Genomic DNA, 56,049 nt, shown 5'->3' with positions numbered 1-56,049 from the left:
GACAAGATCGGCTATGTCGTGCACGTAGCGTGGGGGTGGCCGGAGGCCGACCGTGGGGGCCGGTCTCCTGGCCCGCTCCCGCCTCCGCGGGACGCCCGAGGCCCGTACGCACCCCCCGGCGTACGGGCCTCGAAACGTCTGCGGTCAGCGCATCCGGGTGGCCCACTCCTGGACCTTCTTGATCCGTTCCCGGATCTGTCCCGCCGTCGCCTCGGCGCTCGGCGGCCCGCCACACACCCGCCGCAGCTCGGTGTGGATGACGCCGTGCGGCTTGCCGCTCTGGTGAACGTACGCACCGACCATCGTGTTGAGCTGTTTCCTCAGCTCAAGCAGCTCCTTGTGGGAAACGACGGGCCGCCGCTCCGCCGGAAGCTCCAGCAGGTCGGCCTCGGTGTCGGGCTTCTTGCGGCTGTGCGCGATCTGCCGGGCCTGGCGCTTCTGGAGGAGCAGCTGGACCTGGTCGGGTTCGAGGAGGCCGGGGATGCCGAGGTAGTCCTGCTCCTCCTCGCTGCCGGGGTGGGCCTGCATGCCGAACTCGGCGCTGTTGTAGAGCACGCGGTCGAAGACGGCGTCGGACTCCAGCGCCTCGAAGGGCAGCATGTCCTGCTCGCCGGTGTCCTCGTCCTGCTGGCGCTCGGCCTCGGCCAGCTCCTTCTCGGACTCGGCGTACGGGTCCTCGTCCTCGCCGGCCTTCTTCGGGCGGTCGAGGACGTGGTCGCGCTCGACCTCCATCTCGTTGGCGAAACCGAGGAGGCTGGGGATCGTCGGAAGGAACACGGAGGCGGTCTCGCCGCGCCTGCGCGATCGCACGAAGCGGCCGACGGCCTGGGCGAAGAACAGCGGGGTCGAGATGGTCGTCGCGTACACGCCGACGGCGAGGCGGGGGACGTCGACGCCTTCGGACACCATGCGGACGGCGACCATCCAGCGGTCGGTGTTCTCGCTGAACTCGTCGATGCGGCTGGAGGCGCCGGTGTCGTCGGAGAGGACGACGGTGGCCTTGGTGCCGGTGATCTCGCGGATCAGCTTGGCGTACGAGCGGGCCGAGTCCTGGTCGGAGGCGATGACGAGGCCGCCGGCGTCCGGGATGGACTTCCGGACCTCGGTGAGCCGCTGGTCGGCGGCGCGCAGGACGTTCGGCATCCAGTCGCCCTTGGCGTCCAGGGCGGTGCGCCAGGCCTGCGAGACGGCGTCCTTGGTCATGGGCTCGCCGAGGCGGGCGGCGATCTCGTCGCCGGCCTTGGTGCGCCAGCGCATGTTGCCGCTGTAGGAGAGGAAGATGACCGGGCGGACGACGCCGTCGCCGAGGGCGTTGCCGTAGCCGTAGGTGTAGTCGGCCGACGACCGCCGGATGCCGTCGTTCCCCTCCTCGTACGTGACGAAGGGGATCGGGTTGGTGTCGGAGCGGAAGGGCGTGCCGGTGAGGGCGAGGCGCCGGGTGGCGGGCTCGAAGGCCTCCAGGCAGGCCTCGCCCCAGGACTTGGAGTCTCCGGCGTGGTGGATCTCGTCGAGGATGACGAGGGTCTTGCGCTGTTCGGAACGGTTGCGGTGGAGCATGGGCCGTACGCCGACGCCGGCGTACGTGATGGCGATCCCGTCGTACTCCTTGCTCAGCGGCCCCGCGCTGTAGTCGGGGTCCAGCTTGATCCCTATCCGCGCCGCCGCGGCCGCCCACTGCTTCTTGAGGTGCTCGGTGGGGGCGACCACGGTGATCTGCTGCACGACGTGGTGGTGCAGCAGCCATGAGGCGAGGGTCAGGGCGAAGGTGGTCTTGCCGGCGCCGGGCGTGGCGACCGCGAGGAAGTCACGGGGCTGCTCCTGGATGTACTTCTCCATCGCGCCCTGCTGCCAGGCTCGCAGCTTGTTGGCGGTACCCCACGGGGCCCGTCCTGGGAAGGCGGGAGAAAGGTGATGGGAGGAGGTGGCGGTAGTAGTCACGATCTCCGGGTTCGACGCTCGTCACGAAATGACAGTCCAGATATGACAACCGGGCCACCTTACCGGTGTGGGCGTCGCGACCCGCCCCGCGCGAAGGCGTGGCGGGCCCGCTTGAGACGGTCCTCACAGCTCCCGAAGCCGCGACGCGATGTCCGGAATATCCCCCAGCTCACCGCTCGCCACGGCGATGACCAGGTCGTATGCGCGATCGAGGTCGGCGTCGCCGAGATCGACTCCGTTGACGGCGAGGAAGACGGCCGCGGAGAGCCAGGCCGCCCGCTTGTTCCCGTCGACGAAGGGGTGGTTCGTCGCGACCGCGTGCAGCAGCGCGGCGGCCTGCTCGTACACGTCCCCGTACGCGCTCTCCCCGTACATCCGGGCGCGGGGCCGGTGCACGGCGGACTCGAGGAGCCCCGGCGCGCGCAGCTCGGGCACGCCGTCGCCGGTGAAGGCGGTCCGGGCGACATCGGCGGCTTCGGCGACGGTCAGAAAACGGCTCGTGTCGCTCATTCGCCGAGCCTCCTCAGCAGGGAGTCGTGACGCCGGGCGAGGCGCAGGGCCTCGCGGCGCACGAGCTCGGCCCGGGCCTCCACGACCCGCTCGCACGCCTCGGCGGCCAGCTCCTCCGGGGTGAGCCCCAGGGCATCGGCGAGGTCGGCGAACCCGTCACCGACCGGAAGGGTCATCTCACGCATGCCGGGGAGATTAGGGGGACGTCGGCACCGACGGCGACGGGTTTACGCCGCGTCGGCCCCGGCCGCGTGCAGCCGCGTCGCCACCCAGCCGCCCACCGCCGCCACCCCCGCCATCGGCAGGAAGACGGCCGCGAAGGCGGCCGGGTGGGAGCCGGTGGTGGTGCCCGCGTCCATCGCGTGGCCCACCGCGCCGCCGCCGAGCGCGGCGAAGGCCGCGCCGCCGGCCGCGAGCAGCAGGACGTTGGAGAGGCCGTCGGAGATCTGGAGCACGGCCGAGTTCGCGCCGACCTCCTCGGGGGCGGAGAGCTTCATGAGGAGCACGCTCGTCGAGGCGATCACGGCGCCCATGCCGAGGCAGCCGAAGGCCCAGGCGACCGCGACGACCCACACGGGCACGGACGCGATCAGGACGCTGGGCGCGGCGGCGATCGCGAGGGCGACGAGGAGCATGCCGAGGACGACGAGCCGCTCGCGGTACGGCTCCGTCCACGGCCGGGACTGGATCCAGGAGCCGAGAGCCCAGGTGAGGCCGCCGACGGCCAGGGAGAGGCCGGCCAGGGTGGGGCTGAGGCCGCGCTGGGAGACCAGCATCAGCGGGACGAAGGACTCGGCGGCGATGAAGGACCCGGCGGCGATGCCGCGGAGCAGGATGACGGACGGCAGTCCGCGGGCGGCCCGGTAGGTGCCGCGCGGCAGCAGACCGCGGACGGCGGGCACGAGGAGCGCGAGGCCGGCGGCGGCGGGCAGGAGGGAGAGCCACCGCAGTTCCTGCCCGGCGTACTGGAGGAGCGCGGCGCCCGCCGAGATGGACAGGGCCAGCAGGATCCGGCGCCGGTCCCAGGGGGCGAGGGGCGCGGCCGGGTCGGCGGGGCCCGAGGCGGTGCGGCGGATCGCGGGGAGGGCGAGGGCCAGCGGGAAGACGACGAGGGCGGGGATGCCGACGAAGACCCAGCGCCAGCCGAGGTGCTCGGTGACGGTTCCGGCGGCGAGGGGGCCGACGACGGAGGGGACGACCCAGGCGGCGGCGAAGGCGGCCATGATCGCGGGCCTGAGGTGTTCGGAGTAGGCGCGGCTGACGATCACGTACAGCGCGACGATGACGAGGCCGCCGCCGAGGCCCTGGACGGCGCGGCCGAGGATGAACTGCCACATGGCGCCGGCGGTCCCGGAGAGGAGCAGTCCGGCGGCGAAGGCGCTGATGCCGCTGGTGAGCGGGGCGAGCGGGCCGCCGCGGTCGGACCACTGGCCGGCGAGGACCATGCCGAAGAGGCTGGTGGTGAAGTACGCGGAGAAGGCGAAGGCGTAGAGGGGGATGCCGTCGAGCTCGCGGGCGGCCACGGGCATGGCGGTGCCGACGGCGGTCGCCTCGAAGGCGATGAGCAGGACGACGGAGACGATGCCGATGCTGAGCGCCCGGTGGTCCGGGTCGAGGACGGACCCCTTGGTGCCGTCGGGGGCGGCGGGGGGTCCGGGGGTGGGGGCGACGTCGGCGTCGCGCGGTTCGAGGGCGCTCATTCCCTCAGAGTAAGAGGTGATTACCGGGTTGGCTCCTGTCGGGAGTCCCGGTCGCCCTCGGCCGTTGGACGTACGACCACGAACGGAATGTTGCGGCCGTATGGCAGTCGCATGGCGTGCGCCCGGAAACCCTTGAGCCCCTCCCGACCCCCGCCCTACGGTCGTACTCGTGCACAACACGACCGTGTGCCCGAGTGGTTGAGGGGCTCGCCTGCAAAGCGAGTTACGCGGGTTCAATTCCCGCCACGGTCTCCAGGGCCTTGACCAGGCAAAAGAAAAAGGGCGGCACCCCTCACGAGGTGCCGCCCTTTCTACGCCCGTCTCAGTTTCCGTCTCATTCGGCCGGTACGAGCACCCCGGCCGGCCCCTCGTCGCCGCCCCCCGGCCGATCCGTCCTGGGCTGCCAGATCAGGCCGTCCACCTGCCGTGCGATGTCCGTCCGCACCGCATCCACCATGTGCTGATAGCGGGCGGCCATGGCCGTGGTCGACCACCCCATGAGGCCCATGACGGCCCTCTCAGGGACGCCGAGGATGAGCAGGACCGTGGCGGCCGTGTGGCGCGCGTCGTGCAGACGCCCGTCCCGAACCTTCGCCTCTACGAGCAGAGCCTTCCACTCGGCCCAGTCCCGGCGGTGTGACGGGCTGCGGCCGTGCTCATCCGGGAAGACCAGGCCGTTCTCCTTCCACCGCTCCCCCGCCGCTTCCCGCTCCCCTTCCTGCGCCTTGAGATGCGCCTTGAGCAGGTCGACAAGCTGTTCGGGGAGACCGACCGCGCGGCGGCCGGCGCGTGACTTGGTCGGGGCCAGCTCGGGGTTCGTACGAACCCTCTGCGGACAGTATCCGGCGGCCTTGCGCCCGCAGGGTTCCACGCACCCGTGGGCGTACTGCGGGCGGTGACGGCTGCGCCGAACCACGAGGAACCCGCCGTCGAGGTCCACGTCCTCCCACCGGAGACCGAGCACTTCCCCTTGGCGTAGTCCGAGGGCAAGCGCGACGGCCCAACGGGCGGAGTTACGGTCCCGAGCAGCAGCCTTGAGCAAACGCTGGACCTCTTGGACGCTGTAGGGCTCCACGTCGTACTCCCCCGTCTTCGGTGCTTTCGCCAACTGCACGGGGTTCTTGCCGAGATGTCCGCGCCGCACGGCCTCGTTAAGGGAGGTGCGCAAGGTTCGGTGAGCCTGGTGAGCGGTCGCGGACTTGCTGCCGTTGGCCTGCATCTTGGCGTAGAACGCCTCGATGTGCTCCGGCTTGAGCCTGTCGAGGCGATGCGCCCCCAGGCCAGGGATCAGGTGCTTCCGGACGGCCACGCCGTACCCGACCATCGTGTTGTCGTTGACGGCGAGGGGAGCGACGTTCTCGATCCAGTGCGTCAGCCACGCCTTGACCGTCCAGGGCTTGCCCGGCTTTCGCACGGTCTTGGCGTCCCGCTGCCGTTCCAGCTCGCGGACCGCTTCCGCCACTTCGGTGCGTGTCTTCCGCTCGACGTGCCGGCGGTCCGGCTCACCGTTGTCGCGGATGCCGACCGTGACGCGGCCGTGCCACTTGCCGTCCTTCCCCAGGTAGATCGAAGACCGACCGTTGGGTTGGCGCGTGCGCTTCGTCTTCTCTTCCACTGATTTCCTTTTCAGCGTGCCACCGCGGCAGTCCGATTGGCCGCACGGAGTCGGTCTACGTAGTCGTGAAGTGCGGCAGGGGGAACCCTGCGGAGCCGACCCACAGGGACCGACTCCAGCTCTCCCGATCCGATGAGGCGGAAGCAGAGGGTGCGCCCGATGCGGAGCCGTCGGGCGGCCTCCTCGACGGTCAGGAGGGCGAGCGTGGGGTCTTCGTGTGAGTCGAGGTCTCGGTGATCCATCCGGTGCACTCCTCGTGGTGGTCCTTCGGCTAAGACCGGGGTGCCGCAGCGCGAAAACCCCGGAAAGTGCTGACAGAACTGACAGAACCTCGCCGCATGCCGTCTGACCTGCTGGTTTGGCCACATCGGCCGTTGTGACAAAACCTCAAAAAACTCCGACAGAACCTCGAAAACCTCGGTTCTGTCGGAGCGGGCAGCTCGCCCCAGGGCGAGGTTTTTGGAGTTCTGTCAGAGTTTTCGGAGGTTCTGTCAGAGCTCCGAAAGTGCCCGTTCTTGCAGGTCAGGCGGCTGGTCGGGAGGTTCTGTCAGTTCTGTCAGAGGTTTCGGGGGTTTTCAGGCGGCGCGGGTGATGCGGGGGTGGCTCTCGTAGCGGGGGGAGGGCGGCCGGCCGCCGCGGGTGGTGCGGGGCGGCGGGGGCTGCTGACGCACCCAGCCGTGGTCCTCCAGGAGGTTCAGCGCGGGGTCGAGGTCGCCCATGGCGGGGAACTCGGAGCGGGGCATCGCGCGGAAGAGGTCGCGTTTGGTGAAGGTGGCGGTGCGGTTCTCGGTCAGATGGGTCAGGACCGTGTGGGCGGCTTCCTGGGCGGGGTCGGCCTTCATGGCGTTGAAGACGTCCAGGGCGTGAGCGGTGAAGTAGTCCCCCAGCCGGGTGGCGGCAGCCATCGTCGCCGCGGCGATCGGCCGGGTCCAGGCGTCCTCGGGGTGGGTGGCGAGGTGCAGGAGCCCGGCGATGCGGGCGACCGCTCCGTCGCGCTTGCTGGCCCAGTTGACGATCGGCGCCAGGGTCCCGTCCTTGCGGAGGCGGGCTTCGGTGACGCGCTGGTAGGCGAGCAGGACCGCGTCGGCCTCGGGGCTGAGGGTGAGTGCGGCGGGCTCGGTCCAGGCCGCGAGGGTCAGGGCCAGCCGCCCGAGCCTGTGGGCGTAGGCGTCGGCGGTGTCGGGGGCGAGGAGTTCGGGGGTGAGGTTGCGGTAGCCGACGAGGGAGGCGGGCTTGGAGTAGAGGAACCGGGCGAGCAGACCGCGTCCGTCGGCGCCCTTGATCTGCCCGATGGAGTCCAGCACGTCGGGCTGCACGGCCAGGCCCATGGTGATGGCGGGGTTCTCGATGTGCTGGGCGTCGCGGGCCTGGCGGTTGACCCGGGCCATGTCGCCGGCGTGCCCCTTGAGGAAGATCCCCATGTTCGGCACCCCGGAGTAGCGTCCGGCGATGATCTCGAAGATCTCGCCCTCGGGCGACAGAATCGAGATCCGCCCGTCCTGCTGGGCGAGCAGGGTGGTCAGGGACTCGGCGGTGACGTCGTCGGCGACGAGCTGCGGCTCGGCCGGCACGGTCGCCCGCTCGGCGGCCTCGGTCAGCGAGATGGCCTGGGCGGTCAGCTCGGCCAGCTTGTCCGCCTCGGCGTTGGCGGCCAGCTTCTCGGCCTTCTCGGCCGCGGCCTTGGCGATCCGCGCGGAGGCGGCGGCCTCGGCCCGCTGGGGCGCGGTGAGCTCGATGAGCGCCTTCTCGGCGGCGAGCAGGGGCTTGGTCATGAGCCCGAACACCGCGCTCTTGCGGTTGCCGGGCGGCAGGGCCACGGCGGTGTAGAGGTTGACCGGCTCGCTCCACTGCCCGCGCACGGTCACGGTGAGGCGGCCGCCGGCGGCGGTGCCGATGACGGCCAGCGCGAGACACCCGGCCAGGTCGACGGGCGTCTGCGTCTCCTCGGCGACCCCGGCCGCCATCGCGCCGAGCCAGTCGGGCAGCGCGTCCACGGGGAAGACCGGGAGCTGGCCGCGCGGATCGAGCGGTACGGGCTCGTCCCACACGGGCCCGGCGACGTCCTCGGCCGTCATCTCCTCGAACCCGGCCCACAGGTCCGGCTCGTGCGCGCTCATGCGGGTTCCTTCCGATCGGTCAGGGCCCACGGGCCGGTGAGGGTGGTCGGGTGCGGGTCAGAGCTGAAAGGGACGCCTTCGGCGACGACCTTCGGCGCGCTACTGCCGGGGGTGGTCGGGGCCGGTTTGGCGAAGCAGGGGTCGTGGGTCATCGGGTACCGGCCAAGGCGTTGCGGGTGCTGCGGCGGATGCCGTCGCGGATGCTCGATGCCGTCCGGGACGCGGCCAGGCCCTTGGCGAGCGCGGCCTCGGTGAGCCGGTCGGTGACCTCCTGCTCCGGGAGGGTTCCGGCGGCGATGAGGCGTCCGAGCGCGTAGGCGGCCCGGTAGAGGGTGAGGTTGTGCTCGCCGTCCGGGGCGGCGGCCAGCTTGGCCAGCTCACCGTCCATCGCGGCCGCGGCGTAGCGGTCCGCGCGCCCGATCCGGGCCCGCACCCTGGCGACGGACAGAGGGGCGGGTGCGGGCGGTGGGGTCAGGAGGTCACAGAGCCACGTGGGGAGGGGGATCGGGTCCACCGCGTTGAGGACTTCGTACGGCCGGTGGTGGACCACGCTGCCGGCGGCCACCACGTACCCACCCCAGGCTCGCGTGTCGACCTTCCACCCCAACCGCCCTGCGCTCCCACGAAGCCGCTTTCCCCCAGGCGCGGTGAAGTACAGGTGCAGTCCGCCGCGCCCGGTCCGCACGGTGTACGTATCGGCCGGTACCGGATGCCCGGCGCGCTCGCAGACGGCCGTGAACACCTCGATCCCGTCCCGGAATCCCGCCCACTCCTGGGGCGCCGGCTTGTCGGTGGCCTTCGGGAGGTCCAGGTCGACCACGACCAGCCCGGCCGGGCCGGTGGCCAGGCCCACGTTGTACGGCTTGTGCGTCCAGGCCGCCCGGATCCGGTCCCGGTCGGTCGTGGCCCGCTCTTCCGGCGTGCGGTGGCCGTCCGCGCACCGGCCGGTGCCGGGGCAGCGGTCCTCGGCGTGTCCGGCGGGCCGCTTGTCACCGGGCCGGAGCGGGAAGACGGCCCAACCGCGCCCGGCGGCGCTCAACGCGGCCTCCAGGAGATGGGTGTTCACGCCGCCACCCCCGCCCGGGTCTGGGCGAGAAATCGGGTGCCGATCCACTGGGAGTAGGCGGGCGGGATGGCCTCGGTGAGTTCCTCGCGGACGTCGGTCCAGTCGATGCCCATGGCGGCCTGCAATTCGGGGACGGACGGCTTGCCGCCGCCGTTGCCGTAGGCGGCGACGTACGGGCCGTCGTGGAACTGGCCGTGCCGCCAGCCCCGTACGCGGCCCCGGTGCTTGGGGTGGGTGGGGCGGGTGACGCTCCACCGGCCGAGTTCGAAGTTGCGGTGGCGCAGGACGCCGAGGGAGAACTGCTCGCCGCACAGGGTGAGGTCTTTGCGGATCTCCGCGCGGCCGTTGGGCTGCTCGATGACGTACGGCAGACCGGACGCCTCCAGCAGGACGCGGGTGGGCGGGACGAGGTCGACGTGGGTGCCGCCCCAGCCCTTGGACCGGTTGGTGCCGACGGTGAGGGCGCATCCGGCCTGGCAGGGCGGGGAGGTGTGGACGATCGCGTACCGCTCGATCTCCCCGGAGGTGATCAGGGCGGTGAGGTACTGCAGGGCGTCTGCCTGGACGAAGGTGAAGGGGTAGTGGGGGCGCGGGGCGATGTCGACACCGACGACGTCGAACCCGGCGCGGTGGTAGCCCGTTCCGGCGCCGCCGGCGCAGCAGAACAGGTCCAGCAGGAGCGGCCTGGTGCGATGCTCTCGTCGGATGAGGGTGGGTTGGGTCATGCTGGGTGTCTCCAGTTCATCGTCAGTGTTCTGGATGTGAGGGCGGCCCGGTCTTTGGCGAGATGGCGGGCCGCCCTTGGTGCTGTCACGCGGCGAACAGGCCGCGTTGCCCCGGCTCGACGTCGATGTCGACGACGGCGGGCGGCGGGGAGTCGGTGGTGACGGGGTTGAGGACGGTCACCCGCTGGTCGGTGGTGGGGCCGTCGTTGTGGAAGCGCCACGTGCCGATGTCGTGCTGGGGCCAGTCGGGGCTCGGTCGGGTGTAGCGGCGAGCCTCATGCGGGTGGGCCGCGTTCCAGTCCTCCGCGCACACCTTGTGGACGGGCTCACCGGCGTGGGAGCGCATCGGGGTGGGCCTGCCGCACAGGCAGCAGGCCAGGTCTCGTGCGCGGTCGAAGTGTCGGGCGTCGCCCCAGTCGAGGAGGGGGACCATGGCCGGTCAGAACGGCGGTTCGTCGTCGTACGTGCGACGGCGGGGCAGGCGCGGGAGGGGCAGGACGGTCCAGCGGGTGTTCTCGTCCCAGCACGGGCAGGCGTCCCATTCGGTACCGGCGTACTCGCCGGTCTCGTGGTCGCCGTAGTCGCGGTTCCAGCCGCCCTCGCCCTGGCAGTCCGGGCAGTCGGGGCGGGGGGTGTCGGCCAGGATCAGGGCCCGGCGGGGCCAGGTGGCCACGGTGAGGCGCAGTCGGGGCACGTAAGGGCTCCTCAGTGGTGGCTGATGGTGCCGTTGGCCCGGCCGAACAGGCCGGTCGCAGAGATGTTCTGCGTGATGTGCGTCGTCGACCCCGACCCGCCCCCGCTGCCGGTCGCCGCGCGGCGGGCGGTCCGCAGGAGGACGGGGACGGCGATGACGGCGGCGACGAGGAGGGCGGCGGCGGACCAGAGGGCGTGGCTCATGGCGATGAGTCCCGGGGCGGCGTAGGAGAGCCCGATCCCGGCCGCGGCGATCCCGCCGCCGACGGTGGGCGCGAGCAGGGCGGTGGTCTTGGCCCACGCCGGGATCGGCTGCGCGGCGGCCGGAGTGGGGGTGGGCGCCGGGGCGGGGTGGGTGTAGGCGAGGGTGCGAGTCCCGTTGGGGAGAGTGACCCAGTCGACGCCGGGCGGGATTTCGGCGGGCAGGATCACCGGTCGCCGCACCACGGCGGGGCGGTCGTAGGGGGTGGTGGGGGTGATCTCGTACGGGGTCGGGGAGTGCACAACGGAGTCCCTTCAACGACGGCGGGCGGCTCCTCGTGGTGAGGTGCCGCCCGCCGGGCCTGGTGACGCTGTGTGTCGAGTTACTGCCTACCGCCTACTGCCTAGTGGCTACTGCCTACTGCCCAAAGCCCTGTTCACAGGGCCCGTGTGGGCAGTAGAGGCGCGTTCTTCCGCCTACTGCCTGGTGGGCAGTAGGCGGTAGTCAGTAGCCCTCTGTGCGGCTGTCAGGCGTGGTCGGGGTGGACGTAGACGGAGTGCGGACCCCGGTCGCGGTAGACCAGTTCGCCCCGCTCGGCCGCCGCCTTGAGCGCCTTGCGGACCGACTCACGGCCCCGCCCGACGGTGTCGGCGACGGCCGCCGGCTTCATGCCGTCCGGCCCAGCGGCCTGGATTGCGGCGATGGCCGTCGCCAGCCAGTCCGGGCCGCCCTGCTCGTCCCGGTCCTTGCGGAGGGCGGAGAGGTTCAGCCCCGTGGGCGACTGCTCGCCGTCCGGCCCGGTGCCAGGTTCGGCGGTGGTGCCGAACTGGGCGTCGATCTCGGCCATGAACTTCGCCGCGAGCGCGTCCGCGTCCAGACCGCCCGCAGGGGTGGCGGGGGGCTGCTGGTCGCGGTGGGCGGAGAGGTTGAGCCCCGGGCGCTTGGGGGTCTCGTCGGTGGCCGTGTCGGCCTCCGGCGAGGTGGTGAGGGTGTCGTGCATCCACGCGATCCGGTCCCTGTCCCAGCGGCGGGCGTAGCCGGGGCCGGCGGCCTTGGCGGACTCCGCGTCGAGGCGGGGGTGGAGGGTGGAGGTGGCGCGGACGATGTCGGCGATCTGGTTGGGCTTGATCCTCCATGCCTTGAACAGTCCGGCCGCCGACTCGGGGGTGCCCATGAACCCGGCGCCCTTGTAGGGGGCCTGGGTGACCTTCAGGCCGCGGGAGCCGGGGAAGACCTTGGACAGGTCCATGCCCTCGACCTCGCCGCCGGTCAGGCAGACGCGGGCTTTGGCCTCGCGGCGGATCATCAGGTTGCCCAGCACTGACCCGGTCGCACCGAGGGCGGTCAGGACGGTGCGCAGGCCCATCGCCCGCAGCAGCCGGATGACCTCCAGGATCTTCGTGGCGAGCTTGCGCATCTTCGGATCCGAGCTGGTCAGGATCTCGGCGCCCTCGTCGATGACGAGCATGATCTGCGGGATCTGCGCGGAGACGGGCAGCAGGTCGGTGTTCGCCTGGGCCATGAGGTCCTGGTAGGCGACCTTGCGGTGCTTGCCGACACTGACCGCCGTGTCCAGCATGAGCATGGCCTCCTCGTAGGAGGCGGCGAGCCAGTCGATCCCCGGCCGCACCGCCTCCTGGCCGCCCCCGCCGTTGAGGGCGGGGCGGACCCACGGGAGGCCGGCGGATCCTGCGTTGAGGTCGATGACCCAGGTCAGGATGTCGGTGGCGCGGGCGAACCCCGCGAGGACGTCGTGGACGAAGTTCGTCTTGCCCGACCCGGTCGGCCCCACGATCAGGGCGCACTGCTCGCGCAGGTAGACCTTCACCTCCCGGCCGTCCGGGCGCACGCCCCAGGGCAGTCCGGCGTGGATGGACAGCGGGCTGTAGTCGGTGGGGTACTCGATCTCCCCTGCCAGCACGTTGACCGTGGTGACGTCGATCAGGACGCGGCCCTGGTCGATGCCCTGCGAGGCGGTGGCGGTGCAGCCGTGCGGGAGGCGGGCGTCCGCCGAGAGCTGCGGCGCGTACTGCGCGATCCGCTCGTAGGTGACGCCACCGGGCGGGAGTTCGGCGTCGATGGTGAAGCCGGTGCCGGTCGGCCACATCTCCACCGCGAGGACGCGCAGGATGATCCCGCCGCACACCCGCTGGACCCGGTCCACCCACTCCGCCGCGATCTGACGTCGTTCGGCGGACAGTTCGCGCGCCACCTGACGCTCGGCGGCGGCGATGGCCTCCAGCTCGCGGGCCTCCTCATGCAGGAGGGTGGACCGGGCGGCGGCGCCGATGCCGACCCCGAGGGTGGCCAGCGAGCCGAGGGCGGTCCAGGTCAGGTGGCCGGTGGTGATGGCCCACGTGGTCCATCCGGCCCCGAGCAGCCAGGACGCGGCGCGCATGCCGATGGTGCGGGCGGCCAGGCGCTCGCGGAGGCTGGTGACGGTGTGGCCGATCGCCCCGGCGGCGCCGGCCGCGAGGGCCCATCCGGCAGGCATGCCGGTCGCGGCGCCGGTGGTCGCGAGGGCGAGGGCTCCGGTGGTGGCGGACAAGGCGCCGGTCACGGGTCCGTGACCGGCCGCCCAGTCCCACACCGGCCCCGTAGTGGCGGTGTTGGGTGCCATGATCAGACGTTCCATCCCTTCTCGGCCTCGGGCCCGTTACGCGGGTCCTCGTGGCGGGCGATGTCCTGCTCGTGGGCCTGCCGGAACAGCGGCCCCATGTCCTCCGCGACCGCGACCGCGCTCATCAGGGCGCCGAAGATGTCGTTGAAGCCGTCCGCGACCTCCTTCTCCAGCGGGAACTCGGAGTCGGCGCGCTCGGCCAGGATCCTCATCACGTTCGCCACGCTCGTCAGCGCGGCCGGGAGCCCTTCGACCATGGCGAGGATCTCCATGGCGCTCTCGGGCTCGTAGCTGTTGGCGGCGGCTTCCATCTCCGCCGCGTACTCCTCGAACCGGAAACCCGACACGATCTCTCCCTCACTGCTCTCACTGGTGGGTGCGCTGGGGACGAGCCCGGCCGGACGCTCCGCCGTATCCCCGACCTGCTCGCCGTCCGTCTCGGCCTCCGCGTCGGCGGCGGCCTCGTCCTGCTCGCGCTGCTCGCGGATGGCCTCGTCCCGGTTCTCACGCTCGGCGGCCGCCTGCTTGAGGAGGCGGGCGTAGAGGCGGCGGCCAGGGTTCTGCAGCCACGCCCACCCGAGCTTCCGCCCGAGCGGCGTGGTGATCAGACCGAGGACGCCGAGCGCCCCGGCGAGCAGGGCCGCCAGGAGGCGGCGGCCCTGGAACCGGGCCGCCGACTTCCACAACGCCTTACGCGCCCTCGCCCTGGCGGGGGCCTTGCGGACCTCGGAGCGCTGCTCGGCCACCTTCCCGGCCGCCGACGTGTCCCGGGCCTTGCGCAGCCGCTCCACAGCGGCGCTGCGGGTCCTGCCCGCCGCACCGGTTCCCCGGGCGACCGCCCGGCCCACCGGGCCCTTCTTCGCGGCCGCCGTCGTGCGGGCGGTGTCCTTCGCGGCCCGGCGGGCGTCGGCGACCTGACGACGCGCGGCCGTGGCGTCCGCGCGACGCCCAGCCTTCGACGACTGCACCGCACGCGCCTGCTCACGCAGCGCCTTGACCTGCCCGACCCGTCCCCGCGGCTTCACCGCCGAGGAGGCCGAACCACCACCGGAGGCCCGGCCCTTCGGCCCGGAACCCTTCGAAAGGGACCCCGTCGCCGTGGCGACCGGCCCCGTCCCCTTCCGGCTGCTGCGCTGACCGGCCGGTGCGCTCGCGGAGCGGAGCGTGCCGGCGGCGGCACCCGAGCGAGCCGCCCTCTTCCCCGACGCGGGAGAGCCCGCCCACGTCCGGGTCCCGGAGGAGGAACCGCGCTTGGGCTGGGACGGGACACGGCCCGCCCCACCGCGCGAGCCGCCGGCCGACTTCCCGGCCGACGCGGTGCCGGGCTTGGCCTGGCGGGCCTGCTTGGCGGTCTTCTTGTTGGTGTGGGCGGTGGTGGCGCCCAGGACGACGGCGCCGGTCGCGGCGACAGCCGCCGCGATCGGGCCGCCGACCAGCGCCGCCCCGGCGAGCAGGGTCACCGTGGCGTTCGCGCCGGTCAGCGCGAGGGGGACGACCGGCCAGCCGCCCGCCGTGTGCCGCACACCCGAGGGGACCTCGGGGGCCTGGTCCGCCGGTACGGGGGCCGGGGCGGGGGCGGCCTGGTCGGCGGGTGCCGGGGCCGCGATCAGGGGCTCGGTGTTGATGTCCGTCACCGGGTCACCTCCTCGTCGGCGAGGTCGTTGGCCTCCAGGGCGAAGTAGAGGACGATCGCGCCCTCCATCGACGGGTACTGGCGGGCCGCGTCGATCCGGAGCCGGTTGAGGATGTCGAACCGGGTGGCCCCGGGCGGCGGGGTGTAGGTGCCGGAGATCGTGCACGCGGCCTGTCGGTTGTTCTGCAGCGAGAGGACGTACAGGTGCGTCCCCTGCGCGGTGTTGCTCTCCACGGGAAACCTCCAGGTCAAGCAGCGAGTTGAGGGGCGTCCGCACACGGAACGCACATGCCGAGCGAGGGCGGGATCCGGTATCCGGCGTCCCGCCCGCAGGCCGGGCAGACCTGCCGGGCGGCGTTCGCCCTCGCGAGGGCCGCCCGCTTGGCGGGGGTCATCGGCCGGACCGGGCGGGCCAGGTCAATGCGGTACAGGAAGGCGACCAGCGGTTCGCGACGGCGGCGGGGGCGTTCGAGCTGGGCCACGACCGGCTGACCGGCCGGCCGCAGCCCCAGCGCCCGCAGCTGCCGGAACGTCGCCAACCCCTCCGGCGCCAGGCGCCAGGGGTAGACGGGCAGGCTCCCCATCAGCCGAGCCGGTGGTAGGAGGCCCGGCACGTGGCGGCGTGCCCGTTCGCCTCGTCACGGGCGAACGCCAGGCCGTGCTCCCCGGAGTAGTCGCCGCAGCCATGACAGTGCCAGTGCGAGGAGTGCCCGTGCTCGTTGCCGGTGACGTCGACCGCGGCCCCGGTCTGGTTGTGGAACCGGATCAGCAGGTTGGTGGGCTCGGGCGGGTTGGCGTTCGGGGAGAGCTTCACTGGGACGCTCCTTCCAGAGCCGGGGCGTTGTCGCGGAGTTCCTGGTAGCGGGCGGAGACCCAGCCGACGGACCAGCCGCACAGCTCGGCGGCCTGCCGCACCGGCACCCCGGTCGCGTACGCGGCGGCCACGGTCTGGCGGGCCTGCTCCTCGGACTGCTTCACCAGCGCGGGCCCGGCCGCGAGGAGTTCAGCGCGTTCACGCTCGGCCCGCTCGGCCTGCTCGCGCTGTTCACGCAGCCGGGTCGCCTCACGCTCCTTGCGCTCGCGTTCGGTGCGTGCGGCGGCCTCGCGTGCAAGGCGTTCACGCTCCAGGCTCTGTTGTTCACGCTCGCGTTCACGGCGTTCACGCTCGGCCCGCTCCGCCCGCTCGGCGGCCTCGACCCGCTCACGCTCCTCACGCCGTGCACGCTCCTCCCGCTCGGCCTGTTCACGGGCGAGGGAGGCCTCATGCTCACGCTGTTCACGCGCCATCCGGGCCTCGAACTCCCGGGCCTCGCGAGCCCGCCTCTCGGCCGCCTCCTCGCGCTCCACGGCGGCCTTCTCCCGTGCCGCCGCGTCGGCCCGTTCACGCTCCTGCAGGGCCGTGAGCGCGTTCGTGATCGCCCAGCGGTAGGCGAGACCGGTCTCGGCCGTGACAATCAGCAGCAGCGGCGCCACCGCGTGGACCGCCACCCCGACCAGGTCTTTCTTCAACGCGGAGTCCGCGACGTTCAGGGCCAGGGTCATGCCGCCGGTCATCCACCGCAGCACAATCGGCCACCGGCCGCCGTGCCCGCCGAGACGGGCCAGGACCGAGTCGAGACGGACCACGATGACGACCGCCGCATCCACCACGATCGGCAGAATCGGCGCCGTCCAGTCCCACTCATCCGCCGTGTGCGCCCGCATCAAGGGGGTCACCGTGAGGACCGAGTACAGCATCGCGCCGCACACGATCAGCCACGTGCCGACCGACAGGGCGCGTTCCGCTGAACGGATCTGAACGCTGTTCACGACAGCGCCCCCGATCCCGAAAGTGCCCGCTTGACGGCCGGTGCCGGCCCGTAGCCGGTCAGCTCCAGATCGGCCCCGGCGAACGTCGTGCGGACGTTCAGTACGCCGGTCTGCCCGTCGCCCTGAACGTGGTGAACGACCGACCCGGGGGCGATGCTCAGGGCCGCGCGCCACGCCTCGAACGCGGCGAAGTCCTCGTGGAACGACAGCTCCAGCCGGTCCGGGTAGACCGTGGTCACGTGCACGCAGGGCGCCGGCAGGTGCGGGAAATCCACCGTGAGCAGTCGCAGCGCCATGAGCGGCGCGGACAGGTCCGCCAGCGTCCCCGCCCTCACGCGGCACCGCCCGCCCGCGCCGTGATGGCGCGGTTCGTCAGGTTCCGGCGGGCCGCCACGACCCGGTGACGGGCCCGGCGGATCCGCCGCTCGTCCAGCTTCGCGGACGGCCGGTCCAGCGTCTTGATCCGCGCGTCGAGCAGCTCGACCTCCGCCAGGATCAGCGGCATCTCCTGCTCGATCGCGTCCAGCTCCGCGTCCGACGGCTCACCGTCGAACGCCAGGGCCCCACTGGTGCTGGGGAGTGTGATGATGGACTTCATTGGGTGTGTTCCTTCCAGTCAGGAACGGCCCGAACCGAGGCCCCGGTGGTAGGACACCGGGGCCTCTTGCCGTTAGAACCAGGAATCTCCGGCTCCCCTCGACCCCGCCCGTACGAGACGGGCGGAGGAGGCAACCGGCCGCAGCCGTGAGCTGCGGAGTTGAGGTAGTTCGTTGGTCTCTTTCGGGGACGCGCCTGCCGGTTCAAGGAACAGTCGCTATGGCCCCGTCTTAGGCAGAGACCTGCCGTCCGGACTGACAAGGGACCACCCGTGAAGGCGGCTGTCCGGCACCCTCCCCCCGACCGATGCGGGGCTCCTGTGTCGTGCGTTTGTGCAGGTAAAGCAGCAGCGAAGCTGTCGTCCCCATGGATCCGGGCGACCACTTTGCGGCTCTGCCTCAGAGTGCACTGTGAGGCAGAGTTCGTCAACCTGCCACGGAACAAGCCGTGGCGGACACTGGTTCTCTCTCTGCTGCTTCGGCACTATGAGGCAGAGGGCTCAGAACAGCGGGAGACGGGAAGAAGCCGAGGTGAAGATGGTCGAGTGGACCGGAAAGCCCGCCTACCAGCAGGTGGCGGAGGACCTCCGACGGAGGATCGCGGCCGGCGAGTTCGCGGAGTCGGGGAAACTTCCCTCGCTCTCCGCGATGCAGGCCACGTACGAAATCACGGTCACGGTGGCCCGCGATGCGATCCGGCAGCTCCGGACCGACGGACTCGCCGTGAGCCACCAGGGCAAGGGAGCGTTCCTCACCCGCGATGCCGCCACGGCGGCGAAGCTTGCGGACCCGGTCGGTGCAATCACTGAGCTGCAAGAAGAGGTCGCCCGGCTCCGGACCGAGGTCGGCGACCTGAGGGAACGCGTCGCAGCGCTCGAAGGTAACTGACCTCTGCGGATCCCCGCTTGGCCCGCCATGGCCGCAGTAGTGAGACATGAACACCTCCTCGTTCGGACGTGCTCCATTTCACTGCTGCGGCCTACAAACCTGTATCACCTTGCGTTACCTGACTGAGCCTCACAGGTTTTAAACATCCGCTTATACATGCTCTATCACTGTTTTCCATGGGCCTAGTCGGACCGCTACACTCGCGACTCCGACTAGCTATCTAGGAGGGGTAGATGGCTCGGAAGCACCCGGATTGGAATCCTGATCTCCTGCGCAAGCACAGAGAAGAGATCGGGCTCACCCTGGAAGACACGGGGGAAAAGCTCCGCGAAATCGCGGAGCGGCACGGCTTCAACATTGCGGCCAACTTCCAGACCATCTGGGGCCACGAGAAAGGTTCGGTATACCCCGGCCCTCATTACCGCCGGGCGTATTGCCGCCTCTATCGTCGGAACGAAGCCCAATTGGGGTTCCGCCGAGCACTGCCCGGAGAGGATGCTCCTATGGAGTCCGTCCCCGTACCCGCGCCCAGGAATCCAGCACTTCTCGACCAGCCTCAGGCGGTTCGCCAGGCACTCAGCAGCATCCGTGAGGGGACACCGGATGTCGACAGTGGGGCTCTGATCAACCGTGTGATGGACGCATGGAAGCGCCGCACGACCGGGGGCTCCCTCGACGGGCCGTCCGTCGTCCTCGTCGGCGGATTCGCCGGATCCGGCAAGTCAGAGTTCGCCAAGTTCCTTGGCGGCCTCACCGGATGGCCCATCCTCGACAAAGACTCGCTCACTCGTCCGCTGGTTGATCAGCTCTTGATCGCGCTTGGCGGAGAAGCACACGACCGAAGCTCGGAGCTGTACCGAGAGAAGGTACGGCCGCTCGAATACCGCTGCCTCATGGAAGCAGCATGGGACAACGTCGACTGCGGCATTTCCACCATTCTCGACGCCCCCTTCATCTCCGAGTTCGCGCAAGCCGAATGGATGCAGCGCTTTCATAATCGGTGCCGCTCCAAGCGTGTATCCGTTGCAACCATTTGGGTTGAGTGCGACCCGGATTCCATGCGTGAGTACATCGAGTTCCGGGGCGCAGCTCGCGATGCCTGGAAGATGCAGGCGTGGGACGAGTACGCGGCAGGACTCGACCTGACGCTGCGACCCCAGGGGCCGCACTTCGTAATCGACAACCGGCTCGGCGCCGCCGTCGCTCTCGTCGACGAAGCCAAGGACGTCCTGAGCGGCGGCGGACTGTGACCTCGTCCGGAGTCATCCTGTACGGCCCGCCGGGCTCGGGTAAGGACACCGTGTCGGCGGAGCTCTCCCGCCTGCGGCCGGCGTTCGTACTCTTCCGTCGGCTCAAGGCCGGACCGGGCCGCAGCACCGGTTACCGCCTCACGACCACCGAGCACATCGAGGACCTGACGCGCTCCGGGGATCTGCTCTACCGGAACGCACGGTACGACGCCGAGTACGCGATCGACCGCGGCGAGGTGTCCGCCCTGCTCGCCGCAGGGCGCATCCCCGTTCTGCACATGGGGCAGGTAGCGGGCGCCCGTGCCGTCGAGGCGTTCCCCACTCACTGGGTCAAGGTGTTGCTGTGGTGTCCCGAGGAGACCACGCGGGCCCGGTGCGCTGGTCGCGGGGACAAGGACGTCGACGCCCGGCTCAAGGTCTGGCACGAGACCCGGCAGGACCTTTTGGACCACGCGGGTGAACCTTGGTCCCTCGTGATCCGTACCGACCAGGTCACCGCCGCTCAGGCCGCCCAGGCGATCGACGAAGCGCGGGCGGCCGGCGTGGCCGCCCAGGTCCGCGATATCCAGGGGCTGGTCGGGTGACCGTCGTCGGCATCCTGCACCCCGGAAGCATGGGCGCCGCCATCGCGGCTCAGGCCAAGAAGAGCGGGACTGAGGTCGTGTGGTGCCCCTCGGGACGCAGCTCGGCGAGCAGCGAGCGCGCGAGGAAGTACGGCCTTGAGCCCGTCGGCGGTGTCGGGACGATGGCCGAGCGGGCCGACATCATCCTGAGCATCTGCCCTCCCGCTCACGCTGTGGAGGTCGCCGCAGCCGTGGCCGCTCAGCCGTTCACCGGTATCTACGTCGACGGGAACGCGATCTCCCCTGCCACCATGGGCCGCATCAGCGCGCTGTTCGACCAGAGCGGAGCCGCTGTCGTCGACGGCTCGGTGATCGGCTCTCCGCCGTCAGCCTCGAAGTCCACCCGCCTGTACCTCGCCGGTCCGCATGAGCCACTAGCCACGGTGGCATCCGTCTTCTCGGGTTCGGCGGTGCACGTGCATCCGCTGCCGGGTCCCATCGGTCAGGCGTCCGCGCTGAAGCTGTCCTACAGCAGCTACCAGAAGGCGAGCCGCGCGTTGGCGGCGGTCGCCAACGCCCTGGCCGCCGAGCACGGGGTGGAGAAGGAGCTGCAAGAGATCGCGCAGGGCCGGACGACCAGCTACCTCGCTGAGACCGCGTACTTCCCGAAGGTCGCGGCCCGGGCATGGCGGTGGGCACCCGAGATGGAAGAGGTGGCCCGCGCGCTAGACGAAGTGGGGCTGCCCTCAGAGCTGGCGACCGCATCCGCAGACGTAATGGAACGATGGGCCGCCCTCAGGGATTCGCCCATGACGATCGAGCAGGCGCTTGCCGCCTTGCACGCGCCGACGGACGGCGGAGAGGCGAGCCTAGGGGGCGAGGGCTGAGAGGGCAGCCGTCGCCTCGGCGACGTCGGCCACCACCACATCGGGGCTGCGCACGTCTGTGGGCCACTGCCGTCCTGCGGCGATCCACATGGTGCGCAGCCCCGCAGCCCTTCCACCCTCGATGTCCGTCTCGGGGTTGTCCCCGACCATCCAGCCGCCGGCGCTCAAGTCAGTGCCGCACAGGGCGACCGCCACTTCGAAGAACCGTCGTGCAGGCTTCCGAGCCCCCGCCTCCTCCGAGACACAGACTGCATCGAAGAGCGGCATGAGACCGGCAGTCGTGAGCTTGGCCCTCTGTATGTCACCCGCGCCATTCGTGGCCACGCCGAGCGTCCAGCCCGCCCCCCGCAGCTCGCGCAGTCCGTGCTCCGCGCCGGGGAGAGACTGGGCGGCGCCCGCCATCCCTTCTACGTACTCGCGCCAGAGGTTCCCCTCGGGGTCACTCAGCCCGAGAGCCGCCGCCACCTCTGCGAGGTCGGCGGGGTACGCCCGATCCCGCAGCCGTTCGCTGATCATCAGTGCGGCGACGGGTGGCAGTGAACGCGACCGCGCGAAGCGCCGAGCCCACTCCTCCAGGCCGCTCCGCCGGTCGATCAGCGTGTTGTCGAGGTCGAATAGCGCGAGCACAAAGCGACCGTACGCGGCCCGCAGCCGTCGTGGTCGCCCGTCTCAGTTTCCGTCTCGTTCATGGCCGTCCGCCGCCGTTCACCCACGTACGCGGGCCCCGCCGAAACGGGCCGGATGAACGCCCACGAACGGACGCGAACGGACGCGATCACAGGCCCGACTTGAACTGACAAACCTGCAAAGCGAGTTACGCGGGTTCAATTCCCGCCACGGTCTCCAGATGTTCCCCTCACGGGATCTTCACAACGCGCCGAGCGGTGTGCCACAGTCCGCCCCATGAATGATCAAGGCAGACGCAGACTGGGCATCCTCATCGGCGTGGGCCTCGCCTGCGGCCTGCTGCCCGGGATCACCCTGGGCGGCACGGACACGCTCGACATCGTGCTCTCCGTACTGATGGCGAGCGTCGTCCTGTCGGTCCTCACCCAGGTGATCTTCATAGGCCCGTCGGGCCGCGTCCCGCTCCCCGCCCTCCTGGTCTTCGGCCTCGCGGGCTTCGTCCAGGACGCCCTGATCTGGTGGCTGCTCTCCTGGCTGGGCCCGAAGATCGCCTACCTGCACGTCGACGGCCTCGCGACGATCCTCCTCGCGGCCCTGATCACCCGCGCGACCCTCCTGCTCCTGTCCCAGCTGGGCCCGACGCCGGAGACGGCGGAGGACTGACGGGAGCCGCGCGGCGGGCTACCGCTCCCCGCGCCACTTCTTCTCCTCGAAGACGGGCTTCGCGGGAAGCCCCGCGTCCCCCTCGCAGCCCAGCTTCTTCACGACGGCGAGCGTCACGGAGTGGAGGACGGTGAGGTAGGCCTCGCGGGTGGCGGGGGTGTTGGGGGGATAGGCCGTCTTCACGGGCTTGTCGAACTCGAACTCGGCGCCGATGAGGGCCGGTCGGCTGTCCGACCCCTTCAGCCGCGGGCTGACGCACTCGACGAAGAGGTACGCCGACTTGTTGTCCGTGTTCGCCTCGAGACCCATCCCGTAGAGATGACGACCGCCTGCCGTCCACTTCGTGCCGTCGTCGTAGAGGGCGCCCTTCTCGGAGAACATGACGTCGATCGTGGCGCCGAGCCGGGAATCGGCGTCGGTGATGACCTCACACGTCGCCGGATGCCCCGGCGGACGGCCCTCCCTCGCCTGATCCTCGATCAGCACCTCCGCCGTCCGCTCCACTCCGATGCCGGACCAGTGGAACGACTTCGTACGCAACACGGACTCCAGCCCCCCGACCGCCTCCGGCGAAAGCGACCCGTCGCACTTCTGCGCGACCTGTCGCTCCTCCTCGGCGCCGCCTCCGCAAGCGGTGAGCAGCAGCCCGAGGGCCAGCACGGTCGATACGGACGCGGACGCTCTTCTCATCGTGTTCCTCGGGTTCCTGGTGGGGTCGGTACGACGGCGGATCAGCCGGTCTCCGGGGCGTTGCCGGTCTGCCGGGCGTGGGAGTTGCCCTTCAGATAGCCGTTGCTCACGGACTCGATCATGTCCTGCCGGAAGTCGCTGCTCACCTGGGAGCGGTGCTCGGACAGGAACCGCTCCATCGGAGACTCGGCGCTGTACCGGCCGGCCATGTACATGGCCGCGTTGTCCTCGTGGATCTGGTCCTCGGTCTTGTCCTTGTGGTCCTCGACCGACTTGTCCGACCAGTCCCCGATGACCTGCCCGGCCAGCTGCTCCATGGCGCCCGAACCGGTGTCCACCGCGAGCGGTACGAGGATGGCGGCCGCGCCGACCGCGGCGGTCGCGGGCAGGAAGGCGACACCGGCCGCGATGCCCACGGTGGCGCCGAACTCCACCCAGCCGGCCTTGGCCGCGGCGGCCTTCTCGTACTCCTCGTGCTTCTTCATGCCCTCGGCCTCGACCTGGTCCCCACGGGACTGGTCGAGCAGGCCCTGAAGAGTCGCGCCCGTGAAGGCGGCGCCCCGCGCACGGCCCTCGTCGATGTGGCCGTCCGGTCCGACCTGCGCCTCCAGGACACTCGTGGTGTAGAGACGCTCGGCCGTGGAGACCGTGGCGTAGGCGTCCGGGTGCTGACCGAGGGTGCTCAGGAACTTGATCGTCTCGTCCTGCCCGAAGACGGGGTGGGCCGCCGTCTCCTTCGTCGGATGGAAGACGCTGTCCGGGGTGTTCTTGTCCAGGGCCCAGTTGAGGTCGTCGATGTAACCGGCGCCCATGTTGCCGAGGCTGTCCGCCATCGTCGGCTGCCACTTCTTGAGCAGCTCGGCGTCCGCGCCGTAGGTGTCGACGACGTCCTTCATGATCGCGGCCGTGGTCTCGTCCCGCTTCAGCTCCGGCGTCGGGTCGTCCCAGGCGTGGCCGAGCGTCGCCGCCTCCAGGGCGTGGCCGAGGGCGTCCGGCATGTACCCCATGGTCTTGGTGAGGTCGTCCGGGTTGTGGCCCTCGATGTCCGGGAAGAAGGTGTAATCCTTGTTCGCGAAGAAGTCCAGGTAGCTCTTCTGGGACCCGTCCTTCTTCGGGTCCAGGTCGACCGTCCCGCCGACACTGCCGTCCTGGTTGTACGACGTCGGTTCCTTCGAGAAGAAGTCCTTCGACGCCTCCGGGCTGTGCCCCAGCGCCTCCAGCATCGAGATCATCGGGTCGAACCCGGACCCGTTGACGCCCGACGGGTTGTACTGGTTCTGCAGCCCGCCGCCGATCATCGGCTTGCTGTTGGCGAAGAGGTACGGGTCCTTCGCGTGCAGCTGGGTGACGTGTTCGGCGATCGGGACCAGGAACTTCTTGTCGTAGTCGCCGTAGCGCATGATGCCGCCGAGCAACTGGTAGCCGAACGCCGGGTTGTTGTCGTACTTGGCCAGCGGAATGCGTTCCGTGCCGAGCTTGCGCATGTCCGCGGACCACTTCTCGGTCCACGCGTCGCCGCCCTGCGTCGCGGTCGCCAGGTTGAAGCCCAGGTTCTTCTGGAGCTCCTGGACGTCGGCGAGGCGCTGCTTGTCGACCTTCGTGTAGTCGTACGTGTCGGTGGACAGCTGCCCGAAGAACTCCAGGGCCCCCTTCGGGCCCATGCCGTCGTAGAAGGTCCGGGAGAACTCCTTGGAGCCGCTGTTGTCCTTGAGCAGCTCGTTGAGGCGCATCAGCTCCTCGTGCGAGATGTCCCGGCCCTTCTTCGCCAGGTCGACGGCGCGCTGCGCCTCCTCGGCGTCGAGGCTGGTGTACTTCGGGCCGCTGAAGTTGTGCTTGTCCCCGGTGTTGTTGACCCGCAGCGCGTTGGAGCAGGCCACGTCGGCCTCGGTGCAGACCTCCAGGATCGCCTTGATGCGGTCCTCCATCGCCTGGATGTCGGCGCGCTCCTTGCGGACCAGGTCCTGGAAGTCGGGGTCGTGGCGGGCGCCCGGGTCCTTGATCTGGGAGAGCGGCTCCTTGGCGGCGACGGTGCCGTCCGCGCCGACGTAGAAGCCCTTCGCGGGGGCCTCGGTCTCGGCGATCTTCTTGAGGTCGTCCTGCGCCTTCTTGAAGGCCTGGTGGCCGTCCGCCAGGACCTTGTGGATGCCGTCGGCGGCCTTGGCCGCGTCGCCGAACTCCTTCGCCGTCTTGTCCACGAAGGGCTTGGTGACCTCGGCGTTCACGCCACGCCAGTAGTCGTCCCTGGCCTTCGCGGCCATCGTCGACTGCGCGTCCTGGGCGAGGGTGTCCAGCTTGCCCTTCAGGGCGGCCCACTCGTCGGCGGCCGTCTTCATCCTGTCGAGCGGCGCCTGCATCACGTTCTGGTAGGTCAACACGACAAGCCCCCCGGCCTACTTGAAGTACTGGTCGATCTGGGAGGCCGCGAGGGCCGCCGTGATGTCCTGCTCTTCCTTCGCGTGCGAGGCAGCGCTGTAGTCGAGGTGGTTGGAGATGTTCGCGCAGGCGTCCATCAGCGTCTTCAGCTGCTCGTCCCAGGTCTCCTGCACGGCCGCCATGGCCGAACCGGTGAGGAAGTCGTGGGCCTTGAGCTGGGTGGCCGCCTCGGTCGTGCTCGTACGGGCGTGGTTGCCGTCCTTGGCGAGCCGGCCGTGCAGGGCGTACGCGGCGCTGCCGATGGCGCCGAGCTTGTCCTGGTCGACGCTCAGGTCGGCGCTGCCGCCGCCACCGCCGGGCTCGGGGGCGACCTGGTTGAGCCTCATGCTCACGCTGGCCGTCGACGTGGCCCGTACGGACGCCCACTCGTCCTCGAACGACATGTTCTCCCCCGCTGCTCCCGCGACTGCGACTGCGACTGCGACTGCGACTGCGACTGCGACCGACCATGGTGATCGTTCCGGCTTCGCCCCAGCAAGTTCTCCGGCCGGGGAAGCATCGCGATCGTAGCCCTCGGGCTCCCGTTCGAGCACTCCCTGCCGGGAAAAAGCGGCCCGTTCGATGCGATCACGGCGTACGCGCGCGGGCTTCACCTTCGCAACTCGGACAGCCCGGACGTTCTCACCCCCGCCCGACCGCCGGGAACCGCTCCCGCCCACGCCCCGTCACTCCCGCCCACCCCCGCCTCGATAGGCTCCTCCCGCCCCCGTCGTCACGGGGCGCCGGAACGACGGGGGGACGTACACGTGGAACAGTCGCGCACGCGGGAGGTAACCGCGCGCCGGACCGGCCCGTACCGGCTGATCACCCGTCTCGACCCGCCGGGCCCGGCGATTCCCTGCCGCCGGTTCATCGCCCGTACGCCGGACGGCGAGCGCACGGTCCTCCTGAGCGTCCCGCTGCCCGGCGCCGACCCCGCCCGCTTCGCCACCGAGGCCGATGCCGCCCGCCGCCTCCTGGGCCCGTGGATCGCCCCGGTGACGGACCTGGCCGGTCCCGGCGAAACCCCCTGGTACGCGACCCCGTACGTCCCCGCCCTCCCCCTCCCCGTCGCTCTGGCCGTCCACGGCGGGCCGCTGCCCGAGACGACCGTACGGGCCGTCGGCACCGCCCTCGCCGAGGCACTCGCCGCCGCGCACGGGCAGGGCCTCACGCACGCCGGGGTCTCCCCCGCCGCTGTCCTGCTCACGGCCGACGGCCCCCGGCTGACCTGCTTCGGCGCGGTACGGGCCGCCTCGGCCGACGGGGAGAGGCGCACCGGCCTGCCGGGCCTCGACCCGGGCGCGCTCGCCCCCGAGCAGGCCTCCGGCGGACGCCCGCGCCCGCCGGGCGACGTCTTCGCGCTCGGCGCCGTCCTCGCGTACGCCGCCACGGGCCACACCGTGCCCGAACGCGACGAACTCCCGCCCGCCCTGCGGCCGGTCGTCTCCTCCTGCCTGGCCCGCGACCCGGCGGACCGCCCGGACGCCGCCACGCTCATGGCGGCCCTGGCGCCGCCGACCCCGCACCAGACGGTCCTGAACTCGGCCGGCGCGCTGCTCACCCCCGGCTGGCTGCCGGGGAGGGTGGTCGCGGCGCTGGCCCGCCAGTCCTCGGAACTCCTGGCGGCCGAACTCCCCACCGACACCACCTCCCGGACCTGACCTGATGCTGTCGCCCCTCACCCACGACGACCCGGCCGCCATCGCCACGTACCGCCTCCTCGCCCGCCTCGGCTCCGGCGGCATGGGCACCGTGTACCTGGCGCGGACGCCCGGTGGCCGCACGGTCGCCCTGAAGACGGTGCACGCCCGTCTGGCGACGGACCCGGCCTTCCGTTCCCGCTTCCGCCTGGAGACGGACGCGGCCAGGATCATCGGCGCGCGGCACGGCGCGGCGGTCGTCGACGCCGACCCGCTGGCCGAGACGCCGTGGCTGGCCACCGAGTACGTCCTCGGCCCGCCGCTCGACGACGCCGTCGCGCTCGGCGGCCCGCTCCCGGAACCGACGGTCCGCGCCCTCGGCGCCGCGCTCGCCGGGGCCCTCGCGCAGCTGCACTCCTCGGACGTGGTGCACCGCGACCTGAAGCCCTCGAACGTCCTGGTGACCGCGTACGGGCCGAAGATCATCGACTTCGGCATCGCCCGCGCGGCCGGCGACGACCACCTCACCCGCACGGGAGCGGCGGCCGGCACCCCGGCCTTCATGTCCCCGGAACAGGCGAGCGGCGAGGAACACACGGCGGCGGGCGACGTGTTCGCCCTGGCCGGCGTCCTCGTCTTCGCGGCCACGGGCCACGGCCCCTTCGGCACGGGCTCCCCGGCGGACCTCCTCTACCGCGTGCGCTACGCGGACCCCGACCTGACGGGCGTACCGGAGCCCCTCCTCCCCCTCCTGACGGCCTGCCTGTCCAAGGACCCGACGTCCCGCCCCACCACGGGCGCGCTGACGGACCACCTCCACGACGGCCACGGCGAGTTCGCGGACCACCTGCCGCCACTCGTCCTGGCCGACATCGCCCGCCGCGCGACGGACGTCTGGCTCCACTCCCCGCACCGCCTGCCGGCACCGGCGGAATCGGCGACGGCACCGACGGTCCCGAGCACGCCGCTCTCCCGCCGCCGCGCCCTGACCCTGGGCGGGGGCTCCCTGCTGGGCGTGGCGGCGGCGGGGGGTGGGGTGTGGGCGTGGCTGAACTCGCGGGACAGCGGCGGAAGCAGCCCGTCCGCCGCCGGCCCCACCGCGATCCCGGCGACGACGGCCCCGGACGGGGCGCCGGCGGCGCTGTGGCGGGGGGAGTCGCTGGACCGCGAGGAGAACACCACACCGCTCCTCGCCGGGGATGTCGTGGGAGTCCCGCAAACGGGCTCCTACCGCGCCTTCGACACACGCAACGGCAAGCACCTCTGGGACGACATCATCGTGTTCGAGCCCCACCAGATGGCCACCGACGGCAAGTTGTTCTACGCGTCCGACGGCCCCACCGTGGGCGCCGGCGTCCTGCAGATCCGGACACTCGCACCCCGCACCGACAAGGACGTCGCACGGACCATCGAGATCAAGGGTTTCGACGGCTCGGCCTTCGGCACGCGACTCCTCACCGCCGCCGACGGCCGCCTCTTCGCCGCCGCGCGTGTCGGCCGGCACACGGACCCCATCGAGGACCGGGAGCGCGGCTGGCATCTGCTCGCCATCGACCTGCGTACGGGTCGGGAAATCTGGCGCCAGGCGTACGCGTGGGGCAACGTACGGCCCTGGCTGTCCCGGATCGCCGGCGACCGGTTGGTGCTCGGCAAGAACAGCGACGACCTCGAGTCCTTCGACATCCAGGCGAGGGATCTCCGCACCGGTCGCCGGTTGTGGAAGCGGAGCGTCCCGCTCAAGGAGTCCATGTTCTTCAAACCCGGCCAGCTCATCACCGACGACCGGCACATCTACCTCGGCGGGGACCGCCTCCGGGCGCTGCGCCTCAGCGACGGAGGTGTCGCCTGGGAGTACGGCAGCGGCTCCGCCTACGGAATCCCCGCCGTCTCGGACGGTCTCGTCCATGCGAACGAGGACGGCCGCGGGCTCGTGGCCGTCACCGCCGACAAGGGCGCCAAGCGCTGGGAGGAGGAAGCGTCCGGCCGCAGCCTGACCCCGGACCTCCGCGTGGTCCCACTGGTGGGGACGAAGTACGTGTACGCGCCGGTCCGGGGTGGTCTGAGCGCGGTCGACCGCCTGACCCACCGCTCGGCCTGGGTCTTCCCGGCGGAAGCCAGCAGGTACGTCGTGGACACCTCCCGCACCCGGATCATCGGGGCCGGTGCCTCGTCCGTCGTGGCCTTCCCCTTCGCCTGAGTGACACCCGCCCGCCAGACCTCCGATCCCCCACGAACCGGAAAGCAGCCCCGTGACGACCACACAGCCCCTCGCCACCGGCGACCCGCTCCGGCTCGGCCCGTACCGGCTCCTCGGCGTCCTCGGCGAGGGCGGCATGGGCAAGGTGTACGTCGGCCGGGACGGCTCAGGAGCGCCCGCCGCCGTCAAAGTCCTGCGTCCCGAACTCGCCCACGACCAGCACCTCGCGCAGCGGTTCGTCCGCGAGGCCGACATGGCGCGGGCCGTCACCAGCACGGGCGTGGCGCGGGTCCTCGCCGCGCAGACGGAGGGCGGACGGCCGTGGATCGCGGCCGAGTTCCTCGCCGGCCCGACGCTCGACGAGGCCGTCCGTACGTACGGTCCGATGGACGCGCCGACGGTCCGTGCCCTGGCCGTCCAGCTCGCCCGGACCCTGCACGACATCCACGTGGCCGGTCTGGTGCACCGCGACCTCAAGCCCGCGAACATCGTGCTCACCTCGACCGGTCCCCGGATCATCGACTTCGGCATCGCGCGCCCCGAGCACGGCCTCACGCTCACGACGACCGGACAGATCCCGGTCACCCCGGGGTACGGGGCTCCTGAGCAGGTCCTCGGGCAGCGGGTCGGACCGGCCTCGGACGTGTTCTCGCTCGGCGCGGTCCTCGCGTACGCGGCGAGCGGCCGGCGCGCCTTCGACGGCGCGCACGTGGCGGCGGTCCAGTACGAGGTCGTGCACGGCACACCGGACCTGAGCCTGGTGCCGCCGGAGCTCCAGACGCTGATCGGCCCGTGCCTCGCGAAGGACCCGGCGTTCCGCCCGGCGCCCCCGCAGATCGCCGAGGCCTTCGCCCCGCCGAAGGGCGCCGACCACGCGTGGCGCAAGGGCCCGCTGGCGGAGGACATCAAGCGGCGGGAGACGGCGACCAAGCGCCTGGCCGCACCCGAGGACACCGCCGTACCCACGACCGCACCGTCACGGCGCCGCTTCCTCACCATGACAGCGGTCGGCGTGGCCGTGCTCGGTGCGGGCGGCGGGGCCGGGGCCTGGTGGTTGAACCGGGAGACGTCCCCGACCGCCGACGTGCCACCGGCTGTGGCGACCCCCGAGGCCGCCTTCATCTCCCTCATCGACAGTGAACCGGGCAAAGCCCCCAAGCCCCTGTGGGGCCCTCTCGACCTCACCCTTCCGAGCGGACATCTCCCGCTGCCCGTAAGGGATGTGCTGATCGTGCAGGCGAAGACGGGCGGCCTGCTGGCCCTGTCCGTCACGGACGGCAAGGAACGGTGGCGGGCCGAAAGCGTCGACGCGGACGCCGGTTACGTCTCCGTCGCCGACCGGCTGGTCGTCGGTGTCGACAAGACGGGCGCCCTCAACGCGTTCGTCGCGTCCACCGGTACGCCGGTCTGGCAGGCCGGCAACGACGCCGACGACCTCCTCGCCGCCGATGACACCCATGTCTACCTGGTGACGAAGGACCACCAGCTGCGTGCCGTGAACGCCTGGACACTCAAGACGTCGTGGGCCCGCCCGATGCTCTCCCCCCGCTCCCCGAACGGCCCCGCGAAGGCGGCCAGGGGCAGGAACCGGCTCGTGATCCAAGGCCGGGACGGACAGGTCGACGTCGTCAACACCACGACGGGCGAGACGGCGTGGAAGATCAGGGGCCAGGGCACCCGCGGTCAGGTCCCCGCGATCGGCGGCGACACCGTCTATCTCGCCGGCCCCAAGCTGATCGCCAGAAACCTCGACGCGGGCGACTTCCTGTGGATGGACGAGGCCAGGACCTTCGGTGACCGGCAGCTGGGCTGGGCCAGCCCGACCCCCGACGGCGCGTCCGTCGTCGCCGTCGACGGCTACAGGGCCTGCCGCTTCAGCACCCTCGCCGACAGCGACAGCCCGAGCACGGAATGGACAGAGATCCTGGGCGATCTCGGCGCCACGACCGGCACCCTCACCGCCCCCGCGGTGGAGGGCGGGACGGTCTGGCTGCCCGAACCCGACGACAGCGCCGTCCGGGTGGTGAAGAAGACCACCCACGAGAAGCTGTTCACCGCGAGGATGCAGCGCGAGGGCGCCTACCAGCTCGTCAGCGACGCCCACCGCGTCTTCATCGCACGCGGCGGCAGGATCGCGGCGATGCCGGTCTACAACGAGTGAGAGCCCCCGCCCCTACGATCGCGCCTTCGCCGGCACACCCTCGGCCAACCGGGTCTCCGCACACCCCAGCTCTGCCCCGACATGCCGCGCCGCCGCGTTGACCAGGACGATCTGCTCGTCCCTGACCCCGGCGTGATCGGCCTCGTTCTCGTCCGCCCGCTCCAGCTCGGCGTCGAGGACGATCGCGTGGGCCGGTGCCGGCATCCGGCAGTCGAAGTAGAGGGAGGCGAAGAGGTCGGAGGAGGTCGCGAGGCGGCCGGTGGCGTAGGTCGTCACCAGGTCCTTCGAGGAGTTGCCCCCGGGCACGGCGAGGGCCTCCCGGAGGGTGATGCTCAGGACGTTCTTCCCGTCCTCCGCCGCCTCCAGCGTGCAGAACGGGATGCCCCGCATCCGCTCCTTGCCGCTCTGCGGCGTCCGCGCGGCCTTCCGCAGCTCACTGACGACCCTGTCCGGCTCGGACCGGTCGCTCGTCAGCCGGACGCCCTTGCCCGCGATGGCCTCAAGGGCCGAGGCCACGCCGGGCTCCTTGGCGAATCCACCGCAGACCTCCGGGGCGGCCTGCCCCTTGGCTGCGGTGTCGTCGGTTCCCTGCGTACAGCCGGTCGCCGCCATCGCGAGCACGGCGACCGGAAGCACGATCCTGTGGACTGTGGTGCGCATGGGACGACTCTCTCAGGAGGTCGTCGCGGCGGGCGCAGGCACCCCGGCCGCCAGCCCGTCCTCCCCCTGGCAGCCCAGCTTTGCCGAGACGTCACGCGCCGCCGCGTTGGCGAGGGTGATCAGGCGGGTGCGCTGCTCCAGATCCGTGTCCGGAACGCCCGCCGGGCCCCAGATGGTCGTCTCGACGACGATGTCGTGGGCGGGCGCCTTGAGGCTGCAGGAGAAGTAGACATGGCCCAGGCCGGAGGAAGTGAAGGCTCCGAGCCCCGAGGTGTACGAGGTCACCTTCTTGGCGAGCTCCGGTCCCGGGCCGTACGGCCCCTTGCCCACCGCGTTCACCTCGATCTTGAGGTTCCGCGCCGCCTCCTCCGCGGCCTGGAGGCCGCAGTACTTCACCGGCTGCGGCCGGTACGAGTCGGCCCATGGTGCGGCGGCGTCCTCCCGCAGCCTGTCCAGCGCCTTCTCCGGCTTCGACAGGTCGTCCTCGAAGCGCTCGCCGCCCAGCACGGCCTTGAGTGCCGCCGAGGTCGCCGGATCCTTGGCGAAGCCTCCGCAGGCCTCGGCCGCCGTCAGGCCGCCGGCGGGTTCCTTCGTGGCTTCCCCGCCGTCGCCGCCGCATCCGGTGAGGAGGGCGGCCATGGCGACGGCCGCCCCGATCCCGGTCAGTACAGACCGCATGTGCGTCACTTCTTCTCGTACGGGTCGGGCAGCGAGTTGTCGCGGGCGTGCATGCGCGAGTCCCGGACGTACTTGACCAGCTCCTCGTCGAGGTAGTTGCGGTCCTTCTCGCTCCAGCCGGGTGCGTTGGCGTAGGCGATGCCGGGGCGGAGGGAGTTCTCCTTGCCCATGGCCAGCGCCTCGTCCTTCAGGTCGTCGGACTTCTTCTTGAGCAGCTCGTCCTTCTCGTACTTCTCCGCCATGTCGTCGGCTTCCATGCCGATGAAGGTCGTCACCGCGCCGCCCACCGTCTCGGCGGCCAGCGGTACGAGTACGCCACCGGCGCCGCCGGTCAGGGCGACGACACCGCCCGCCGCGACCGCGCCGACCCCGAACTTGACCCATTCGGTCGTCTTTCCGACGGCCTTCTTGTGCTCCTCGGAGTCCTTCTCGTAGTCCTTGTCGATCTGCGCCATGCGGGACTCGTCCATGATTCCCTGCGCCTCGGAGCCGACGCGCAGCGTGGTCCGCGCGTCGGTGAGGTCGCGGTCGTCGAAGGTGGAGCCGGGCTTGGGGCCGACCTCGTCGAGGACGCTCGTCGTGTACAGCATCTCGGCCGCCGAGAGCGTGGAGTGGCCGGTCTCGCTCTGCGACACGATGCCCATGAAGTTGACGGCGTCGCCGCGGTTCCAGAGCAGCCCGGTGTCGAACTCCTCGCCGAACCGGGACTTGCCCTTGTCGTCGTTGAAGCCGAAGGGGGAGTTGGTCTTCTCCTCCATCGTCGTGTCGCCGTCCGTCTCCAGGGAGCGGTTCAGCTCGTCGATGTAGGCGGCGCCCATCTTGCCGAGGCTGTCGTCGATGCCCGGCTGCTCGTGCATGTACTTGGGGTCGCTGCCGTAGCGCTCGACGACCTTCTGCATGACCTCCGCGTTCTCCTTGGTCCGTACGTCCTTGAGGCCGTCGGCCTCGGCGTCGTACGGGTGGCCGGTGGTCGCGGACTCCAGGGCGTGGCCGAGCGCGTTGTAGCCGGGCTCCTTGGTGCGGTCACCCTTGTCGTTGATCTCCTCGGGCCACTCGCGGTCCTTGGTGAAGTAGTCGAACGGGTCGAGCTTCTTGTTGTCCTTGGTGTTCTCGGGCGTGAGGTCGATGTCGCTGTTGAAGAAGTCCGTCGACGCCTTGGGGTTGTGCCCGAGGCCTTCCATGAAGCCGACCATGGGGTCGTTGCCGAGGTCGCCGCCCATCCAGTTCAGGTGGCTCGGCATGCCGTTCAGCTGGCGCCAGGCGCGGTCGGCGGGCAGCGCCCCGTCGTGGGTCATCTTCCGCTCGGTGACGACGAGCCCGTTGCCGTAGTCCTTCAGGAACTTGTCGTCGTAGTCGCCGACGCGCATCAGGTTGGACATGACCTGGAAGCCGTACGGGCTGGTGCCGCGCGTCTGGATCGGCTCGCTGCCGGCCTTGATGACGTCGGCCTTCCACTGCTCCATCTCGGGGCTCGTGGAATGGGTCGCGGTGGCGAGCGTCATACTCCAGTTCGTCTGGAGTTCCTTGAGCTTGTCGCGGTGGTCGACGCCGAGCCGGGAGCCGTCGCTGGGGTCGCCCATGTCGGCCCAGTACTCCATGCTGCCCTTCGGCCCGACCTCCAGGGCGAACTTCTCGGCGAAGTACGGGTCCTTCTGGTTGGCCTTGAAGAGGGCGTTGAGCTTGTCGATCTCCTCGGGGGTGGCCTCGTCGCCCTTCTTGTACAGCTCGTAGGCGGCGTGCGCGTCCTCGGCGTCCTGTGCCTTCGAGGCGGCCTTGAGGGAGTCGTAGTTCGTGCCGGAGAAGTTCATCTTGTCGCTGCCGACGAGTCCGCGCAGGGCGCGGGAGGCGACGTCGTCGGCGTTGTTCGCCTTGTCGACGGCGGCCTTGATCGCCGAACGCATCGCTTCGAAGTCGGCCTGCTCGGGCTTGGGGCCGTCGTAGTCCTTGGCGCGGCGGTCGGGGTGGATCAGATAGCTGACGACACCGTCCGGATCGATGCGGATGCCCTTGCCGGGGGCCTCCGCCACGAGCTTCTCCAGCTCGGACTTGGCGGCCTGGAACTCGCTCTCCGCGTCCCGCAGGATGTTGCGGATGCTGCTCGCCTCGGTGAGGGCGTCGCCGAACTCCTTGGCGGTCTTGCGGACGAAGGCCTGCGTCACACCGGCGTTCTCGCCCTTCCAGTCGGCCTTGTCGGCCTTGCCCTGGAGGCCGGTCTCGGCCTTCTCCTTGGTCTTCTCCAGCTTGGACACCGTCTCCGACCAGACGGTGACGGCCTCTTTCAGGCCACCGAGGTGGGCGTGGAGGACCTGGTCGAACTTCAGCATCTGTTTCCCTCGTCAGCCGTGCGCGATCGTCGTGGCCGTCACCGGCTCGGGCTTACTTGAAGTGCTTGTCGATCTCGGACATGGAGAAGTTCGTGACCAGCACTTCTTCATGGTTGGTGTGGCTGATGACCGTGTCCTCGAGGTGATTGTGGATGTGCGCGCAGGCGCTGAGGAGCGCCTCGGCCTGATCGCGCCAGGTGCTCCACATCGTCCACATCGCCGAACCGGTCAGGAACCCGTCGCCGTCGAGGCTCTTGGCCGCGGTGTCGGTCTGGGCGCCGGCGTGGAAGGCGTCCCGCTCGAACCAGTGGAAGAGCTCCTGGGCCTCGTTGCCGATGGCCTTGAGGTCGGCGGAGGTCACCTTGTAGTCGCTGGCACCGCCGCCACCGCCGCCGCCGGGGTCCATGGGCACGCTGTTGAGCCTCATCGCAGCGCTCTCGCTGCGGACTTGGCTCCACTCCTCGTCGAACGACATCTACTTCCCCATGAGTGAGTTACGGACGGCCGACGGCAGGGGGCTGGCTCAGCCCCGACGCGACCGGAGTACGGGTACGGCGACGGCGGCACCGATCAGCACGGCGGCCCCGATCCCGAGGCCGATCCAGAGGCCGGTGTTGCCGCCGTCGTCCTTGGAGGCCTGGGGGGCGGGGGCCGGGGCGGGGACGGACTGCGACGGGGCGGGATCCGTCGGACCGGAGGCGGACGGGGCCGCCGTCGCGGTCTGGGCGAGGTCGTCGATGGGCCGGACGCCTGCGGGACCGGGGTCGCCGGGCGTCTTCAGGGTGCGGAGAGGGCGGATGGCGCCGAAGCCGATGTAGTCGCTGCGCTTCTCACCTCCCTTGGGCTTCGCGGCCGTGTCGAGCATGACCTTCAGCACCTGGTTGTTGGTCCAGTCGGGGTGCTTCGACCAGAGGAGCGCGGCAGCGGCGGAGGCCAGGGCGGTGGCGTCACTGGTACCGGTCGACTTGCACATGCCCGTCCCGCCGCCGCAGGCGTGCACCATGTCCTTGCCCGGTGCCACCAGGTCGACCTGGGAACCGTACTGGGACGTCGAGACGTGCTTCGCCTTGTCGTCGACGGCGCCGACACCAACGACACCGGGGGTCGCCGCCGGATACTCGACCTGGTTGCCCTTGTCGGCGGTGTTCCCCGTCGACGCGAAGATCAACGACCCCTTGTCCAGCGCGTACTTCACCGCGTCGGTGAGTGCCTGCGAGCCCGCTCCCGCTCCCAGCGAGACGTTGATGACCTTGGCACCGGAGTCGGCCGCGTACTTGATCGCCGGCGGCACGACGCGATTGAACTCCTCGTCGCTGTCCGCCATGCTGCCTCCCCCCGCGTCGAGACCGGAGACACGGATCGGAAGGATCTTGGCGCCCGGCGCCAGGCCGTAGGCGCCGGTGCCTCCGTCCCGGGCCCCGGTTCCGGCGATCAGGCCCGCCATACCGGTTCCGTGTCCGGTGTAGTCGGTGAACTGGTCACCGGACTCGTCGGTCGCGAGGTCCTTGCCTTCCAGCACCTGACCGCTCAGGTCGGGGTTGGCCTTGTCCACGCCGGAGTCGATCACCGCGACGGTGACGCCCTTGCCGGTACTGAGCTGCCAGATCTCGTCCGCGCCCATGGCGTCCAAGTGCCATTGCTGGGCACGGAAGTTCTCCGCGTGGGCGGGCACGGAAGCGATGCCCACCAGCAGCATCCCCAAGGCGGCCGAGGCGGTGACTCGGGCACGGCTCCGACGAATACTGCTGGTACGCATCTGCTTCCTCGCGCTGATCAGTCGATGACGGGCGGCGCCACGCGGCGGCCCTGCTGCCAGGTCTCCTCGTCCTCGACCAGGTAGTCGGGACGCTCTCCGTTCTGCTCCTCGCGCTCTCCGGGCTTCGCGGCGTTGCCGCGGACGAGGCCCGAGCCACCGGCCGTGAAGGGCCGCCCGCCGCCCGCGGCACCGGCGCGCTGCGCCTTGCCGCCGACGACTCCGCCGGTCTCGCCGGCGAGGCGACGGCCACCGCTGATGCCGTTCTGGCCGGCACCGCCGCCCATGGGGCCGCCCATGCCGTGGGCGCCGCCCATGCCGCGGCCCATGCCGGTCCGGTTCTGGCCGGTGGGCTCGTTGCCGACGACGGTGCTGCGCGGGATGCCGGTCTGCGGGCGGCCCGTGGTGCTGGGGACCTGACGGCCACCGCTGATGCCTTCGCGGGGCATGCCGGGCCCGGTACGGAGGCCGCCGGTCTGCGGGCCGCGGGGGGTGCCGGTGCCGCCGGTGATGGGCGAGGTGGGGCCGAAGGGGCCCGGACCGCCGCCCTTCGCCGTCAGCGGGGGCACGCCGGTCGTCACGAACGGGGGCGCGCCGCCGTCCGGCTTGGTGATCGGCGGCGGGCCGCCCGGGAGCTGCGTCGTCGGCACGGTGATGTCCGGCTTCGGCGGCGTCTTCACGCTGTCGATGCCCAGGTCCACGGGGGCGTCGGGCCGGACCTCGGGCTTGATGACGTGCGTCGGCCCGGTCGGGTCGCCGGTGGGCGGGACCGTGCGCGTGTCGGGCGTGGTCGGGGTGCTGGGCGGGGTGTGCGTGGTCCGCGTCCCCGTGCTCGTGTCCGTGCCGGTGGAGCGATGGCCGGTCTCCTGCGTGGAACCGATGTAGGAACCGCTGTCCCGGGTGTCGGGGGCTTCCGGCACGAACGCCCCCGGCGGCGGCGGGAACGTGGGCGGCACCTGGTTCTTCATGCGGAAGCTCGACCACTGGTAGGCGGAGGAGAGGCGGTACATCTCGTCCGCCGCCGCCTGCTGGTTCTCCCGCTCCTTCGCCTCGATGGCCGCCAACTCCTCGCTGGGGGACATCTGGTTCCGGGCGTTGCGGGCGATGGTCTGCGCGTCGGGGTCGTTGTGGTACTTCTGGGCGGCCGCCAGATTCGCCTTGGCCGCCTCGTGCGAGGTGTACCGGGGGATGGCGCTCTGGGCCGAGGCGATGGCGGTCGAGTTGTCCTCCATGCAGACCGAGCCGTGCTCGGCGTAGTCCGACAGGCTCGTAGTCGAGTTGGCCACGTTCGTGGCCCACTCGACGAACGCCTTCTCGGCCTCGCCCTCCCAGTCCATGTTCCTCATGCTGGAGCGCAGCTCGCCGGCGATCTTGGCCATCTGCTCCGAGACGCTCTTCAACCGCCGCGCCGCGTCGCCCACGTAGAAGCTGCTCGCCTCATCCAGCCACGCCAGCATCTGCTCGTGCTTCATGGCAGCGAAGTTGGTTCCGCCGCCACCGCCGCCCTCTGCAGGCCTCATCTGTCGCCTCTTCCCCGTGTCCCCGAAATTCTGTCCGCGCCCGACTACTTGAAGGAGCCGTCGCCCTCGGCCGCGTCGGTGCCGCCGGTGCCCGCTTCCTTGTCCGCCTTCGTCTTGGCGTCATAGGTGCGCTGGTGGATCTGGATCATCTTGCGCTTGACGTCGTCGTCCATCTGCTCCATGCCGTCCTTCGAGGCGACGACCGCGATCCCGAGGCCTTCCAGACATGCCTTGAGCAGGCTGGAGAGCTCCACGAGACTGTGGAGGGTCTCGTTGTAGGCCGAGTAGGCCCCCTGAGCCTCGCCCCACGCCGCCCCGCCACCGCCGAACTGAGTACGGGTGACCGGATCCGCCTTCAGCTTGCCCGCGCTCGCGCCGGAGCCGTCGAGCTGCTCGATGAGCGCGTCGACCCCCTGCTTGAACTTCTGCATGGAGTCGGCGCTGTACTTCACGGCCTGCGTCCGCATCCCGGACGTCATGCCCTCCAGCTCAGCTCGCATGCCCGCTCCTCCCCCGTGAAACCACCATGCCGTCAACGGCACAAGTCAAGAAGTCCACTGTAATCAGGAACGACGACAGTCCGCACCTCTCAGTTGCACAAGCAACGGACATCACATGGTTACGAATTGGGCACGGCGACCGCTGCCTGGGGGCGGATCGGGAGGCGGTTGACCGGGCGGCCCGTCGCCGCGCGTACCGCTGAGGCCACCGCGGCGGGTGAGGTGACGACCGGGATCGCGCTCGCCGCCTTCGCGCCGAAGGGGGCCACCACATCGCGTTCCTCGACGAGTTTCACGATGCGAATGTCCGGGGCATCCAGGGATGTCGGGAGTGCGTACCCCGTGAAGTCGGGGTGCCGGACCAGACCGCGGGCCGTGCGGAGGTTCTCCGTGAGGGCCGCGCCGACGCCCTGGGTGATGCCCGCCTCGATGCGCGCGGTGAGCTGCGCCGGGTTCAGGATGCGGCCCACGTCCTGGGCCACGGCCATCTCCACCACGCGCACGGCGCCGAGTTCGATGTCCACGTCCACCACCGCGCGGATCGCGCAGAAGGCCAGGCCCACGAAGGCGTCGCCCTGGCCCGACTCGTCCAGCGGCTCGGTGGGGTGGGGGCGGCACTGGGCCGTGGCCCAGAGTTCCTTGCCGTCCATCGCCTCGGTGACCGTCGTCGACAGGACACCGTCGTACGAGGTGATCTTGCCGTCCGTGATCTGGAGCAGCTCCGTCGACATGCCGAACTTGTGGGCCAGCGGCTGGAGCAGTTGCGTGCGGACCATCTTCGCCGCTCGCTCCACCGCTCCCCCGGAGACCCACGTGTGGCGGCCGTGCGCCGCCGGGCCCGCCGGTGGCTGGTCCGTGTCGACGGGCGCCACGTGCACCTCGTCGATGCCCAGGGTCTCCTGGACGATCTGGCGGGCGAGGGTCGAGAAGCCCGAACCGGTGTCCACCGCCGAGCAGATGACCGTGGCCACCCCGTCCATGACCCGCACCGTGGCCGTCGAGACCTCGTCGGTGCCCTCCGCGCCCAGCATGTGCACCATGCCGAGCGCGTAGCCCACGCCCCGCCGCACCGCGCCGGGTTCGCCCGCGCCCTCGGGGCCCCCGGGCAGCAGCCAGTCGTCCTCCGGTGTGTCCTTGGGCAGGGAGGGGAGGGGGAAGTCTCGTACCGCTGCGAGGAGTTCCGCCACCGGGGCCGGGCACGTCACCGTCTGGCCCGTCGGCAGGATGTCGCCGGTCGCCATGACGTTCCGCATGCGCAGCTCGGCCGGGTCCACGCCCAGCTTCGCGGCCAGCTTGTCCATCTGCGCCTCGTACGCCGCGCACACCTGCATCGCGCCCTCGCCCCGGACGTGGCCCGAGGGGGGGTTGTTGGTGCGGACGGCCCAGCCCTCCACGAAGGCGTGCGGGACCACGTACGGGCCGCACGCGAAGGCCACCGCCGCCGCGAGCGACTCGCTCGACGAGTCCGCGTACGCGCCCGCGTCCAGCAGGATCTGCGCCTCCACCTTCACCAACCGCCCCTCCGCGTCCGCGTGGTGGCGGTAGCGCAGCAGGGTCGGGTGGCGGTGGGCGTGGCCGAGGAAGGACTCCTCGCGCGTAGCGGTGAGCTTGACCGGGCAGCCGGTACGGAGGGCGAGCAGGCCCAGCGGGATCTGGAAGCCCGGGTCCTCGCGGTCGCCCGTCGCGCCCGGGACGCCCGTCACCACCAGCTTGACCTGCTCGGGCGGCAGGCCGAAGCAGGCGGCGGCCAGGTCCCGGTCCGTGTGCGGGTCGGTCGAGGCCGTGTAGATCTCCACCCCGCCGTCGGGGCGGGGTACGGCGAGGCCGGCCTCGGCGCCGATGGGCGCCGGGTCCTGGCGGCCGATCCGGTACAGGCCCTCGACGACGACCTCGCCGGTCGCCTCCGGGTCCCCGAAGCGCAGCGGGATGTGCCGGATCAGGTTCCCGTCGGGGTGCAGCGCCTCCGCCGCGAACGCCTTCTCCGGGTCCGTCACCGGGTCCAGGAGCTCGTACTCGACGGCGATCGCCGCGGCCGCGAGCCGCGCCGTGTCCGGGTGGTCGGCCGCGATGGCCGCGAGGGCCTCGCCGTGGTGCCGTACCAGGTCCGAGGCGAAGACGGGCCGGTCGGCGACCCTGCGCCCGTACGTGGCCGCGCCCGGCACGTCCGCGGCCGTCACCACGGCCCGTACGCCCGGCATGGCCTCCGCCGCCGTCGTGTCGATCGACACGATCCTGGCGTGCGGGTGCGGCGAGCGGAGGATCGCGGCCCAGAGCAGGCCCTCGGCCCACAGGTCGGAGGCGTACGGGAAGGTGCCCTCCGTCTTCGCCCGCGCCTCGGCCTGCGGCAGCGAGGTGCCGAGGCCGTGCGCGGCGGGCTGCTCCTGACCAGGGGTGTCCAGAGCGGCGGTGGTCGCGTCGCTGCTCACGCCATGCCTCCGTCGTGCGGGTGGGGAATCTGGTGCGGGATGCGGGCTTCGTCGGCGGCCTCGGGCGCGGTGGCCGCGGCGGCCGTCTCGCGCTCGGCGACGACGTCCCGGACGGCGTCGAGCACGCCCCGGTAGCCGGAGCAGCGGCAGAGGTTGCCGGCGAGGGCCTGGCGGGTCTCGAGCTCCGTGGGGGCGTGGTTGCCCTCCAGGAGGTCGTGCACGGTCATGCACATGCCGGGGATGCAGAAGCCGCACTGGACCGTGCCGCACTTCGCCATCGCCCGCTGCACGTCCGAGGGCTCGCCGTCGACCGCGAGGCCCTCGACCGTCCGCACCTCGCTGCCCGCGGCGGTCGCCGCGGGCACCAGGCAGGAGGCGACGAGACGGCCGTCGACCTGCACGTTGCACGCGCCGCACTCGCCCTGCGAGCAGCCGTCCTTGGCCCCGGCGAGGCCGAGGCGCTCGCGCAGCACGTAGAGCAGCGACTCGCCGATCCAGGAACCGGTGACGGGCCGGTCGGTCCCGTTGACCCGCAGGGTGTACGAGGTGTGGGGGTGCTCGTCGCTGTCCATGGACGCGTCGACGGGCGGCAGCACGGGGGCGGGCGTCCCGGGGGCCTCATCGTCCGTTACGACCTCCGCGACGGCCTCGGGAGCCGGCTCGGGTACGACGGACGGCACGGCCTCCGCCATGCCCTCCGTCACGGCCTCCCCCGCGGCCTCGGGGGCGACGGCCGGTACGGCCTCCGACACGGCCTCCAGCGCCTCCTCGGGGGCCTCCGCGACCTCCGCCGCCGCCGGCTCCTCCGGGAGCGCCCACGGCGCGGGCGCGCCACCCGGCAGCGTCACCGGAGCCTCGGCGTACGAAGGGGGCGAGGCGGGCGAGGCGGGCGAACCGGCCGCCTGGGCCTCCTCCAGCCCCGTCGCAGCCGCGTCCGTCACCTCGGCCACCTCGGCCGGGATCTGCCACTGCCCCGTTGCCCCGGGGTCGACCCCCGGGTCCACCGCCTCCGTGAAGCGCCACTCCGCCGTCGCGTGCGGGTCCGGCTCCGCGTAGTCGAGGTGCTCGACGTGCTCCACGTGCTCGACGTGCCCCACCGCGTGCTCGACGTACGCCGGTGGCTGGAAGTGCTCGACGCCCTGGAAGGACCCGTCCTGCTCCCCGTACTCACCGCCCTCGAAGTACTGGGGCTGCTGCGCCTCCGTCGGGACGTGCACCGTCCACGAGCCCGTCGCCGACGGGTCCGTCGCCGCGGCCGGGGTGAGCGGCTGGAGCGGGGTGATCATCGGCGGCACGTAGCCGTGGCCGGGCGCCTCCAGGGGCACGCCGTCCAGCATGAAGTCGGGCGGCAGCTGGACGAAGGCGGTCGCGTCGCCGTCGTAGCCCTCGCTCTGCGGGAGCGGCTCCCAGCCGCCCGTCTGACCCGTGTGCTCGTCGCTCATGCCAGTGCCCTCCCCAGTGCCCGTCGGGCGAGTGCGGCGACCGTGCGCCGCAGGTGCAGTACGGCCGGGGGCAACTGTTCGTCGCCCGGCGGGTCCGGGATGCAGGCGGCGGCGACGTACTCGCCGAACGCCGCGAGCGCCTCCGGCGCGAGCCCCCGGTCGTTGTCCCAGTCCACCAGCGAGGCGATCCAGCGCTCGGCCTCCAGGGGCCGCAGCGGCATGGGCGCGACGGCGCCGACCGCGCAGCGCACGCCCCGCCGGGCCGGGTCGAGGACGACGGCGACGGAGGCGGTGGCGCGGGCCGGGCCGGTGCGGCCGGTGGCCTTGAGGAAGACCTGGGGGGCGTGGAGCAGCGGGACGCGGACGAAGCCGACGAGCTCGCCGGGGGCGAGCAGGTCGCGGCCCGCGAGGAGGTGGGAGACGGGGATCTCGCGGCTGCCGAGCGGGCCGAGGACGACGAGGTCGGCCTCCAGGGCGGCGAGGACGGGCAGCGAGTCGCCGGTGGGCGCGGCGGTGACGATGTTGCCGCCGAGGGTGCCGGCGTTGCGGATCTGGGGCGGCCCGGCCGCGCGGGAGGCGGCGGCGAGGGCCGGGATGAGGGCGGCGAAGTCGGGGCGCCCCATGCGCGCGTGGGTGAGGCCGGCGCCGAGGAGGGCGTGGCCGTCCTGGTACTGCCAGCCGCGGATCTCGTTGATGCGGCTCAGGCCGACGAGTCCGGCGGGGCGGAGCTGGCCTTTGTTGACGGCGGCCATGAGGTCGGTGCCGCCGGCGACGGGCACGGCGGCCGGCATGGCCGTGAGCGCCGCCACGGCCTCGTCGAGCGAGGCGGGCAGCGTCACGGACTGCGCCGTCTGTGGTGCGTGCGTGGTCAACCCGCTGCCCCTTCCCGGTGTCCCGGTGGTCCCCGACTGTGCCCGGCCGTCGCGCCTGCGTGTGGGCGTACCGTACGTGCTCACAGGCCGGACGTGGCAACTCTGGCACATCTTCCGAGGAGTCCGGCGCGAGGGTCCGCGAAGGACTGTTCCGTCCGGGACGCCCCGGGTGCGACGGTAACTTCCTTTTCGACGCTCTTGGGTGACCGGGTGACGTCGGGTCCCTCACACGTTCGGGGGCTTGCCCTCCAGGGGTCGGCCGGCCACCCCGGGGCGCTGCTGCCAGGGGTGGGGTCCGGCGGGCGGGCGGTAGTCGACGCCGAGGGCGTCGAGGCGCCGGTAGTGGGTGCGCATGCGGCGCTCGAAACCGGCGTGGTCGCGCGCCTCCGGCGCGGGGAGCGTGGACCAGGCGACCTCGGCGAAGGCGGCGAGGCGCGGGAAGACCTGGTAGTCGACGCGGGAGCGGTTCTCCATGACCTCGGTCCAGACGTTGGCCTGGGTTCCCAGGATGTGGGCGGCGGCCTCGGGGGCGAGGCCGGGCGGGACGGGCTCGAAGCGGTAGACGTCGGCGAGGGTGCGGACGTATCCGATGGGCATCGGTTCGTCCTCGCCGGGTGCCTGACGGTGGTCCAGGTAGACGTGCTGTTCGGGGCACATGACGACGTCGTGGCCGGCTTCGGCGGCGGCGATCCCGCCCGCGTACCCCCGCCAGGAGGAGACGGCCGCCCCGTCGGCGAGGCCGCCCTCCAGGATCTCGTCCCAGCCGATGAGGCGGCGGCCGCGGGCGCTGAGCCAGCGGTCGAAGTGGCGGATGAACCAGGACTGGAGCTCGTCCTCGTCGGCGAGTCCGAGTTCCTTGATGCGGGCCTGGGCGGCCGGTGAGGCCTTCCACTGGTCCTTGGGGCACTCGTCGCCGCCGATGTGGACGAAGGTGGACGGGAAGAGGTCGAGGACCTCTTCGAAGACGCCCTCGTAGAAGCGGAGGACGGCCTCGGTGGGGGCGAGGACGTTGGGGTTGACGCCCCAGGTGTCCCAGACGGTGAGGGCGGCGGTGTCGACGACGTCGGTGTTGCCGAGTTCGGGGTGGGCGGCGATGGCGGCCTGCGCGTGGCCGGGGAGGTCGATCTCGGGGACGACGGTGATGTGCCGCTCGGCGGCGTACGCGACGATCTCGCGGATGTCGTCCTGGGTGTAGAAGCCGCCGTACGGGGTCTCGGTCCAGAGCGGGGAGGCCCGGTGTCCCCATTTGGTGCGGGCGCGCCAGGCGCCGACCTCGGTGAGCCTGGGGTATCGCTCGATCTGGAGGCGCCAGCCCTGGTCGTCGGTGAGGTGGAAGTGGAAGACGTTCAGCTTGTGGGCGGCGAGCAGGTCGAGCAGGCGCAGGACGTCGTCCTTGGGCGTGAAGTGCCGGGAGACGTCGAGCAGGAGGCCGCGCCAGCCGAAGCGGGGCGCGTCCTCGATCGTCACGTACGGGAGGTCCCGGGCCGCGTCGGGCCGTACGGGCGCCTTGCGGTACGCGTCGGGGCCGAGGAGCTGGCGGAGGGTCTGGGCGCCCCAGAAGACGCCTGCGGGGCCGCCGCCCTCGATGGCGACGGCGGCGTCCGGGCCGCCGACGGTGAGCCGGTACGCCTCGGGCCGCTCGGCGTCCTCGGTGATCAGCAGCCGGATCGCCTGTGGCCCGGTGCCGTCGGGGAGGGGCAGTCCGGTGGCGGCGCCGAGCGTGGCGCGCAGCCAGCGGGCGGTGGACTCGGTGCCGGGCCCGGCGTCGAGGGTGGTCCGCTCGTCGAGCGGGAGCCGGCCGTCGCTTCCCTGCTCGACGGAGCGCGGTGCGGGGATGAGGTCCTGGTCGGAGGTCATGTCAGTCCTTCACCGCCCCGCCGAGTCCGGAGACCAGGCGGCGCTGTACGAGTACGAAGAAGACGAGCACCGGGATCGTCATCACGGTCGACCCGGCCATGATTCCTCCCCAGTCGTTCTCGTCGGGCTTGAAGAAGACGAGCAGCGCCATGGGGAGGGTCGACTGCGAGGTGTCGCTGATGAGGAAGGACTTCGCGAAGAGGAAGTCGTTCCAGGTGGAGATGAACGAGAAGACGCTGGTCGCGACGAGGCCGGGGAGGACCAGCGGGAAGAGGAGCTGCCAGAGGAAGCGGGTGGGGCTCGCGCCGTCGATCCGGGCCTGTTCCTCCAGCGCCTCGGGGACCGCCTTCACGAAGCCGCGCAGCATCCAGATCGCGAAGGGCAGGGAGAAGGCGAGGTGCGGCAGGATCAGCGAGCCGAGGGTGTTGAGCTGGCCGAAGTCCCGCATGAGGAAGAACAGCGGGATGGTCAGCGCCTCGACCGGCACCGTCTGGGCGACGAGGAACATGACGAGCAGGGTCGTCCGGAACCGGAAGCGGAACCGGGTGACGGCCGTCGCCGCGAGGAAGGCGATGAGGGCCGAGGCGAGGACGACCGTGCCCGCGACGATCAGCGAGTTGACGAAGTAGCGGCCGAATTCCTGCTGCTCGAAGACGCGCCGGAAGGAGTCGAGGGACGGGGAGAGCGTCCAGGGCCGGGGGTGGGTGGACTGGATCTCGCCGGCCGGTTTGAGGGCGGAGAGGAGCATCCAGTACAGCGGGAAGGCGACGGCGGCCGCGACGAGGAGGGTGACGGCCTCGGCGGCGAGCCGCCCGGGACGCCGGATGCGGAACGTACGGGAGGTGGTCACAGTTCTTCTCCCTGGCGTCACAGCAGGCGCAGGTGGACGAGCGTCACGGCCAGCAGGATCAGCAGCATGACGACGCCGATCGCCGAGCCCAGGCCGTACTGGGACGAGGCGAAGGCCTTCTGGTAGGCGTACACGTTGAGGACGAGGTTCTGGCCGGCGATGCCGCCGCCGTTCGTCATCACGTAGATCTGGGTGAAGAGCTTGAAGTCCCAGATGATCGACTGGATCGTGACGACGACCAGGATCGGCCGGAGCACCGGGGCCGTGACGGAGCGCCGGATCCGCCACTGCGAGGCGCCGTCGAGGGCGGCGGCCTCCAGGATCTCGGACGGGATGGCACGCGGACGCCGACGAAGAGCGGGGCGCCGTAGACCTTGCCGGCGACGGTGACGGACTGCCGGGCGGTGGGGTCGGTGTCCTTGGCCTCGTCCCAGGCGGCGAACTCGGCGCTGATGTCGGCGAGTCCGCCGTCCTTCACGTATCCGGCGGTGTCGGTGTTGCCGTACTCGATGAGGTCGGGCGCCGACGCGGGGTCGTTGAAGGCGGCCTTGACGCGCTGGGCGCGGGTCTCGACGGGGATGTACTCGATCTCGGCCTTCGCGCCCGGGTGGCTCTTCTCGAAGGCGGCCACGGCCTGTCGGACGACCTGTTCCTTGGGTGTGTTGCTCACCTCCTGGAAGAGCCAGACGCGCAGGGTTCCGCTCTTCTCGTCGGCGGCGGCGGGGCCGCCGGACGTCTGGGGCGCGCAGGCGGTGGCGGCGAGGCCGGCGAGCAGGAGTGCGGCGGCGGTGACGGCGGACTTCATGGGCGTCGTGGACGTCATGGCGGATCCCCTCCGAAAGCGTGCGTTGCAACATATGCAATGAGCGTTTCGTGCTGCACAACACGCGTGAGGTTAGGCGCGTCCGGGGCGGGCCGACAAGAGGTCTCGACCACATCGGCCGCGCCGGCCCGTCCCGGAACGCGAAACGGCCCCCGCCGCGCGTACCGGAGTACGCGCGACGGGGGCCGCGAAGGGCTTGCCCCGACGTCGGGGCGGCTCGGCTACTTGTCCTTGCCGCCCTTGTCCTTGTCGCCGCCGCCCGCACCCATGGAGTCGTAGATCTCCTTGCACATCGGACAGACCGGGTACTTCTTGGGGTCGCGCCCCGGTACCCAGACCTTTCCGCACAGCGCCACGACGGGCGTGCCGTCGAGGGCGCTCGCCATGATCTTGTCCTTCTGGACGTAGTGGGCGTAGCGCTCGTGGTCGCCGTCACCGTGGGACACCTGCGGCGTCGGCTCGACGAGGGTTCCCGTACCTGCCCCGCGCTCGGGCTCGAGAGTGCTCATAACCGCCAAGGGTACCCACGCCCGCGCGGGAACCGGAGACCCGAGGGGGGCGCTCACGGCGTGTGCTGGGCGACGGGGACGGACGGGGCCGTACGCCGCCAGCGGGCGGGGATGCGGCTGACGAGCCAGCGGTTGGCGGGCTCCTCGACGAAACGGTAGAGCGCCCAGGACATCGCCAGGATGACGAGACCCATCCCGAGCATCGCGAAGAGGGCCGAGTCCCGGTCCGCGGTCCGTCCCCACTCGTAGGTGGAGAAGCGGCTCACCGAGTGGTGCAGCAGGTAGAAGCCGTAGGACCACACGCCGAGCAGGATGAGCGGCTTCTTGTTGAGGAGACCGCGGTGGCCGGCGATCTCCCGCTGCACGAACGCGATGATGACCAGCGCGGCGAGCACGGCGAGCGTGGGCCGGAGCGTGTACTCCAGCTGCGCGTCGTAGGCGGCGGACAGGTGGGCGCGCAGCTGGAAGTAGCCGTAGACGTAGGCGGCGAGCAGCGCGAGCGGCACGATCGGGCGCAGCGGGACGCGGAAGCCGCGGCGGATCAGCAGGGCGACCGTCATGCCGACGAGGAACTGCGGCAGGTAGACGGTGGGGTGGCGCATGACCCAGCGGGCCGTCTCGGGGGCCAGGCTGTCGAAGGCCCACCAGTTGACCGCCCACATGCCGACGAGGCCGGCGATGGTCAGGCCGACCAGGAGCGGGGTGCGCATCCGGACGACGAAGCGGGCGAGCAGCGGGAACAGGGCGTAGAAGAGGATCTCGACGCTGAGGGTCCAGGTCACCGGGTTGCCGGGAAGCGTCGGGGTGGCCTCGGGGAGCCAGTTCTGCACGAGGAAGAGCGAGGCGATGAAGGACTTCCACTCCACGGCCTCGTGGGCCCGGACGTAGAAGACGTAGTAGGCGAGCACGGCGGCGACCAGGGTCGCCGGCCAGATGCGCGCCACCCGGCGTATGTAGAAGGCGACCGGGTGCTCGTACGGCTTGTACACCCAGGTCAGCAGGAAGCCCGAGAGGACGAAGAAGAAGGTGACCCCGTGGGCACCCATCTCCGAGTACGGGAAGATGGAGGGGGCGCGTCCGTAGCCCGTCTTGCCGCCCACGCCGGTGAAGTGGTGGGCGAACACCGCGAAGGCGGCGAAGAACCGCAGACTCGTCAGCGAGTCGAGGCGGGTGGGCAGCACGGATCCGGCCGATTCGGCGGGCACCCGTGCCGAGGCCCGGCCGCTCCGGGCATCGGTTATGACAGACACGTGGTCATCTCTTGATCGTCTGGGCGCATATGTGCGCACTGTGGGCTCTGCGAAGTCGGATCATCGTACGTAGCGCGTCGCCGTACGAACAGACGCACGTCACCCAAAGCACGTATCGCACGCGCGGACGACCAAACGACAGAGCCCTTCCCCGAGGTGCCGGGCCGTCAGTTAAGAGAGGGATCGTCCGGATATGTCGCAATCATCGCGAGTTCGCCGCGCTGCCGTCGCAGCACCTGCCGCCAGAGCGTCTCGGGGCGCGGGGAGGAGACGTCACCGGGCTCCGACTCGACCACGTACCAGGCCCCGTCACCGAGCTCCGACTCCAGCTGGCCGGGGCCCCAGCCCGCGTACCCCGCGAAGATCCGCAGCGAGCCGAGCGCCGGTCCGAGCAGCTCGGGCGGGGTCTCCAGGTCGACCAGGCCGATCGCCCCGTACACCCGCCGCCAGCCGAGGGGGCCCTCGTCGCCGGGGATGACGGCGACGCCGAGGGCCGCGTCCAGCGAGACGGGACCGCCCTGGAAGACGACGCCGGGCTCGCCGGCGAGGGCGGCCCAGGGGGCGAGGATGTCGCCGACGGTGACGGGCGTGGGCCGGTTGAGGACGACGCCGAGCGAGCCCTCGTCGTCATGGTCGAGCAGCAGGACCACCGCGCGGTCGAAATTCGGGTCCGCCAGCGCGGGGGTGGCCACGAGCAGCCGTCCTGTGAGCGAGGACACCTCGGTCATGCGACACATGATCCCGCATCTTCGGCGTTCGCGGGGGGTTGTCGGACGGGATGGCGGGAAGGCGGGACCCACCGCAGTTCAGGACGGACGGGGCCGCGGTGCCGGGCCGCCCCTCGGGGACAAGCGGACGGTGACGCTCCGCAAGATCATGGGAACAGAGGGTGTTGTGCCGAATTCATTACATCTGACAGGCCCCATGAGGCGCCCGATCGGGGTCTTATGGCCCCTTACCCTTTTCTCTGGCCACCCGTCGGACCCCACTTTCGGAACGCGAGATTCATGACCGGCACAGACGATGTCCTGCTTGTCCACGGCGGAACCCCGCTGGAGGGCGAGATCCGCGTCCGCGGCGCGAAGAACCTCGTGCCCAAGGCGATGGTCGCCGCCCTGCTCGGCAGCGGCCCCAGCCGCCTGCGCAACGTTCCCGACATCCGTGACGTCCGCGTGGTCCGCGGGCTGCTCCAGCTGCACGGAGTGACGGTCCGCCCGGGCGAGGAGCCCGGCGAGCTCGTCCTCGACCCGACGCACGTCGAGTCCGCGAACGTCGCTGACATCGATGCCCACGCCGGTTCGTCGCGCATCCCGATCCTCTTCTGCGGCCCGCTGCTGCACCGCCTCGGCCACGCCTTCATCCCGGGTCTGGGCGGCTGCGACATCGGCGGCCGGCCCATCGACTTCCACTTCGACGTGCTCCGCCAGTTCGGCGCGACCATCGAGAAGCGCGCCGACGGGCAGTACCTGGAGGCCCCGCAGCGTCTTCGCGGTTGCAAGATCCGCCTCCCGTACCCCTCGGTCGGCTCGACCGAGCAGGTGCTGCTCACCGCCGTCCTCGCCGAGGGCGTCACCGAGCTGTCGAACGCGGCCGTGGAGCCCGAGATCGAGGACCTGATCTGCGTCCTGCAGAAAATGGGCGCGATCATCTCCATGGACACCGACCGGACCATCCGGATCACCGGTGTCGACCGCCTCGACGGCTACACCCACCGGGCGCTCCCGGACCGCCTGGAGGCGGCCTCCTGGGCGTCCGCGGCGCTGGCCACCGAGGGCAACATCTACGTGCGCGGCGCCCAGCAGCGCTCGATGATGACCTTCCTCAACACGTACCGGAAGGTCGGCGGCGCCTTCGAGATCGACGACGAGGGCATCCGCTTCTGGCACCCGGGCGGCTCGCTCAACGCGATCCACCTGGAGACGGACGTGCACCCCGGCTTCCAGACCGACTGGCAGCAGCCGCTGGTCGTGGCCCTGACGCAGGCCTCCGGCCTCTCCATCGTCCACGAGACGGTGTACGAGTCCCGGCTCGGCTTCACCTCCGCGCTGAACCAGATGGGTGCCCACATCCAGCTGTACCGCGAGTGCCTGGGCGGCTCCGACTGCCGCTTCGGCCAGCGGAACTTCCTGCACTCGGCGGTCGTGTCGGGCCCGACCCGGCTCCAGGGCGCCGACCTGGTCATCCCCGACCTGCGCGGCGGCTTCTCGTACCTGATCGCGGCCCTCGCGGCCCAGGGCACGAGCCGGGTCCACGGCATCGACCTGATCAACCGCGGCTACGAGAACTTCATGGAGAAGCTCGTCGAGCTGGGCGCGAAGGTCGAGCTCCCGGGCAGCGCGCTGGTCTAGTACGGAACGGGCCCGTGACGCCCCGCGTGGCGTCACGGGCCCGTACAGGCACGAACGAAAGGGCGGCCACCCCCTGACAGGGTGGCCGCCCTTTCTGCGCCTCTAGGCCGCCTTACTTGCCCTTGGCGGCTTCCTTGAGCTTCGAGCCCGCGGAGACCTTCACGCTGTAGCCGGCCGGGATGTCGATCGGGTCGCCGGTCTGCGGGTTACGAGCGGTGCGAGCGGCACGGTGGGTGCGCTCGAAGGTCAGGAAGCCGGGGATGGTGACCTTCTCGTCACCCTTGGCGACGACCTCACCGACGGTCTCGGCGAGAGCGGCCAGCACGGCGTCGGCGTCCTTGCGGGTCACCTCGGCGCGGTCGGCCAGGGCGGCCACCAGCTCACTGCGGTTCATGTTGTTACTCCCGTGTTCTTCTTGCCTGTGAGGCGTGCCACGCGGCGGAAGCCGCGCGATTGGGTACAGCGAAGCCGATGCTGCCAGGGCCCTCGGACAGTCCCCGGACCCGGGTCAAACGACAGACCCTCGCGCCCAAACACGCATCCTGCCCCCACCAGCGGCGGGAACGCCAATCCGGCACCCCCGCGGGTCACACGAAAAGCGCCCGAGCCCCGTGGTGGTGACGTTCTGTCGACGCCGCGAAAACCGCGCGGAGCCGAAACGCCACCCTAAAGGCGGGTTTACGGCTCCGCGAATCGCGACGCGCCGTCAGCGCCCGGCGGGCGCCGTGCCCGAGGCCGCGGCCTTCGCCGCGGTCCGGACGGCTCCGGCGACCGCGCCGGCGACCTTGTCGTTGAAGACCGACGGGATGATGTAGTTCGGGTTGAGCTCGTCCTCGGTGACCACGTCGGCGAGGGCGGTGGCCGCCGCCAGCATCATCTCCGTGTTGACCGTGCGGGACTGGGCGTCGAGCAGACCGCGGAAGACGCCCGGGAAGACGAGCACGTTGTTGATCTGGTTCGGGAAGTCCGAGCGGCCGGTGGCGACGACGGCGGCGGTCTGCCGCGCGGCGGCCGGGTCGACCTCCGGGTCGGGGTTCGCGAGCGCGAACACGATGGCGCCCTCCGCCATGGCGGCGACGTCCTCCGCGCCGAGCAGGTTCGGCGCCGAGACGCCGATGAACACGTCCGCGCCGACGACGGCCTGCTTGAGGGTGCCGGTGACGCCCTCGGGGTTGGTGTTGTCCGCGATCCAGCGCAGCGGGGTGCCGGGGGCGGCGTCGACCAGGTCCTCGCGGCCCGCGTGCACGACACCGTGGATGTCGGCGACGACGGCGTGCTTGACGCCCGCCGCGATCAGCAGCTTCAGGATGGCCGTACCGGCCGCGCCGGCACCGGACATGACGACCCGTACGTCGCCGATGCCCTTGCCGACCACGCGCAGCGCGTTGGTGAGGGCGGCGAGGACGACGATGGCGGTGCCGTGCTGGTCGTCGTGGAAGACGGGGATGTCGAGGGCCTCGCGCAGCCGGGCCTCGATCTCGAAGCAGCGCGGCGCGGAGATGTCCTCCAGGTTGATGCCCGCGAAGCCCGGGGCGATCGCCTTGACGATCGCGACGATCTCGTCGGTGTCCTGGGTGTCCAGGCAGAGCGGCCAGGCATCGATGTCGGCGAAGCGCTTGAACAGGGCCGCCTTGCCCTCCATGACCGGCATCGCGGCCATCGGGCCGATGTTGCCGAGGCCGAGGACGGCGGAGCCGTCGGTCACGACGGCGACGGTGTTGCGCTTGATGGTGAGGCGGCGGGCGTCCTCGGGGTTCTCGGCGATCGCCATGCACACGCGGGCGACGCCCGGGGTGTAGATCATGGAGAGGTCGTCACGGTTGCGGATGGGGTGCTTCGACGCCATCTCGATCTTGCCGCCGAGGTGCATCAGGAACGTACGGTCGGAGACCTTGCCGAGGACGACGCCCTCGATGGTGCGCAGCTGCGCGACGATCTCGTCGGCGTGCGCGGTGGAGGTCGCGGCGATGGTGACGTCGATGCGGAGCTTCTCGTGGCCGGAGGCGGTCACGTCGAGGCCGGTGACCGATCCGCCGTGGGACTCCACCGCCGTGGTGAGCTGGGAGACCGCGGTTCCGCTGGCGGGAACCTCCAGCCGGACCGTCATCGAGTACGAGACGCTGGGCGCCGTTGCCATGGCCGAGTTCCTCTGCTTTCCCTGAGCTTCGTTGCTACGCCGCCCCGGCTGGTTGCCTGGCGGCGCCCTCCGATCGTCGCACCTACCTGCCGGTAGCAGGTAATGCGGTCATTTTGTTTTCGGAAAGTAGTTTCCACCATACGAGAACTGTCGGAAAAACAGAAGAGGCCCCCGTCACCGGAGGTGACAGGGGCCTCGACTTCGTACATACATCTAAATGGCACCGACCCGCCATGCTCGCCTCGCGGCAAGTGGTCCCTCTGAGGGACGAAGGTTGGGCCCGGGGGCTTGGATCGAGCCGGTGCCACGACAAGGCTAACAAACCACCCTGCCCGGTGATTCCAGCGCCACAGGTTGACCTGAAATCGGCGCCCTGCCCCGTCGGAGCAGGGGCCTGGATCAGTCCCGCAGCAGGTCCGGGACCCCCGCCTCGTCCGGCATGTCCCGGTCGCCCGCGAGCACCGTGAGCGCCTGCGTGGACCGGGTGAGGGCCACGTACAGGACGCGCAGGCCGGCCGGGGACTCGTCCGCGATCTCCGCGGGCGAGACGACCACCGTCGCGTCGTACTCAAGCCCCTTCGCCTCCAGGGAGCCGAGGGCGACCACCCGGTCGCCGAGGCCGGCGAGCCAGCGCGCGGCCTCGTCCCGCCGGTTCATGGCGACGACGACACCGACGGTTCCGTCCACCTGGGTGAGGAGCCGCTCCGCCTCCAAACGTACGGTTTCGGCCAGATCGCCCTTCTCCGGGACCGGTACGAAGCGGGGCTCGACGCCCGTGGAACGGACGGCGCGCGGCGATTCCTTGCCCGGCATGGCGAGCGCGAGGACCTTGGCGGCGAGCTCGGCGATCTCCGCCGGGTTCCGGTAGTTCACGGTGAGCTCGAAGCGGCGCCGCGGCCGGGAGCCGAGGGCCTCGTCCCGGGCCTCGGCGGCCTCGTCCGGGTCCGACCAGGAGGACTGCGCCGGATCGCCGACGACCGTCCAGGTGGCGTGCCGGCCGCGCCGCCCGACCATCCGCCACTGCATGGGCGTCAGGTCCTGGGCCTCGTCGACGATCACGTGCGCGTACTCGGTGCGCTCCGCGGCGAGCCGCTCGGCCCGCTCCCGCTGGGTCTCCTCCCGTACGGGCATCAGCTCCTCAAGACCCGTGAGCTGGTCCAGCGGGTCGTACTCCCGCTTCTTGCGGGGCCGGGCCGGGGCGCCGAGCAGGGTGTTCAGCTCGTCGAGGAGGGCGACGTCGTGGACGGACAGCTCCTCGCGGCGCAGCGAGCGCGCGAGCCGCCGCACCTCGCCCGGGTTGAGGATCCGGCGGGCCCAGCGGCCGAGCCGCCGCTCGTCGACCATCGCGCCGAGGACCTGACGGGGGGTGAGCTCGGGCCACCACGCGTCGAGGAAGGAAAGGAACGAGTCCTCGGTGGAGACGTCCTCGTCGAAGGAGGAGCGCAGCTCGGCGGCGAGCTCGGGATCGCTGTGCCGGCCGGCGGCACCGGACTTGGCGTACAGCGCGTCGAGGAGGAGCCGGCGGGCACGGGGCCGCAGCAGGTTGACGGGGGCGGTGCCGCCGAGGACGTTGTGGCGGATCCGGCGCAGCTCGTCGGCCTCCAGCTCGAGCCGCCGCCCGAAGGCGACGACACGCAGGAGCTGCGGGGCGTCCGGGCTCTCCAGGGCGCCCCTGGCCGCCTTCCGCAGCACGTGCACCATGCGGGAGGAGCCCTTGACGCGGGCGACGGCGGGCTCGTCGTACGCGGTGGCCTCGGCGCCGTCGACGAGCGAGCCGACGGCGCGGATCGCGACCTGGCCCTCCTCGCCGAGGGAGGGCAGGACGCCCTCGGTGTACGAGACGAGGAGCGGGGTCGGGGAGACGATGAGGATGCCGCCCGCGTACCGCCGCCGGTCCTGGTAGAGCAGGTAGGCGGCGCGGTGCAGCGCGACCGCCGTCTTCCCCGTCCCCGGCCCGCCCTCGACGTACGTGACGGAGGCGGCGGGCGCGCGGATGACCAGGTCCTGCTCGGCCTGGATGGAGGACACGATGTCCCGCATGGTGTGGCTGCGGGCCTGGCCGAGGGCGGCCATCAGGGCGCCGTCGCCGATCACGGGCAGCTCGCGGCCGTCGAGGGTGGCGCGGAGCTCGGGGCGCATGAGGTCGTCCTCGACGCCGAGGACCTGGCGGCCCTTGGAGCGGATGACGCGACGGCGCACGACGCGGCCGGGGTCGACGGGGGTGGACCGGTAGAAGGGCGCGGCGGCGGGCGCGCGCCAGTCGATGACGAGCGGCGAGTAGTCGGCGTCGAGAACGCCGATCCGCCCGATGTGGAGGGTCTCGCCGATCTCGGCGGTGTTGTCGGGCCGTACGGCGTCCTCGGCGGGCTCGACGGAGGTGTAGGCCCCGTCGGGGCCCTTCTTCCCGTCCTTGCCGTACAGGAGGTCGATCCGGCCGAAGAGGAAGTCCTCGAACTCGTTGTTGAGCCGGTTGAGGTGGATCCCGGCCCGGAAGACCTGCGCGTCACGCTCGGCGAGCGCGCCGGGCGTGCCGACCTGGCCCCGCTGGGCGGCGTCGTTCATCAGGAACTCCGCCTCGTGGATCTTCTCCTCCAGTCGGCGGTAGACCTGATCCAGATGTTCCTGCTCGACACCGATCTCACGGTCTCTGACCGTGTCCACGGCTTCCTGCGCGGCCACCTAAGGCCCCCTTCTCACGTGCACTGGGCAGCCGTCGAGCGTACGCCACGAGGGGGCACCGTGTCAGTCGCGGCCCCGCGCCCGTGTGGGCGGTGCCCACGCGCGTGTGGACCCGCGCCCTGCTGGGCGGTGCCCACGCGCCGTGTGGGCAATCGTCCCGCAGGGCGGGACGGGTGGGCACACGGGACGGCGCCCTTGCCGGCGCCAGAGGCTCCC

51 protein-coding genes, 1 tRNA gene and 2 pseudogenes are annotated in these 56,049 nt (G+C 71.3%); 10 read left to right on the top strand and 44 right to left on the bottom strand.

Going from position 1 to position 56,049, the window contains the following annotated elements; genetic code table 11:
- Positions 1–144: 144 nt before the first annotated feature.
- The 4 genes from ACWGN5_RS24000 to ACWGN5_RS23985 all read right to left on the bottom strand — a co-directional run bounded on the left by ACWGN5_RS24000 (position 145) and on the right by ACWGN5_RS23985 (position 4,148).
- Positions 145–1,941 (bottom strand): DEAD/DEAH box helicase, encoded by a 1,797-nt coding sequence (locus ACWGN5_RS24000; protein ID WP_453518585.1) that lies wholly within the window; start codon positions 1,939–1,941, stop codon positions 145–147.
- A 120-nt stretch (positions 1,942–2,061) separates the two neighbouring features.
- Entirely contained in the window at positions 2,062–2,448 is a 387-nt protein-coding gene (locus ACWGN5_RS23995) for a type II toxin-antitoxin system death-on-curing family toxin (protein WP_453518535.1), read from the bottom strand.
- Positions 2,445–2,633 carry a hypothetical protein gene (locus ACWGN5_RS23990; protein WP_453518534.1) on the bottom strand — a complete coding sequence of 63 codons (189 nt, stop codon included), beginning with the start codon at positions 2,631–2,633 and terminating at the stop codon, positions 2,445–2,447. The genes ACWGN5_RS23995 and ACWGN5_RS23990 overlap by 4 nt, the downstream gene beginning before the upstream one ends.
- Positions 2,634–2,675: 42 nt before the next feature.
- Positions 2,676–4,148 (bottom strand): MFS transporter, encoded by a 1,473-nt coding sequence (locus ACWGN5_RS23985; RefSeq protein ID WP_453518532.1) that lies wholly within the window; start codon positions 4,146–4,148, stop codon positions 2,676–2,678.
- 180 nt (positions 4,149–4,328) lie between these two features.
- On the opposite strand from ACWGN5_RS23985, the gene ACWGN5_RS23980 reads away from it, so the two are divergent.
- Positions 4,329–4,403, top strand: a tRNA-Cys gene (locus ACWGN5_RS23980).
- A 79-nt stretch (positions 4,404–4,482) separates the two neighbouring features.
- Here the strand turns inward: ACWGN5_RS23980 and ACWGN5_RS23975 are convergent.
- The 16 genes from ACWGN5_RS23975 to ACWGN5_RS23900 all read right to left on the bottom strand — a co-directional run bounded on the left by ACWGN5_RS23975 (position 4,483) and on the right by ACWGN5_RS23900 (position 17,226).
- The gene (locus ACWGN5_RS23975) at positions 4,483–5,763 is read right to left on the bottom strand and encodes a tyrosine-type recombinase/integrase (protein WP_453518531.1); all 1,281 of its coding nucleotides are present in this window, start codon (positions 5,761–5,763) and stop codon (positions 4,483–4,485) included.
- A gap of 11 nt (positions 5,764–5,774) precedes the next feature.
- Positions 5,775–6,005 carry an excisionase family DNA-binding protein gene (locus ACWGN5_RS23970; protein ID WP_453518529.1) on the bottom strand — a complete coding sequence of 77 codons (231 nt, stop codon included), beginning with the start codon at positions 6,003–6,005 and terminating at the stop codon, positions 5,775–5,777.
- A 333-nt stretch (positions 6,006–6,338) separates the two neighbouring features.
- Positions 6,339–7,880, bottom strand: coding sequence for a YfjI family protein (locus ACWGN5_RS23965; protein WP_453518527.1), 1,542 nt, complete (start codon positions 7,878–7,880; stop codon positions 6,339–6,341).
- A 148-nt stretch (positions 7,881–8,028) separates the two neighbouring features.
- A complete protein-coding gene (locus tag ACWGN5_RS23960) occupies positions 8,029–8,946 on the bottom strand; it encodes a bifunctional DNA primase/polymerase (RefSeq protein WP_453518525.1) in 918 nt (305 codons plus the stop codon).
- Positions 8,943–9,671, bottom strand: a complete 729-nt coding sequence (locus ACWGN5_RS23955; RefSeq protein ID WP_453518524.1) for a DNA methylase — start codon at positions 9,669–9,671, stop codon at positions 8,943–8,945. The genes ACWGN5_RS23960 and ACWGN5_RS23955 overlap by 4 nt, the downstream gene beginning before the upstream one ends.
- A gap of 85 nt (positions 9,672–9,756) precedes the next feature.
- Entirely contained in the window at positions 9,757–10,104 is a 348-nt protein-coding gene (locus ACWGN5_RS23950; RefSeq protein ID WP_453518522.1) for a hypothetical protein, read from the bottom strand.
- A 6-nt stretch (positions 10,105–10,110) separates the two neighbouring features.
- A complete protein-coding gene (locus ACWGN5_RS23945) occupies positions 10,111–10,365 on the bottom strand; it encodes a hypothetical protein (protein ID WP_453518519.1) in 255 nt (84 codons plus the stop codon).
- An 11-nt stretch (positions 10,366–10,376) separates the two neighbouring features.
- On the bottom strand, positions 10,377–10,868 hold the full coding sequence (locus ACWGN5_RS23940; protein WP_453518517.1) for a hypothetical protein: 492 nt from the start codon (positions 10,866–10,868) through the stop codon (positions 10,377–10,379).
- Between the two features lie 224 nt (positions 10,869–11,092).
- Positions 11,093–13,186, bottom strand: a complete 2,094-nt coding sequence (locus ACWGN5_RS23935) for a hypothetical protein (RefSeq protein WP_453518515.1) — start codon at positions 13,184–13,186, stop codon at positions 11,093–11,095.
- A gap of 2 nt (positions 13,187–13,188) precedes the next feature.
- Positions 13,189–14,820, bottom strand: a complete 1,632-nt coding sequence (locus ACWGN5_RS23930; RefSeq protein ID WP_453518513.1) for a hypothetical protein — start codon at positions 14,818–14,820, stop codon at positions 13,189–13,191.
- A complete protein-coding gene (locus ACWGN5_RS23925) occupies positions 14,817–15,053 on the bottom strand; it encodes a hypothetical protein (RefSeq protein ID WP_453518511.1) in 237 nt (78 codons plus the stop codon). The genes ACWGN5_RS23930 and ACWGN5_RS23925 overlap by 4 nt, the downstream gene beginning before the upstream one ends.
- A gap of 14 nt (positions 15,054–15,067) precedes the next feature.
- Complete coding sequence (locus tag ACWGN5_RS23920) at positions 15,068–15,403, bottom strand: RRQRL motif-containing zinc-binding protein (RefSeq protein ID WP_453518510.1); 336 nt, start codon at positions 15,401–15,403, stop codon at positions 15,068–15,070.
- Complete coding sequence (locus tag ACWGN5_RS23915) at positions 15,403–15,633, bottom strand: hypothetical protein (protein ID WP_453518508.1); 231 nt, start codon at positions 15,631–15,633, stop codon at positions 15,403–15,405. Before ACWGN5_RS23915 ends, ACWGN5_RS23920 begins: the two co-directional genes overlap by 1 nt.
- The gene (locus tag ACWGN5_RS23910; protein WP_453518505.1) at positions 15,630–16,628 is read right to left on the bottom strand and encodes a DUF2637 domain-containing protein; all 999 of its coding nucleotides are present in this window, start codon (positions 16,626–16,628) and stop codon (positions 15,630–15,632) included. The genes ACWGN5_RS23915 and ACWGN5_RS23910 overlap by 4 nt, the downstream gene beginning before the upstream one ends.
- Positions 16,625–16,924, bottom strand: coding sequence for a hypothetical protein (locus tag ACWGN5_RS23905; RefSeq protein WP_453518503.1), 300 nt, complete (start codon positions 16,922–16,924; stop codon positions 16,625–16,627). Before ACWGN5_RS23905 ends, ACWGN5_RS23910 begins: the two co-directional genes overlap by 4 nt.
- Before the next feature lie 35 nt (positions 16,925–16,959).
- The gene (locus tag ACWGN5_RS23900) at positions 16,960–17,226 is read right to left on the bottom strand and encodes a DUF6284 family protein (protein WP_453518501.1); all 267 of its coding nucleotides are present in this window, start codon (positions 17,224–17,226) and stop codon (positions 16,960–16,962) included.
- Positions 17,227–17,761: 535 nt separating this feature from the next.
- Between ACWGN5_RS23900 and ACWGN5_RS23895 the strand changes: the two genes are divergently transcribed.
- The 4 genes from ACWGN5_RS23895 to ACWGN5_RS23880 all read left to right on the top strand — a co-directional run bounded on the left by ACWGN5_RS23895 (position 17,762) and on the right by ACWGN5_RS23880 (position 20,812).
- On the top strand, positions 17,762–18,112 hold the full coding sequence (locus ACWGN5_RS23895) for a winged helix-turn-helix domain-containing protein (RefSeq protein ID WP_453518583.1): 351 nt from the start codon (positions 17,762–17,764) through the stop codon (positions 18,110–18,112).
- 233 nt (positions 18,113–18,345) lie between these two features.
- Positions 18,346–19,362, top strand: coding sequence for an AAA family ATPase (locus ACWGN5_RS23890; protein WP_453518499.1), 1,017 nt, complete (start codon positions 18,346–18,348; stop codon positions 19,360–19,362).
- Positions 19,359–19,946, top strand: a complete 588-nt coding sequence (locus ACWGN5_RS23885) for an AAA family ATPase (protein ID WP_453518498.1) — start codon at positions 19,359–19,361, stop codon at positions 19,944–19,946. Before ACWGN5_RS23890 ends, ACWGN5_RS23885 begins: the two co-directional genes overlap by 4 nt.
- Entirely contained in the window at positions 19,943–20,812 is an 870-nt protein-coding gene (locus ACWGN5_RS23880; protein WP_453518495.1) for a DUF1932 domain-containing protein, read from the top strand. The genes ACWGN5_RS23885 and ACWGN5_RS23880 overlap by 4 nt, the downstream gene beginning before the upstream one ends.
- On the opposite strand, the gene ACWGN5_RS23875 is transcribed toward ACWGN5_RS23880, so the two are convergent.
- Entirely contained in the window at positions 20,795–21,439 is a 645-nt protein-coding gene (locus ACWGN5_RS23875) for an HAD family hydrolase (RefSeq protein ID WP_453518492.1), read from the bottom strand. The two genes, ACWGN5_RS23880 and ACWGN5_RS23875, sit on opposite strands and share 18 nt — an antisense overlap.
- Before the next feature lie 276 nt (positions 21,440–21,715).
- Between ACWGN5_RS23875 and ACWGN5_RS23870 the strand changes: the two genes are divergently transcribed.
- Entirely contained in the window at positions 21,716–22,102 is a 387-nt protein-coding gene (locus tag ACWGN5_RS23870; protein WP_453518490.1) for a hypothetical protein, read from the top strand.
- Between the two features lie 18 nt (positions 22,103–22,120).
- On the opposite strand, the gene ACWGN5_RS23865 is transcribed toward ACWGN5_RS23870, so the two are convergent.
- Genes ACWGN5_RS23865 through ACWGN5_RS23855 form a run of 3 tightly spaced genes read right to left on the bottom strand, consistent with a single transcriptional unit; the run spans position 22,121 to position 25,608 of the window.
- Positions 22,121–22,792 carry a hypothetical protein gene (locus tag ACWGN5_RS23865; RefSeq protein ID WP_453518488.1) on the bottom strand — a complete coding sequence of 224 codons (672 nt, stop codon included), beginning with the start codon at positions 22,790–22,792 and terminating at the stop codon, positions 22,121–22,123.
- A 41-nt stretch (positions 22,793–22,833) separates the two neighbouring features.
- The gene (locus tag ACWGN5_RS23860) at positions 22,834–25,167 is read right to left on the bottom strand and encodes a hypothetical protein (protein WP_453518487.1); all 2,334 of its coding nucleotides are present in this window, start codon (positions 25,165–25,167) and stop codon (positions 22,834–22,836) included.
- Positions 25,168–25,182: 15 nt separating this feature from the next.
- Positions 25,183–25,608, bottom strand: coding sequence for a hypothetical protein (locus ACWGN5_RS23855; protein ID WP_453518485.1), 426 nt, complete (start codon positions 25,606–25,608; stop codon positions 25,183–25,185).
- Between the two features lie 363 nt (positions 25,609–25,971).
- Between ACWGN5_RS23855 and ACWGN5_RS23850 the strand changes: the two genes are divergently transcribed.
- From ACWGN5_RS23850 to ACWGN5_RS23840, 3 genes are read left to right on the top strand one after another with little or no spacing between them, the layout of a single operon-like run.
- Positions 25,972–26,868: a serine/threonine protein kinase gene (locus ACWGN5_RS23850; protein WP_453518483.1), complete on the top strand. Its 897-nt coding sequence runs from the start codon at positions 25,972–25,974 to the stop codon at positions 26,866–26,868.
- Between the two features lie 4 nt (positions 26,869–26,872).
- Complete coding sequence (locus tag ACWGN5_RS23845; protein ID WP_453518480.1) at positions 26,873–29,044, top strand: protein kinase domain-containing protein; 2,172 nt, start codon at positions 26,873–26,875, stop codon at positions 29,042–29,044.
- Positions 29,045–29,096: 52 nt separating this feature from the next.
- Entirely contained in the window at positions 29,097–31,205 is a 2,109-nt protein-coding gene (locus tag ACWGN5_RS23840) for a protein kinase domain-containing protein (protein ID WP_453518478.1), read from the top strand.
- Between the two features lie 12 nt (positions 31,206–31,217).
- Here the strand turns inward: ACWGN5_RS23840 and ACWGN5_RS23835 are convergent, their stop codons facing one another.
- From ACWGN5_RS23835 to ACWGN5_RS23755, 17 genes and pseudogenes are all read right to left on the bottom strand, one after another.
- Complete coding sequence (locus ACWGN5_RS23835) at positions 31,218–31,865, bottom strand: hypothetical protein (protein WP_453518476.1); 648 nt, start codon at positions 31,863–31,865, stop codon at positions 31,218–31,220.
- Between the two features lie 12 nt (positions 31,866–31,877).
- Complete coding sequence (locus ACWGN5_RS23830) at positions 31,878–32,543, bottom strand: hypothetical protein (RefSeq protein ID WP_453518474.1); 666 nt, start codon at positions 32,541–32,543, stop codon at positions 31,878–31,880.
- 5 nt (positions 32,544–32,548) lie between these two features.
- Positions 32,549–34,867, bottom strand: coding sequence for a hypothetical protein (locus ACWGN5_RS23825; protein WP_453518472.1), 2,319 nt, complete (start codon positions 34,865–34,867; stop codon positions 32,549–32,551).
- Positions 34,868–34,919: 52 nt separating this feature from the next.
- The gene (locus ACWGN5_RS23820; protein ID WP_453518471.1) at positions 34,920–35,342 is read right to left on the bottom strand and encodes a hypothetical protein; all 423 of its coding nucleotides are present in this window, start codon (positions 35,340–35,342) and stop codon (positions 34,920–34,922) included.
- A 48-nt stretch (positions 35,343–35,390) separates the two neighbouring features.
- Positions 35,391–36,623 carry a type VII secretion-associated serine protease mycosin gene (gene mycP, locus ACWGN5_RS23815; RefSeq protein WP_453518468.1) on the bottom strand — a complete coding sequence of 411 codons (1,233 nt, stop codon included), beginning with the start codon at positions 36,621–36,623 and terminating at the stop codon, positions 35,391–35,393.
- A gap of 17 nt (positions 36,624–36,640) precedes the next feature.
- Positions 36,641–38,092: a WXG100 family type VII secretion target gene (locus tag ACWGN5_RS23810; RefSeq protein WP_453518467.1), complete on the bottom strand. Its 1,452-nt coding sequence runs from the start codon at positions 38,090–38,092 to the stop codon at positions 36,641–36,643.
- Positions 38,093–38,184: 92 nt separating this feature from the next.
- Positions 38,185–38,640: a hypothetical protein gene (locus ACWGN5_RS23805; RefSeq protein WP_453518465.1), complete on the bottom strand. Its 456-nt coding sequence runs from the start codon at positions 38,638–38,640 to the stop codon at positions 38,185–38,187.
- Positions 38,641–38,759: 119 nt separating this feature from the next.
- Positions 38,760–41,066, bottom strand: coding sequence for a xanthine dehydrogenase family protein molybdopterin-binding subunit (locus ACWGN5_RS23800; protein ID WP_453518462.1), 2,307 nt, complete (start codon positions 41,064–41,066; stop codon positions 38,760–38,762).
- Positions 41,063–42,508 carry a (2Fe-2S)-binding protein gene (locus ACWGN5_RS23795; protein WP_453518460.1) on the bottom strand — a complete coding sequence of 482 codons (1,446 nt, stop codon included), beginning with the start codon at positions 42,506–42,508 and terminating at the stop codon, positions 41,063–41,065. The genes ACWGN5_RS23800 and ACWGN5_RS23795 overlap by 4 nt, the downstream gene beginning before the upstream one ends.
- Complete coding sequence (locus ACWGN5_RS23790) at positions 42,505–43,380, bottom strand: FAD binding domain-containing protein (RefSeq protein WP_366036629.1); 876 nt, start codon at positions 43,378–43,380, stop codon at positions 42,505–42,507. Before ACWGN5_RS23790 ends, ACWGN5_RS23795 begins: the two co-directional genes overlap by 4 nt.
- 225 nt (positions 43,381–43,605) lie before the next feature.
- Complete coding sequence (locus ACWGN5_RS23785; protein ID WP_453518458.1) at positions 43,606–45,237, bottom strand: beta-N-acetylhexosaminidase; 1,632 nt, start codon at positions 45,235–45,237, stop codon at positions 43,606–43,608.
- Between the two features lies 1 nt (position 45,238).
- On the bottom strand, positions 45,239–46,087 hold the full coding sequence (locus ACWGN5_RS23780; protein WP_453518455.1) for a carbohydrate ABC transporter permease: 849 nt from the start codon (positions 46,085–46,087) through the stop codon (positions 45,239–45,241).
- Positions 46,088–46,104: 17 nt separating this feature from the next.
- A pseudogene (locus ACWGN5_RS23775) lies at positions 46,105–46,428 on the bottom strand (carbohydrate ABC transporter permease); the annotation flags it as partial.
- A pseudogene (locus tag ACWGN5_RS23770) lies at positions 46,428–46,892 on the bottom strand (extracellular solute-binding protein); the annotation flags it as partial. The pseudogenes ACWGN5_RS23770 and ACWGN5_RS23775, both read right to left, overlap by 1 nt.
- A gap of 239 nt (positions 46,893–47,131) precedes the next feature.
- Complete coding sequence (locus tag ACWGN5_RS23765; RefSeq protein ID WP_015033918.1) at positions 47,132–47,419, bottom strand: DUF3039 domain-containing protein; 288 nt, start codon at positions 47,417–47,419, stop codon at positions 47,132–47,134.
- A gap of 53 nt (positions 47,420–47,472) precedes the next feature.
- On the bottom strand, positions 47,473–48,669 hold the full coding sequence (locus tag ACWGN5_RS23760) for an acyltransferase family protein (protein ID WP_453518452.1): 1,197 nt from the start codon (positions 48,667–48,669) through the stop codon (positions 47,473–47,475).
- A 167-nt stretch (positions 48,670–48,836) separates the two neighbouring features.
- Positions 48,837–49,397 carry a YqgE/AlgH family protein gene (locus ACWGN5_RS23755; protein ID WP_369144515.1) on the bottom strand — a complete coding sequence of 187 codons (561 nt, stop codon included), beginning with the start codon at positions 49,395–49,397 and terminating at the stop codon, positions 48,837–48,839.
- Positions 49,398–49,676: 279 nt separating this feature from the next.
- Between ACWGN5_RS23755 and murA the strand changes: the two genes are divergently transcribed.
- Complete coding sequence (murA, locus tag ACWGN5_RS23750) at positions 49,677–51,017, top strand: UDP-N-acetylglucosamine 1-carboxyvinyltransferase (RefSeq protein ID WP_351191071.1); 1,341 nt, start codon at positions 49,677–49,679, stop codon at positions 51,015–51,017.
- Positions 51,018–51,129: 112 nt separating this feature from the next.
- On the opposite strand, the gene ACWGN5_RS23745 is transcribed toward murA, so the two are convergent.
- The 3 genes from ACWGN5_RS23745 to ACWGN5_RS23735 all read right to left on the bottom strand — a co-directional run bounded on the left by ACWGN5_RS23745 (position 51,130) and on the right by ACWGN5_RS23735 (position 55,833).
- The gene (locus ACWGN5_RS23745; RefSeq protein WP_015033921.1) at positions 51,130–51,411 is read right to left on the bottom strand and encodes an HU family DNA-binding protein; all 282 of its coding nucleotides are present in this window, start codon (positions 51,409–51,411) and stop codon (positions 51,130–51,132) included.
- Positions 51,412–51,723: 312 nt separating this feature from the next.
- A complete protein-coding gene (locus ACWGN5_RS23740) occupies positions 51,724–53,154 on the bottom strand; it encodes a malic enzyme-like NAD(P)-binding protein (RefSeq protein ID WP_453518448.1) in 1,431 nt (476 codons plus the stop codon).
- 399 nt (positions 53,155–53,553) lie between these two features.
- On the bottom strand, positions 53,554–55,833 hold the full coding sequence (locus tag ACWGN5_RS23735) for a HelD family protein (RefSeq protein ID WP_453518445.1): 2,280 nt from the start codon (positions 55,831–55,833) through the stop codon (positions 53,554–53,556).
- Positions 55,834–56,049: the final 216 nt, after the last annotated feature.

The organism is Streptomyces sp. NPDC055815, assembly GCF_053616475.1.
Note: the sequence above shows the minus strand (reverse complement) of the source record. Positions and strands in the feature narration are given on the sequence as shown.

Excerpts from the sequence above, each read along its gene's own strand:
- ACWGN5_RS23995 (WP_453518535.1), bottom strand. The coding sequence starts at position 2,448 with ATGAGCGACACGAGCCGTTTTCTGACCGTCGCCGAAGCCGCCGATGTC.
- ACWGN5_RS23990 (WP_453518534.1), bottom strand. The coding sequence starts at position 2,633 with ATGCGTGAGATGACCCTTCCGGTCGGTGACGGGTTCGCCGACCTCGCC.
- ACWGN5_RS23985 (WP_453518532.1), bottom strand. The coding sequence starts at position 4,148 with ATGAGCGCCCTCGAACCGCGCGACGCCGACGTCGCCCCCACCCCCGGA.
- ACWGN5_RS23970 (WP_453518529.1), bottom strand. The coding sequence starts at position 6,005 with ATGGATCACCGAGACCTCGACTCACACGAAGACCCCACGCTCGCCCTC.
- ACWGN5_RS23965 (WP_453518527.1), bottom strand. The coding sequence starts at position 7,880 with ATGAGCGCGCACGAGCCGGACCTGTGGGCCGGGTTCGAGGAGATGACG.
- ACWGN5_RS23955 (WP_453518524.1), bottom strand. The coding sequence starts at position 9,671 with ATGACCCAACCCACCCTCATCCGACGAGAGCATCGCACCAGGCCGCTC.
- ACWGN5_RS23950 (WP_453518522.1), bottom strand. The coding sequence starts at position 10,104 with ATGGTCCCCCTCCTCGACTGGGGCGACGCCCGACACTTCGACCGCGCA.
- ACWGN5_RS23935 (WP_453518515.1), bottom strand. The coding sequence starts at position 13,186 with ATGGCACCCAACACCGCCACTACGGGGCCGGTGTGGGACTGGGCGGCC.
- ACWGN5_RS23920 (WP_453518510.1), bottom strand. The coding sequence starts at position 15,403 with ATGGGGAGCCTGCCCGTCTACCCCTGGCGCCTGGCGCCGGAGGGGTTG.
- ACWGN5_RS23905 (WP_453518503.1), bottom strand. The coding sequence starts at position 16,924 with ATGGCGCTGCGACTGCTCACGGTGGATTTCCCGCACCTGCCGGCGCCC.
- ACWGN5_RS23900 (WP_453518501.1), bottom strand. The coding sequence starts at position 17,226 with ATGAAGTCCATCATCACACTCCCCAGCACCAGTGGGGCCCTGGCGTTC.
- ACWGN5_RS23895 (WP_453518583.1), top strand. The coding sequence starts at position 17,762 with ATGGTCGAGTGGACCGGAAAGCCCGCCTACCAGCAGGTGGCGGAGGAC.
- ACWGN5_RS23890 (WP_453518499.1), top strand. The coding sequence starts at position 18,346 with ATGGCTCGGAAGCACCCGGATTGGAATCCTGATCTCCTGCGCAAGCAC.
- ACWGN5_RS23870 (WP_453518490.1), top strand. The coding sequence starts at position 21,716 with ATGAATGATCAAGGCAGACGCAGACTGGGCATCCTCATCGGCGTGGGC.
- ACWGN5_RS23865 (WP_453518488.1), bottom strand. The coding sequence starts at position 22,792 with ATGAGAAGAGCGTCCGCGTCCGTATCGACCGTGCTGGCCCTCGGGCTG.
- ACWGN5_RS23855 (WP_453518485.1), bottom strand. The coding sequence starts at position 25,608 with ATGTCGTTCGAGGACGAGTGGGCGTCCGTACGGGCCACGTCGACGGCC.
- ACWGN5_RS23845 (WP_453518480.1), top strand. The coding sequence starts at position 26,873 with ATGCTGTCGCCCCTCACCCACGACGACCCGGCCGCCATCGCCACGTAC.
- ACWGN5_RS23835 (WP_453518476.1), bottom strand. The coding sequence starts at position 31,865 with ATGCGCACCACAGTCCACAGGATCGTGCTTCCGGTCGCCGTGCTCGCG.
- ACWGN5_RS23830 (WP_453518474.1), bottom strand. The coding sequence starts at position 32,543 with ATGCGGTCTGTACTGACCGGGATCGGGGCGGCCGTCGCCATGGCCGCC.
- ACWGN5_RS23825 (WP_453518472.1), bottom strand. The coding sequence starts at position 34,867 with ATGCTGAAGTTCGACCAGGTCCTCCACGCCCACCTCGGTGGCCTGAAA.
- ACWGN5_RS23820 (WP_453518471.1), bottom strand. The coding sequence starts at position 35,342 with ATGTCGTTCGACGAGGAGTGGAGCCAAGTCCGCAGCGAGAGCGCTGCG.
- mycP (WP_453518468.1), bottom strand. The coding sequence starts at position 36,623 with ATGCGTACCAGCAGTATTCGTCGGAGCCGTGCCCGAGTCACCGCCTCG.
- ACWGN5_RS23810 (WP_453518467.1), bottom strand. The coding sequence starts at position 38,092 with ATGAAGCACGAGCAGATGCTGGCGTGGCTGGATGAGGCGAGCAGCTTC.
- ACWGN5_RS23805 (WP_453518465.1), bottom strand. The coding sequence starts at position 38,640 with ATGCGAGCTGAGCTGGAGGGCATGACGTCCGGGATGCGGACGCAGGCC.
- ACWGN5_RS23795 (WP_453518460.1), bottom strand. The coding sequence starts at position 42,508 with ATGAGCGACGAGCACACGGGTCAGACGGGCGGCTGGGAGCCGCTCCCG.
- ACWGN5_RS23785 (WP_453518458.1), bottom strand. The coding sequence starts at position 45,237 with ATGACCTCCGACCAGGACCTCATCCCCGCACCGCGCTCCGTCGAGCAG.
- ACWGN5_RS23765 (WP_015033918.1), bottom strand. The coding sequence starts at position 47,419 with ATGAGCACTCTCGAGCCCGAGCGCGGGGCAGGTACGGGAACCCTCGTC.
- ACWGN5_RS23755 (WP_369144515.1), bottom strand. The coding sequence starts at position 49,397 with ATGACCGAGGTGTCCTCGCTCACAGGACGGCTGCTCGTGGCCACCCCC.
- murA (WP_351191071.1), top strand. The coding sequence starts at position 49,677 with ATGACCGGCACAGACGATGTCCTGCTTGTCCACGGCGGAACCCCGCTG.
- ACWGN5_RS23745 (WP_015033921.1), bottom strand. The coding sequence starts at position 51,411 with ATGAACCGCAGTGAGCTGGTGGCCGCCCTGGCCGACCGCGCCGAGGTG.
- ACWGN5_RS23740 (WP_453518448.1), bottom strand. The coding sequence starts at position 53,154 with ATGGCAACGGCGCCCAGCGTCTCGTACTCGATGACGGTCCGGCTGGAG.